This window comes from Micromonospora sp. NPDC005324 (assembly GCF_040607155.1).
Taxonomy (GTDB): Bacteria; Actinomycetota; Actinomycetes; order Mycobacteriales; family Micromonosporaceae; genus Micromonospora; species Micromonospora trifolii.
Genome location: NZ_JBEXGE010000044.1, coordinates 1 through 57671, shown reverse-complemented (window position 1 = coordinate 57671; position 57671 = coordinate 1). Strand labels below are relative to the sequence as shown.

The 57671-nt window shown below is 70.4% G+C and carries 52 protein-coding genes, 2 tRNA genes and 2 pseudogenes (1 of these 56 running past the window's edge); 31 read left to right on the top strand and 25 right to left on the bottom strand.

What is annotated here, in order from left to right; all coding sequences use genetic code 11:
• Window positions 1–1098, top strand: the 3' portion of a protein-coding gene (locus tag ABZS40_RS31530; protein ID WP_354947611.1) for an Ig-like domain-containing protein. The gene continues 198 nt to the left of window position 1, outside the view; the window shows 1098 of its 1296 coding nt (coding positions 199–1296); the start codon falls outside the window, past its left edge; the stop codon is at window positions 1096–1098.
• Between the two features lie 113 nt (window positions 1099–1211).
• Here the strand turns inward: ABZS40_RS31530 and ABZS40_RS31525 are convergent.
• Window positions 1212–1284, bottom strand: a tRNA-His gene (locus ABZS40_RS31525).
• A gap of 104 nt (window positions 1285–1388) precedes the next feature.
• On the bottom strand, window positions 1389–1979 hold the full coding sequence (gene orn / locus ABZS40_RS31520) for an oligoribonuclease (RefSeq protein ID WP_354947609.1): 591 nt from the start codon (window positions 1977–1979) through the stop codon (window positions 1389–1391).
• A 72-nt stretch (window positions 1980–2051) separates the two neighbouring features.
• Between orn and ABZS40_RS31515 the strand changes: the two genes are divergently transcribed.
• A complete protein-coding gene (locus ABZS40_RS31515) occupies window positions 2052–3335 on the top strand; it encodes a glycosyltransferase 87 family protein (RefSeq protein WP_354947607.1) in 1284 nt (427 codons plus the stop codon).
• A 384-nt stretch (window positions 3336–3719) separates the two neighbouring features.
• Here ABZS40_RS31515 and ABZS40_RS31510 read toward each other — a convergent pair.
• The 3 genes and pseudogenes from ABZS40_RS31510 to ABZS40_RS31500 all read right to left on the bottom strand — a co-directional run.
• Window positions 3720–3941, bottom strand: a pseudogene (locus ABZS40_RS31510) (hypothetical protein); the annotation flags it as partial.
• Window positions 3942–4625: 684 nt separating this feature from the next.
• The gene (locus ABZS40_RS31505; protein ID WP_354947605.1) at window positions 4626–5360 is read right to left on the bottom strand and encodes a YcnI family protein; all 735 of its coding nucleotides are present in this window, start codon (window positions 5358–5360) and stop codon (window positions 4626–4628) included.
• A 17-nt stretch (window positions 5361–5377) separates the two neighbouring features.
• Window positions 5378–7045 carry a copper resistance protein CopC gene (locus ABZS40_RS31500; protein WP_354947603.1) on the bottom strand — a complete coding sequence of 556 codons (1668 nt, stop codon included), beginning with the start codon at window positions 7043–7045 and terminating at the stop codon, window positions 5378–5380.
• A 172-nt stretch (window positions 7046–7217) separates the two neighbouring features.
• On the opposite strand from ABZS40_RS31500, the gene ABZS40_RS31495 reads away from it, so the two are divergent.
• Genes ABZS40_RS31495 through ABZS40_RS31480 form a run of 4 tightly spaced genes read left to right on the top strand, consistent with a single transcriptional unit; the run spans window position 7218 to window position 10153 of the window.
• Window positions 7218–7808 (top strand): sigma-70 family RNA polymerase sigma factor, encoded by a 591-nt coding sequence (locus ABZS40_RS31495; RefSeq protein ID WP_354947601.1) that lies wholly within the window; start codon window positions 7218–7220, stop codon window positions 7806–7808.
• A 32-nt stretch (window positions 7809–7840) separates the two neighbouring features.
• Window positions 7841–8365, top strand: a complete 525-nt coding sequence (locus ABZS40_RS31490) for a MauE/DoxX family redox-associated membrane protein (RefSeq protein WP_354947599.1) — start codon at window positions 7841–7843, stop codon at window positions 8363–8365.
• On the top strand, window positions 8358–9074 hold the full coding sequence (locus ABZS40_RS31485; RefSeq protein ID WP_354947597.1) for a thioredoxin domain-containing protein: 717 nt from the start codon (window positions 8358–8360) through the stop codon (window positions 9072–9074). The genes ABZS40_RS31490 and ABZS40_RS31485 overlap by 8 nt, the downstream gene beginning before the upstream one ends.
• Entirely contained in the window at window positions 9071–10153 is a 1083-nt protein-coding gene (locus ABZS40_RS31480; RefSeq protein ID WP_354947595.1) for a hypothetical protein, read from the top strand. Before ABZS40_RS31485 ends, ABZS40_RS31480 begins: the two co-directional genes overlap by 4 nt.
• A gap of 164 nt (window positions 10154–10317) precedes the next feature.
• On the opposite strand, the gene ABZS40_RS31475 is transcribed toward ABZS40_RS31480, so the two are convergent.
• The 4 genes from ABZS40_RS31475 to ABZS40_RS31460 are packed head-to-tail and all read right to left on the bottom strand — an operon-like array spanning window position 10318 to window position 12996.
• Window positions 10318–11076 (bottom strand): ABC transporter ATP-binding protein, encoded by a 759-nt coding sequence (locus ABZS40_RS31475; RefSeq protein ID WP_354947593.1) that lies wholly within the window; start codon window positions 11074–11076, stop codon window positions 10318–10320.
• The gene (gene cbiQ, locus ABZS40_RS31470) at window positions 11073–11843 is read right to left on the bottom strand and encodes a cobalt ECF transporter T component CbiQ (RefSeq protein WP_354947591.1); all 771 of its coding nucleotides are present in this window, start codon (window positions 11841–11843) and stop codon (window positions 11073–11075) included. Before cbiQ ends, ABZS40_RS31475 begins: the two co-directional genes overlap by 4 nt.
• 14 nt (window positions 11844–11857) lie before the next feature.
• On the bottom strand, window positions 11858–12283 hold the full coding sequence (locus tag ABZS40_RS31465) for a PDGLE domain-containing protein (RefSeq protein ID WP_354947589.1): 426 nt from the start codon (window positions 12281–12283) through the stop codon (window positions 11858–11860).
• A complete protein-coding gene (locus tag ABZS40_RS31460; RefSeq protein ID WP_354947587.1) occupies window positions 12280–12996 on the bottom strand; it encodes an energy-coupling factor ABC transporter permease in 717 nt (238 codons plus the stop codon). Before ABZS40_RS31460 ends, ABZS40_RS31465 begins: the two co-directional genes overlap by 4 nt.
• A 172-nt stretch (window positions 12997–13168) precedes the next feature.
• Between ABZS40_RS31460 and bcp the strand changes: the two genes are divergently transcribed.
• From bcp to ABZS40_RS31440, 4 genes are all read left to right on the top strand, one after another.
• A complete protein-coding gene (gene bcp, locus ABZS40_RS31455) occupies window positions 13169–13645 on the top strand; it encodes a thioredoxin-dependent thiol peroxidase (RefSeq protein ID WP_354947585.1) in 477 nt (158 codons plus the stop codon).
• 30 nt (window positions 13646–13675) lie between these two features.
• Window positions 13676–14272: an HNH endonuclease gene (locus tag ABZS40_RS31450; protein ID WP_354947583.1), complete on the top strand. Its 597-nt coding sequence runs from the start codon at window positions 13676–13678 to the stop codon at window positions 14270–14272.
• Window positions 14263–14336 (top strand) — tRNA-Leu (locus ABZS40_RS31445). The genes ABZS40_RS31450 and ABZS40_RS31445 overlap by 10 nt, the downstream gene beginning before the upstream one ends.
• 108 nt (window positions 14337–14444) lie before the next feature.
• Window positions 14445–14972 carry a GNAT family N-acetyltransferase gene (locus ABZS40_RS31440; RefSeq protein WP_354947581.1) on the top strand — a complete coding sequence of 176 codons (528 nt, stop codon included), beginning with the start codon at window positions 14445–14447 and terminating at the stop codon, window positions 14970–14972.
• A 4-nt stretch (window positions 14973–14976) separates the two neighbouring features.
• Here the strand turns inward: ABZS40_RS31440 and ABZS40_RS31435 are convergent, their stop codons facing one another.
• The 3 genes from ABZS40_RS31435 to ABZS40_RS31425 all read right to left on the bottom strand — a co-directional run bounded on the left by ABZS40_RS31435 (window position 14977) and on the right by ABZS40_RS31425 (window position 17734).
• A complete protein-coding gene (locus ABZS40_RS31435) occupies window positions 14977–15966 on the bottom strand; it encodes an expansin EXLX1 family cellulose-binding protein (protein ID WP_354947579.1) in 990 nt (329 codons plus the stop codon).
• A gap of 111 nt (window positions 15967–16077) precedes the next feature.
• Complete coding sequence (locus tag ABZS40_RS31430) at window positions 16078–16896, bottom strand: MOSC N-terminal beta barrel domain-containing protein (RefSeq protein WP_354947577.1); 819 nt, start codon at window positions 16894–16896, stop codon at window positions 16078–16080.
• Window positions 16897–16900: 4 nt separating this feature from the next.
• Complete coding sequence (locus ABZS40_RS31425; RefSeq protein ID WP_354947576.1) at window positions 16901–17734, bottom strand: class I SAM-dependent methyltransferase; 834 nt, start codon at window positions 17732–17734, stop codon at window positions 16901–16903.
• Between the two features lie 120 nt (window positions 17735–17854).
• Here ABZS40_RS31425 and ABZS40_RS31420 point away from each other — a divergent pair, with 120 nt between their 5' ends.
• A complete protein-coding gene (locus ABZS40_RS31420; protein ID WP_354947574.1) occupies window positions 17855–18931 on the top strand; it encodes an LCP family protein in 1077 nt (358 codons plus the stop codon).
• A gap of 254 nt (window positions 18932–19185) precedes the next feature.
• Here ABZS40_RS31420 and ABZS40_RS31415 read toward each other — a convergent pair whose 3' ends face one another.
• A complete protein-coding gene (locus ABZS40_RS31415) occupies window positions 19186–19353 on the bottom strand; it encodes a hypothetical protein (RefSeq protein ID WP_354947627.1) in 168 nt (55 codons plus the stop codon).
• On the opposite strand from ABZS40_RS31415, the gene ABZS40_RS31410 reads away from it, so the two are divergent.
• The 10 genes from ABZS40_RS31410 to ABZS40_RS31365 all read left to right on the top strand — a co-directional run bounded on the left by ABZS40_RS31410 (window position 19277) and on the right by ABZS40_RS31365 (window position 32189).
• Window positions 19277–20581: a sugar transferase gene (locus ABZS40_RS31410; protein WP_354947625.1), complete on the top strand. Its 1305-nt coding sequence runs from the start codon at window positions 19277–19279 to the stop codon at window positions 20579–20581. The two genes, ABZS40_RS31415 and ABZS40_RS31410, sit on opposite strands and share 77 nt — an antisense overlap.
• A 691-nt stretch (window positions 20582–21272) precedes the next feature.
• Window positions 21273–22337 carry a glycosyltransferase gene (locus ABZS40_RS31405; RefSeq protein ID WP_354947572.1) on the top strand — a complete coding sequence of 355 codons (1065 nt, stop codon included), beginning with the start codon at window positions 21273–21275 and terminating at the stop codon, window positions 22335–22337.
• A 21-nt stretch (window positions 22338–22358) separates the two neighbouring features.
• Entirely contained in the window at window positions 22359–23231 is an 873-nt protein-coding gene (locus ABZS40_RS31400; protein ID WP_354947570.1) for a glycosyltransferase family 2 protein, read from the top strand.
• On the top strand, window positions 23228–24469 hold the full coding sequence (locus ABZS40_RS31395) for a hypothetical protein (RefSeq protein WP_354947568.1): 1242 nt from the start codon (window positions 23228–23230) through the stop codon (window positions 24467–24469). The genes ABZS40_RS31400 and ABZS40_RS31395 overlap by 4 nt, the downstream gene beginning before the upstream one ends.
• A gap of 13 nt (window positions 24470–24482) precedes the next feature.
• Entirely contained in the window at window positions 24483–25355 is an 873-nt protein-coding gene (locus ABZS40_RS31390; RefSeq protein WP_354947566.1) for a glycosyltransferase family 2 protein, read from the top strand.
• Window positions 25356–26501 carry a glycosyltransferase family 4 protein gene (locus ABZS40_RS31385; RefSeq protein WP_354947564.1) on the top strand — a complete coding sequence of 382 codons (1146 nt, stop codon included), beginning with the start codon at window positions 25356–25358 and terminating at the stop codon, window positions 26499–26501.
• Window positions 26498–27868, top strand: a complete 1371-nt coding sequence (locus ABZS40_RS31380; RefSeq protein ID WP_354947562.1) for an O-antigen ligase family protein — start codon at window positions 26498–26500, stop codon at window positions 27866–27868. The genes ABZS40_RS31385 and ABZS40_RS31380 overlap by 4 nt, the downstream gene beginning before the upstream one ends.
• A 114-nt stretch (window positions 27869–27982) precedes the next feature.
• Entirely contained in the window at window positions 27983–29416 is a 1434-nt protein-coding gene (locus ABZS40_RS31375; protein WP_354947560.1) for a Wzz/FepE/Etk N-terminal domain-containing protein, read from the top strand.
• 240 nt (window positions 29417–29656) lie between these two features.
• Window positions 29657–30928 carry a DUF1800 family protein gene (locus ABZS40_RS31370; RefSeq protein WP_354947558.1) on the top strand — a complete coding sequence of 424 codons (1272 nt, stop codon included), beginning with the start codon at window positions 29657–29659 and terminating at the stop codon, window positions 30926–30928.
• Window position 30929: 1 nt separating this feature from the next.
• Complete coding sequence (locus ABZS40_RS31365) at window positions 30930–32189, top strand: DUF1501 domain-containing protein (protein ID WP_354947556.1); 1260 nt, start codon at window positions 30930–30932, stop codon at window positions 32187–32189.
• Between the two features lie 52 nt (window positions 32190–32241).
• Here the strand turns inward: ABZS40_RS31365 and ABZS40_RS31360 are convergent, their stop codons facing one another.
• On the bottom strand, window positions 32242–34092 hold the full coding sequence (locus ABZS40_RS31360) for a trypsin-like peptidase domain-containing protein (protein ID WP_354947554.1): 1851 nt from the start codon (window positions 34090–34092) through the stop codon (window positions 32242–32244).
• Window positions 34093–34221: 129 nt separating this feature from the next.
• Between ABZS40_RS31360 and ABZS40_RS31355 the strand changes: the two genes are divergently transcribed.
• The 6 genes and pseudogenes from ABZS40_RS31355 to hutH all read left to right on the top strand — a co-directional run bounded on the left by ABZS40_RS31355 (window position 34222) and on the right by hutH (window position 42083).
• Window positions 34222–35073 (top strand): MurR/RpiR family transcriptional regulator, encoded by an 852-nt coding sequence (locus ABZS40_RS31355; RefSeq protein WP_354947552.1) that lies wholly within the window; start codon window positions 34222–34224, stop codon window positions 35071–35073.
• A gap of 17 nt (window positions 35074–35090) precedes the next feature.
• Window positions 35091–36750, top strand: a pseudogene (gene hutU / locus ABZS40_RS31350) (urocanate hydratase).
• A 53-nt stretch (window positions 36751–36803) separates the two neighbouring features.
• The gene (locus ABZS40_RS31345) at window positions 36804–38006 is read left to right on the top strand and encodes an allantoate amidohydrolase (RefSeq protein WP_354947551.1); all 1203 of its coding nucleotides are present in this window, start codon (window positions 36804–36806) and stop codon (window positions 38004–38006) included.
• A complete protein-coding gene (locus tag ABZS40_RS31340) occupies window positions 37997–39364 on the top strand; it encodes a formimidoylglutamate deiminase (RefSeq protein WP_354947549.1) in 1368 nt (455 codons plus the stop codon). The genes ABZS40_RS31345 and ABZS40_RS31340 overlap by 10 nt, the downstream gene beginning before the upstream one ends.
• Window positions 39361–40548 (top strand): imidazolonepropionase, encoded by a 1188-nt coding sequence (hutI, locus tag ABZS40_RS31335; RefSeq protein WP_354947547.1) that lies wholly within the window; start codon window positions 39361–39363, stop codon window positions 40546–40548. The genes ABZS40_RS31340 and hutI overlap by 4 nt, the downstream gene beginning before the upstream one ends.
• Window positions 40545–42083, top strand: a complete 1539-nt coding sequence (gene hutH, locus ABZS40_RS31330) for a histidine ammonia-lyase (protein WP_354947546.1) — start codon at window positions 40545–40547, stop codon at window positions 42081–42083. Before hutI ends, hutH begins: the two co-directional genes overlap by 4 nt.
• A gap of 107 nt (window positions 42084–42190) precedes the next feature.
• Here the strand turns inward: hutH and rdgB are convergent, their stop codons facing one another.
• From rdgB to ABZS40_RS31275, 11 genes are all read right to left on the bottom strand, one after another.
• A complete protein-coding gene (gene rdgB, locus ABZS40_RS31325; RefSeq protein ID WP_354947544.1) occupies window positions 42191–42808 on the bottom strand; it encodes an RdgB/HAM1 family non-canonical purine NTP pyrophosphatase in 618 nt (205 codons plus the stop codon).
• The gene (rph, locus tag ABZS40_RS31320) at window positions 42805–43530 is read right to left on the bottom strand and encodes a ribonuclease PH (RefSeq protein ID WP_354947542.1); all 726 of its coding nucleotides are present in this window, start codon (window positions 43528–43530) and stop codon (window positions 42805–42807) included. Before rph ends, rdgB begins: the two co-directional genes overlap by 4 nt.
• A 9-nt stretch (window positions 43531–43539) precedes the next feature.
• Entirely contained in the window at window positions 43540–44709 is a 1170-nt protein-coding gene (locus tag ABZS40_RS31315) for a glycosyltransferase (protein WP_354947540.1), read from the bottom strand.
• Entirely contained in the window at window positions 44706–45851 is a 1146-nt protein-coding gene (locus ABZS40_RS31310) for a glycosyltransferase family 1 protein (protein WP_354947539.1), read from the bottom strand. Before ABZS40_RS31310 ends, ABZS40_RS31315 begins: the two co-directional genes overlap by 4 nt.
• Before the next feature lie 110 nt (window positions 45852–45961).
• Entirely contained in the window at window positions 45962–46705 is a 744-nt protein-coding gene (locus ABZS40_RS31305) for an MBL fold metallo-hydrolase (protein ID WP_354947538.1), read from the bottom strand.
• A 223-nt stretch (window positions 46706–46928) separates the two neighbouring features.
• Entirely contained in the window at window positions 46929–47894 is a 966-nt protein-coding gene (locus ABZS40_RS31300; protein ID WP_354947536.1) for a cysteine synthase, read from the bottom strand.
• A gap of 11 nt (window positions 47895–47905) precedes the next feature.
• Entirely contained in the window at window positions 47906–48301 is a 396-nt protein-coding gene (locus ABZS40_RS31295; protein ID WP_354947534.1) for a MoaD/ThiS family protein, read from the bottom strand.
• Window positions 48302–48367: 66 nt separating this feature from the next.
• Entirely contained in the window at window positions 48368–48856 is a 489-nt protein-coding gene (locus ABZS40_RS31290) for a M67 family metallopeptidase (RefSeq protein ID WP_030487200.1), read from the bottom strand.
• A gap of 52 nt (window positions 48857–48908) precedes the next feature.
• On the bottom strand, window positions 48909–49409 hold the full coding sequence (locus ABZS40_RS31285) for a DUF2017 domain-containing protein (RefSeq protein ID WP_354947532.1): 501 nt from the start codon (window positions 49407–49409) through the stop codon (window positions 48909–48911).
• Entirely contained in the window at window positions 49406–49696 is a 291-nt protein-coding gene (gene clpS, locus ABZS40_RS31280; RefSeq protein ID WP_088946433.1) for an ATP-dependent Clp protease adapter ClpS, read from the bottom strand. The genes ABZS40_RS31285 and clpS overlap by 4 nt, the downstream gene beginning before the upstream one ends.
• A 148-nt stretch (window positions 49697–49844) precedes the next feature.
• Window positions 49845–51395 (bottom strand): hypothetical protein, encoded by a 1551-nt coding sequence (locus tag ABZS40_RS31275; protein WP_354947530.1) that lies wholly within the window; start codon window positions 51393–51395, stop codon window positions 49845–49847.
• A gap of 193 nt (window positions 51396–51588) precedes the next feature.
• Between ABZS40_RS31275 and ABZS40_RS31270 the strand changes: the two genes are divergently transcribed.
• The 4 genes from ABZS40_RS31270 to ABZS40_RS31255 are packed head-to-tail and all read left to right on the top strand — an operon-like array spanning window position 51589 to window position 57491.
• Window positions 51589–54267, top strand: coding sequence for a LuxR C-terminal-related transcriptional regulator (locus tag ABZS40_RS31270; RefSeq protein ID WP_354947528.1), 2679 nt, complete (start codon window positions 51589–51591; stop codon window positions 54265–54267).
• Window positions 54268–54283: 16 nt separating this feature from the next.
• The gene (locus ABZS40_RS31265) at window positions 54284–55570 is read left to right on the top strand and encodes a nicotinate phosphoribosyltransferase (RefSeq protein ID WP_354947526.1); all 1287 of its coding nucleotides are present in this window, start codon (window positions 54284–54286) and stop codon (window positions 55568–55570) included.
• Between the two features lie 51 nt (window positions 55571–55621).
• A complete protein-coding gene (locus ABZS40_RS31260; protein WP_354947524.1) occupies window positions 55622–56203 on the top strand; it encodes an isochorismatase family protein in 582 nt (193 codons plus the stop codon).
• Window positions 56204–56243: 40 nt separating this feature from the next.
• Window positions 56244–57491: an MFS transporter gene (locus ABZS40_RS31255; protein ID WP_354947522.1), complete on the top strand. Its 1248-nt coding sequence runs from the start codon at window positions 56244–56246 to the stop codon at window positions 57489–57491.
• The last annotated feature ends 180 nt before the right edge of the window (window positions 57492–57671 follow it).

The window sequence follows — 57671 nt, the reverse complement described above, 5'->3', positions numbered from 1 at the left end:
AAGGACGTGCCGGCGTCCACCGGCGTCACCTTCACCACCAAGGACGCCGTGGAGAGCGCTGTCGAGCTGAAGGACGCCGCCGGCAAGGCGGTCGAGGGCGCCCTCGCCAAGGACGGCAAGTCGTGGCTGCCGGCCGGCGCGCTGGCCTACGGCACGAGCTACACGGCCACCGTGACCGCCACTGGCGACGACGGCCGTCCGGCCACCGCGACCAGCACCTTCACCACCATGGCCAAGCCCGGCAATCAGGTACGGGTGAGCAGCTTCCTCGGTGACAACCAGGTGGTCGGTGTGGGCATGCCGCTGATCGTGAAGTTCAGCCGGGCCGTCCCGGAGGACTACCGCGACGACGTGCAGCGCCGGATGACGGTCACCTCGACCCCGGCGCAGGAGGGGATCTGGCACTGGGTCAGCCCCACCGAGATCCGGTACCGGCCGAAGGAGTTCTGGAAGCCCGACAGCAAGGTCTCCTACCGGGTGCAGGCCGGCGGCCTGCCGATGGGCGCGGGTTGGTACGGCCGCGCCGACCTCTCGGTGGACGTCAAGATCGGCGCGGCGGTGGTCATGACTGTGGACAACAAGACCAAGCGGATGACGGTGACCCGCAACGGCTCTGTGATCAAGACCATCCCGGTCAGCCTGGGCAAGAAGAGCACCCCGTCGTCCAGCGGCACCATGGTCGTGATCGAGAAGCTGCGCAAGACGGTCTTCGACACGTTCGAGGAGTTGGGCCCGGAGGAGGGTTACCGCACCAAGATTGACTTCGCGCAGCGCCTCACCTGGGGCGGGGAGTTCATCCACGCGGCACCCTGGTCCGAGGGTCAGCAGGGCACCACGAACGTGTCGCACGGCTGCGTGAACGTGTCGATGGCCAACGGCGACTGGCTCTTCAAGAACACCCAGATCGGCGACCCGATCACGGTCAAGGGCACCGAGCGCAAGCTCCAGAACGGCAACGGCTGGACGGACTGGAACATGAGCTGGGACGAGTACGTCAAGGGCAGTGCCCTTCCGTACGAGCCTCCGGCCGACCCGGACGCCGCCGCCACCCCGACCCCGGACGGGACGGGCACCCCGTCCCCCACGCCGACCGCCTGAGCCACCCGACGAAAGCCCCCTCCTCGGAGGGGGCTTTCGCGTGGGCCCCTGTTTCGTCCCCACAACGACTCAGGCCCCCTCCGAAGAGGGGGCCTGAGCAGTGAAACCAGCTGGGTGACTGATGGGAATTGAACCCACGACAACCGAGACCACAACCCGGTGCTCTGCCAACTGAGCTACAGCCACCATGCCGCCATCGCCCGGTCGATCGCTCCGGGCGGGGTGCGGATCAATAATAGCCACACCACGCCGGGCACGTCCAGCGGGTTGCCGGTCAGCGCGGCAGGGGGTCAGAGCTCGGCGGCGATGGCCTTGGCGGCCTCGACATCCGGGCCGGGCAGCGGAACGAAGACGGTGCGCCGGTAGTACTCCAACTCCCGGATGCTCTCCCGGATGTCGGCCAGCGCCCGGTGCGCGAGACCCTTCTGCGGCTGACCGAAGTACACCCGGGGGTACCAGCGGCGGCAGAGTTCCTTGATCGACGACACGTCGATCATCCGGTAGTGCAGGTGCGCGTCGAGGCGGGGCATGTCCCGGGCGATGAAGCCCCGGTCGGTGGCGATCGAGTTGCCGCAGAGCGGCGCCGTTCGCGGGTCCTTGACGAAGGTGCGCACGTACTCCAGGACCAGGTCTTCGGCCTCGGCGAGGGTGACCGCCGAACGACGGACCTCCTCGGTGAGGCCGGACTTGGCGTGCATGGTCTGCACGATCTCCGGCATCCCCTCCAGTGCCGCCTCGTCGGCGTGGATGACCACGTCGACACCGTCACCCAGCACGTTGAGGTCGGGATCGGTGACCAGTGCCGCAACCTCGATCAGTTTGTCCCTGCCGAGGTCCAACCCAGTCATCTCACAGTCGATCCAGACGAGGAGATCAGCCACCGGGACAGCCTACGCGCAGCCCACGCCCCGCGGCTGCGCGCTCTCGGCGGGCCGGACCGCTAGGGTTTCGGGGTGCCAGCAGAACCCGTCGCACCGCCCGCCGTCACCGAAGACGATCCCGGCGGCCGTACGGTCCGTCGTCTGGTCGCGGTGGTGGCCCTCGGCGCTGTGCTGCCAGCGCTCTACCTGCCCGGTCTCGTGCACAACTTCTTCGATCTCAAGATCTACATGTCCGCGATGGACTGGTGGCGCGTCGGCCACCCGCTCTACGACTACGTCCAGCCCGATCGGGTGCAGGGCGAGTTGTACTTCACCTACCCACCATTCAGCGCGCTGCTGCTGTGGCCGTTCGGTCTGCTGCGGCTCGGCGCCACCGTGGCGATCTTCACGGCGCTCACAGTGCTGGCCGTGGTGCTGACCACCCGGTGGCTGGTGGCCCCGGTGATCGCCCGACACGACCTGCCCCGAACGTTCACCCTGATCGCCGCCGTCCTGCTGGTGCTGGCGGTGGAGAGCATCCGCGAGACGATCACCTTCGGCCAGATCAACATGCTGCTGGTGGTGCTGATCCTGGCCGACCTGCTGTTCGCGGTGCCGCAGGCGCGACGTTGGGCCGGGGTGGGCGTGGGGCTGGCGACGGCGCTCAAGCTCTTTCCCGGCATCTTCATCGTGTACCTGCTGGCCACCCGGCGGTGGCGGGCCGCGGCGGTGGCGAGCGCGACAGCGGCGGCGGCGACACTGCTCGCGGCGGCGATCGCCCCACGTGACTCGTGGCGGTTCTGGACGCAAGAGTTGTGGACCACCGAGCGGGTGGGACGCACCGACATCGTCGGCAACCAGTCGTTGTTCGGCCTGCTCAGCCGGTTCACCGAGCCGGAGAAGCCGGACCGGCTGCTCTGGCTGCTGGTGGTCGCCGCTGTCGCCGGCTACGGGCTGTGGCGGGCCGCCCGCGCGGCGCGGGCCGGTGACCCGTTGACGGGCCTGACGTTGACCGGGTTGGTCGGCGCCCTGGCGAGCCCGATCACCTGGACCCACCACATCTACTGGTTCGTGCCGGCGGTGGTGCTGCTCGCCGACGCGGCGTTGAGCGCCGACCGCCCCGACGAGGCAGGCCGGCGTCGGTGGCTGGCCGGGCTCGCGCTGGGCATCACCGCCGTGACCATCTACGGGGTGGTGACGTTCCAGGCCTGGGGCGCGGGACCGGTCCGCACTCATGACCCGGTGGACTTCGTCGTGCAGAACACCTACGTACTGCTCAGTCTGCTGCTGTTGGCGGCGTTGCCGGTGCGCTCGGGACTCGGTGCGGAAAATCGCACCAATTGGACAGACCTCCCGAGTAACCACGTTCGCCGCTAATCTGTCCTCATCTACCTCAAGCGTCGCTCGGGTAGCACCGATCCCCCGGTGAGGGCGGCCCTCCGCGTCGGCAGCGCGGAGGGCCGCTCGCCGTCTCACCCACCGCCACCGGCCGAGCCGTCACCCGGCCGGGCCGCCACGGGCCGGGTCGTCGCCCGGCGCGGCCGCCACCGGCGCGGCGGTGGGCTCGACCGCGTCGGCCGGCGGCCAGGCGAGACTCAGTGCCACCTCCGGTGGGCGGGGCAGCCGGACCGGTTCGTCCAGGTCGGCGAGGGTGGCAGCGCGCGCCGCGCCGATCGCCGGCCGGGCGGGTTCCGGAGCTCCGGAGCCGACCGGGGCGAGTTGTCGTGCCAGCAACGGCGGGGTCGGATCGGGTCGCCGGGGGCCCAGGCCACTCAGCGAGGTGACCCCGAGCCGGCCGGCGAGCACCGGCACCTGATCCGGCTCGACCACGAAGATCACCTCGCGTGGCCGCAGCGGCCGCAGCAGGAGCAGCGCCGCGCACACCACCAGCAGCACGCCGAGGGTCAGCAGACCCCAGGTGGCTGGGCCGGTCCACCCGGCCCGCAACTCGGCGCGCAGGTCCAGGGTCAGGCCGTCCTCCCCGTCGGGGCGCATCACCACCAGGCTCACGGGTTCGCCGGCGAGGTCGTCAGCGCTCCACTCCAGCGACCCGATTCCCTCGCGTACCCAGAAGGGCCGGCCCAGTGGTGTGACCGGCCCGTCCGCCGTCGCGACGCCCGGGGTGTCGGCGGCCGGCCCGGCCGGGTCGAGCCGGACCGGGAGCGGACCCCGGGCCAGCGCCACCCGGCGGACCGTGGCGTGCGGCGCCGCCTCCAGCCAGCCACGCACCTCGGCGGTCGGCGCCAATCCGATGAAGGCCGGTCCGCCCGTGGTGCGGGCGTCCAGGCGCAGCCGGGTCTGCGCGGTACGCGCGAAGGGCGCGTCCTGTCGCAGCAACCGGTCGAGGTCGGTGACCACTACCGCGTGACCGGGCGTGCGGACCGTTTCGAAGCGGGCGGCGAAGGACCCGCCGGGGTCGGCGTGTCGGGTCACCAGCCACAGCCCGCCACCGGCGAACAGCGCCGGAATTCCCACGACCAACAGCAGCACTCCGGCGATCACCCGCACGAACCGCATCCGCACCGTCCCCCTCCGTAGCCAAATACCCGGCCGACCTTACCGACGTACACGGTCTGATCAGGGAATATCCACGGCACGGCCGGCATCGGCTCCGGAAAGCACGCTGGCCCGCCGGAAGATCCGGCGGGCCAGCGGGTGAACCAGGGGTCAGACCTTGGCGACCGGCTCCCGGCGGGTACGCGCGAACGCCAGCCCGCCCAGCACCAGGCCGGCCAGACCGGCGACGAGACCGGCCACACCGAGGCCGACGGCGAGCCCGTTGCCGTCATCGTCGTCATCGTCGTCGGGTGAGGCCACCGCTGCGGCCGGCGTGGCCGAACCCGACGGCGCCGCGGCGGCGGCCAGGGTGAGCACCGGAGCCGGGTGCTCCGGCTCCTCGGCGCCCGGCGCGGGGTCGTCGATCCACCGCGAGATGTTGCCGTCCGAGTAGGTCTGCAGGGTCTTGAAGATCATCGAGTCGACCTGCGGCAGCGGCCCCATCGAGACGGGGAACTCCTGGAACTGACCCGGCTTCACCCCCGCGTCGCCGGAGGCCGTCCAGGTGATCTTGGAGACCGCTTCGGTGAGCTGACTGCCGTGCACCTCGATCGGCGGGTCCACCTTGCGCTTCTCCGTGGTGACCGTCCAGCCGGGCACCGGCATCGTCGACACCGAGCCGACCGGGGCGTTCTCCGGCAGCACCACCTCCAGCTTGGTGGTGGACGCGGTGTCGCTCTCGTTGGGCACCCGGAACGCCACCCGGGCGTAACCGCCCTGGGTCGCCTCCTTCGGGTTGACCGTGACGTGCGCGGACGCCGGTCCGGCGAAGCCGAGCACAGCGGTGGCGGCGGCGGTGAACGCCAGGGCGGCAGCGGCGGTTGCGGTACGCCGGAATCGGGTCATGGGTTTCGCGAACCTCTCTAACGGATGGGCACGGTGGCGGTCACCGTGGCCTGGTCGATGTCGGTCGTTCGGGCGGTGATCTTCAGTTGCCACTCGCCGGCGGTCGGCAGGCTGATGTCGCCGTAGGCGTGACTGTCCGTCAACCGCAGCAACGGCACCTCGATCGGCTCGATCCCGGCCGAGGGCAGCGCTACTGTCGCCTTCCACTCCGCCACCAGCAGTGGCTGATTGGCCTTGTCGTACGCGTACAGGTGCACCGAGTTGTTGCCCCGCTCGGCGGGGCTCACCTCGACCTCGACGGACAGGAGCGGGCTGGAGAGCCTGGTGCTGAAGAGGCCGGCCTCGGCCCCGGCCGACGGGGCGGCGCCGGCGGTGCGCGCGGGCGTGGTCTGCACGAGCGTGGCGGACACGGCCAGCACCACCACTGTGACGGCCAACTCCACCAGGACCGCCCGGCGCACCGGCACCGGGCGTTGCGCCGCGACGCGGCTGCGCACCAACTTCCGGGAGTACGCGGCCACGGCGATGACCAGCGCGAACAACCCGATCTTGGCGAGCAGCAGGCGCCCGTACGTGGTGTCGAAGAGCGCCTGCAGGGTGGCCACCTCGATCAGCGCCTGAACGGTGCCGGCCAGCAGCAGCGCCGAGACGGCGAGCGCCGCCCAGCGCGACCAGATCGGCAGGATCGCGCCCAACTCCCGCTCGTCGGCCTGGCGCAGCAGGAAGACGGCGAGCATGAGCAGACCACCCAGCCAGACCGCCATGCTGCCCAGGTGGACCGCGTCGACCACCACGGAGACCGCCGGCGCCGGGGAGGCCGCCGGGTGCCCGGCCAGCGGCCAGGTCAGCAGGGCTGCCCCGCCGAGCACGGCCAGAATGATCGCGTCGGCGCGGCCGGCGGGCCGGGCCAGCAGCGGGCGGAGCAGGAAGACGGACGCCGCCAGCAGGCCGAGTCGGACCAGGTGGGCGGCGCCGAAGGCGCTGCCGAACACACTGCCGAACCCCTCGCCGGTGACGTCGAAGAGACCACCGCCGGCCGTGTAGGGCACCTGCAACCACAGGTCGGCGAGGGTGGCGACGGCCACCAGACCGAGGCCGGTCCAGGCCAGCCGGGTCGGCCCCCGCCGGGAGAGCCGTCGCGGCCAGAGCGCGGCGAGCACCAGCGCCGGCCCCACCAGGAGCACCAGACCGGCGTAGCCGAGGAAGCGGGCCACCTTCACCGCCGTCTCCACCACCGGGTTGGCGCGGCTGTCAGTGCCGGAGTCGACGGGTGGGGTCGAGGGTGCGCCGACCGAGTAGGTGAACGCCCCGGAGACCGGATGGCTGTCGGCGGAGATCACCCGGAAGCTGACCAGGTAGGTGCCGCGGGCGCCAGCGGGGTCCACCGGGATGGTCACCACGCCGCCGCTGAACGACGGTTCGCCCCGGTCGGCCCGGGAACCGTCCGGCGCGATGATCCGGATCTTGCCGGGCACCTTGCGGACCGACTCGCTGAAGGTGAGGACCACCTCGGACGGCCCGCTCGGCACGATGGAGGCGGCGGCCGGGCTGCTGCTCTCCAGCACCGCGTGGGCGCTGGCGGAGGTAGCTGGCGCGATCAACAAGGCGACGACGGTGACCAGGAGGCCGGCGGCTGCGGCCAGCCTGGCGGCCCAGCGGCGGGGGGCGACAGTCATGCCGGCCATGGTCGCCGATGGGTGTCCCCTCCGGCGACCCGAGGGGGGTGGGGGCGAAGGTGGTCGCACGTCATGAACTGGTAGTCGGCCCGGGTCGGGGAAAAGTTCCGAACGTGGCGCAGACCATCCAAGTGCCGAACGACCCTGACGCGCCGCCGACTGCCGCGTAACCTGATGTGTCGTGATCCCTGTCCCGCGTGACCCCGGTGCCGCCGGTCCGGCAGACCCGGTCGACGAGGTCGCCCGGGACCCGGCAACCGAGTGGGCGCTGACCGCCCGCGACGGTGACCCCACCGCCCAGGCGGCGTTCGTCCGGCTGACCCAGGCCGAGGTGTGGCGGTTCGCCGCCGCCCTGGTCGACCCGGACAGCGCCGACGACCTGACCCAGGAGACCTACCTGCGGGCGTTTCGGGCACTCCCCGCCTTCGAGGGTCGCTCCAGCGTCCGTACCTGGCTGCTCGGCATCGCCCGCCGGGCCTGCGCCGACCACCTGCGCACCGTCATCAGGCGTCGGCGGCTCGACGAGCGCCTGGCGGCTCACGCGTACACCGACCGGCCGCACCCGGACCCGGCCGGCCAGTTCGGCGCCGCCGACCTGGTCCGCCGCCTCGGCCCCGAGCGGCGCTCCGCGTTCGTGCTCACCCAACTGCTCGGCCTGTCGTACGCCGAGGCCGCCGCCGTCGAAGGGGTGCCGGTGGGCACCATCCGGTCCCGGGTCGCCCGTGCCCGGGACGACCTGGTCGAGGCGGTCGGCGACGCCCTGACCGGCTGAACGGGGAACTTCCGGCGCGGACGGGACGACAAATGAGCGTGACAGCACCTTCCACCCGGGACGGCCGTTGGCCAGTGGTCCGCCCGTGGCTCGGCATCGCGGCCCGACTCGGCCTCGCTGCCGTCTGGTTGGTCGCCGGCGCGTCGAAGGTCAGCGATCTCGCCGCCTCCGGGCGGGCTGTCAACGCGTACCAGGTGATGCCGTACGACGTGGCGACAGTGATCGGCGCGGCCCTGCCCTTCGTCGAGTTGGCGTTGGGCGTGCTGCTGCTGCTCGGGCTGGCCACCCGGCTCGTCGCCGGGGTGTCCGCCGCGCTGCTGGTGGTCTTCATCGTGGGGATCGCCTCGGCCTGGGCGCGTGGGCTGGCCATCGACTGCGGCTGCTTCGGCAGCGGCGGGCAGCTGGCGGCGGGGCAGGCACCCAGTTACCTCCCGGAGATCCTCCGGGACCTGGGATTCTTGGTTCTGGCTGGATTTCTGCTGATCTGGCCGCGTACGCCGGTATCGGTGGACGGGTGGTTGTCCGGCGAACCCGTTGTGGAGGACGAGGATGAGTAGTCGCAAGGGGCAGCGGGACGCCGCCCGGGTGGTCCGTGAGCAGTTGGCCCGCGAGCGGCGCCGCCGCCGCACGATCTGGGTCTCCGCCGCCGCTGTCCTCGTCCTGGTCATCGCCGGCGGCATCGGTTGGGCCGTCTGGTCCAACCAGCGCTCCGACACCTTCACCACCCCACCCGGCGCCAACGCGGCCGGCACCGGCATCGTCACCGGCGGCGGGCCGGTCACCGTCGACGTCTACGAGGACTTCCTCTGCCCGGCCTGCAAGCAGTTCGAGCAGACCAGCGGGTCGACGCTCGAACAGTTGGTGGCCGAGAACAAGGCGAAGGTCGTCTACCACCCGGTCGCGTTCCTCAACCGTTTCTCCACCACCGAGTACTCCACCCGCTCCTCGGCCGCCTCCGGCTGCGCTGCGGCGGGCGGCAAATACCACGAGTACACCAAGGCGCTCTTCGCCCAGCAGCCGCCGGAGGGCAGCGCCGGGCTCACCGACGACCAGCTCATCGACATCGGCACCAGCGTGGGCCTCGACCGGGGCTCCTTCGGCGGCTGCGTGAAGGACGAGACGTACCGGACCTGGACCGAACACGTCACCGACGACGCCGGCCGGAGCAACGTCACCGGCACGCCGACCGTCAAGGTCAACGGTCAAGCCGTCGAGAACCCCACCCCGGACGCTCTCACCGCAGCCGTGGCGGCGGCCGGCAAGTGATCCGTACCCTGCTGGGCCGCGCCGGCCTGGTCGCCGCCGCAGCCGGCCTGGCGACAGTGACCAGCGCGGCGCCCGCCGCCGCGCACGGCGCGGACGCGCCGGACGGCACCGACTACCGCACCCGGACCACAGGGGTCGCACCGGCGCGGCCAGGGCTCGAGGTACGCGTCATCGAGGCGGGCGCCCGACTGGAGCTGACCAACCGCACCGGCCGCGCCGTCGAGGTCATCGGCTACTCCGGTGAGCCGTATTTGCGCGTCGGCCCGGACGGGGTCTTCGAGAACAGCAACTCCCCCGCCACGTACCTGAACCGCACCATCTCCGGAGACACCGCGCTCCCGGCCGAGGCCGACCCGGCCGCCGCACCATCCTGGCGGCGGATCGACGACGGCACCACAGCGCGCTGGCACGACCAACGCGCGCTGTGGCAGGAGTCGGCGCCACCGACAGCGGTACGCGCCGCGCCGGACCGCGAGCACCGGGTCCGGGACTGGACCATCCCACTGCGCGTCGGCACCGACCCGGTGGCGATCGGCGGCACGCTGGACTGGGTCCCGCCGCCGGACGCGTACACCTGGTGGGCGGTGAGCATCGTGGGGCTGCTCGCCGTGGGCGCGCTCGGCCTGTTCGCCGCCACCGCCCCGGCCGGCGCCCGCGCGCTGTCCGCGCTCGGCGCGCTGCTGATCGTCGGCGGCGCGCTGGCCGTCGGGTACCCGGTGGGACGGGAGCTGGACGCGGGCGCCCAGGGCGCGGGCGGGGTGCTGGTCGGGCTGCTCTCCGGGCAGATCTGGTCCCTGCTCACCGGCGTCGGCGCGATCGCCGCCGGCTGGTACGCGCTGAGCCGCCGCCCGGCCGCCGACTTCGTGGTCGCGCTGGCCGGGGCCTGCCTGGCGCTCTTCGCCGGAGCGTCGAACGCCGCCGTGTTCACCCGCGCCATCGCCCCGGTGCCCTGGTCGCCCGCGGCCGCCCGGGTGATGGTGGCGCTCTTCCTGATCACCGGCGCCGGCGCGACAGCCGCCGGCATCCTGCGCCTACACGCCACCTCCCGCACCACCGCAACAGCAATCCCAACCCCCTAACCCGCGCCCCGCCCTGCCCTGCCCCGCGCTGCCCTGCCCTGCCCTGCCCTGCCCGCGTCGATCTTGCACTTTGGGTTGGCCATATGCGGCTTTCACCCCAAAGGCGGGACAGAAAGCGCAAGATCGGCGGGGCGCGGGCGGGCGGGGTGGGGTGGGGTGGGGGGCTAGGGCTGCGGGGTGAAGCCTCGGGGGAGTTCCAGGCGATGTTTCGCCAGCAGCTCGGCGTCGTTGAGCAGGGTGGTGGTGGGGGCGTCCGCGACGATCCGGCCGTTGTCCAGGATCACCGAGCGTTCGCACAGCTCCGCCGCGTACGGCAGGTCGTGCGTGACCATCAGCAGGGTCACCGGCAGGCCGCGCAGGATCTCGGCGAGTTCCCGACGGGCCGCCGGGTCCAGGTTCGACGACGGCTCGTCGAGCACCAGGATCTCCGGGTGCATGGCGAGCACTGTGGCCACCGCCACCCGGCGGCGCTGCCCGAACGACAGGTGCTGCGGGGCCCGGCCCCGGTGCTCACTCATCCTTACCGCGGCGAGCGCCTCGTCCACCCGGGCGGCCAACTCGGCCCCGCGCAGACCCAGGTTCGCCGGCCCGAACGCCACGTCCTCCGCCACCGTGGGCAGGAACAACTGGTCGTCCGGGTCCTGGAAGACGATGCCCACCCGGCGGCGCACCTCGGCCAGGGTGGCCCGATCCGGGGTGACCGTCAGCCCGCCGACGCTCACGCTGCCCTCGGTCGGCGTGAGAATGCCGTTGAGGTGCAGCACCAGCGTGGTCTTGCCGGCCCCGTTGGGCCCGAGCAGCGCCACCCGGTCGCCGCGCGGCACGTTCAGGTCGACCCCCTGAAGGGCGACGTGCCCGTCCGGGTACGCGTAACGAACACCCCGAACGTCCAGCGAGACAGCGGTCTGCACGACACCGATCATGACAGCACGACGGCGGTGGCGGCGATGGAGGCCGCCAACACCGGCACGGTCGCCGCGACCAGCCACTGACCCGCGCTCGCCGCACCCTCGCCCTGCCACACGGCGGGCATCCGCCCGGTGTAGCCCCGCGACAGCATCGCCAGATAGACCCGCTCGCCGCGCTCGAAGGCACGCAGGAACAACGCCCCGATCCCGGCGGCGAAGCCGCGCAACTGCCACAGGAAACGCGGGTCGTCACCCCGGGAGATCCGGGCCACCCGCATCCGCCGCGCCTCGCCGACCAGCACGTCGAGGTAGCGCAGCATGAACGTGGCGATCTGGGTGAGCACCTGCGGGCAGCGCAGCCGGTCCAGCCCCACGATCAGGTCCCGGGTGGTGGTGGTCGCGGCGAGCAGCAGCGAGGCGAGCACCCCCAGGGTGCCCTTGGCCAGGATGTTCCACGCGCCGTGCAGCCCGTCCTCGGACAGCCGCAGGCCCAGCACCTCGACCCGGTCGCCGCTGCCGAGGAACGGTAGGGCGACGGCGAACACCACGAACGGCAGCTCGATCATCGCTCGGCTGAGCAACCACCGCGGCCCCACCCGGGCCAGCGCCGCGACCACCGCCACCAGCACGGCGTACGCGCCGAAGGCCCAGAACGCCTCTCGTGGGGTGGCCACCACGGCGAGGGTGAAGACCACCATCGCCACGATCTTGACCTCGGGCGGGAGCCGGTGCACCGGCGAGTCCGACTCGCGGTACAGCACGTGCCCGTGACCGGCTCCCATCCGCGTACCCCTGCTCAGCTGGCCGCGTCGGCGCGGCGCCGGACGTCGCCGGACGTCGCGGGGTCGCCCTCGGTGGGCGTCGCCGCGTCAGCGTCGGTCGGCGTGCCGCCGCGACGGCGCAGCAGCCAGAAGCCGCCGGCACCGACCGCGAAGGTGACCAGCACCCCGAGCACCCCGGCGAGGCCGGTCGAGACGAAGCTGTTCTCCACCCCGCGCACCCCGTAGTCGGCGAGCGGGCCGTCGGCCAGCTCGTGATCCCGGGACTGCTGGGCCGGGCAACTGCCGCCGACGATGTTGTCGTCGGCGTCGACGGTGCAGCCCTTGAGCAGGGACGAGTCCAGCCCGTCCGGGTGCGACGAGGCGTAGTTGCTCACCACACCGGCGAGCAGCAGGGCGACCAGCAGACCGCCGGCCAGGAAGGCCCAGGAGCGGTTCTTCATCGGACACCTCCAGCGACCGGGACGGCGGGGGCGGCAGGCGCGCGCAGGGAACGCAGCGCGTACACCAGGTCGGGACGTACCTTCGCGACGGTGAGCACAGTGGTCGCGGTGATCAGGCCCTCGCCGATACCGATCAGCAGGTGGACGCCGGCCATCGTGCCGGCCAGGCCACCCAGGTTGCTGCCCAGGTCGGTGGTGCCGCCCAGCCAGTACTGCAGGACGAAGCCCTGCGACGCCACCACCACACTGATCGTCGCGGCGACGAACGCGGTCACGGCCAGACCGGCCCGCGTGCGGGGCAGCACCCGCAGCAGCAGCGCGATCAGCGCGTACGCCGCGGCGGTGCCGAGCAATGCCATGTTCGTGATGTTGAGGCCGAGCATCGCCACGCCGCCGTCGCCGAAGACCAGCGCCTGCACCACCAGCACCACGGACACGCAGAGCGCGCCGACCCACGGTCCGACAAGCATGGCGGCGAGCGCGCCACCGAGCAGGTGGCCACTCACGCCGGCCGTGAAGATCGGGAAGTTGAGCATCTGGACGGCAAAGATGAACGCCGCCACCAGGCCGGCCATCGGAGCCAAGCGGTCGTCCAGGTCACGCCGACCGCGCAGGACGCAGACAGTCAGCGCGGCAAGTGCGAGCGCAGCGAAGATCGCTGCCACGGGACCGTCGATGATCCCGTTCGAGATGTGCATCGCCAGTGTTTCCACGCGACCTCCCACGCGTCAGCGGACCCGAGCGGGTCGGCGTGCGTCAGCCTATTTCCCAAGCATCGTTGTTGCCATACTCTGGCAACAACGCATGGGCTTGATCACTTCAGGCCAGCCCCCGCCAGCCCATCGGTGCTCGGCCGATCGGCGGCACGGCGGTAGGGTCGGGGCCATGACCTCGCCCGACCGCCTCTCCCCCGGTGACCCCGCGCCCGAGTTCACCCTCGCCACCGACACCGGCGACCAGCTCTCCCTCGCCGACCTGCGAGGTCGCAAGGTCGTCCTGTACGCCTACCCGGCCGCGATGACCCCCGGCTGCACCAAGCAGGCCTGCGACTTCCGCGACTCACTCGCCTCACTCCAGGCCGCCGGCTACGAGGTCGTCGGCATCTCCCCGGACAAGCCGGAGAAGCTGGCGAAGTTCCGCGAGCGCGACGCCATCACCTTCCCGCTGGTGTCGGACCCGGACAAGGCGGTGCTGATCGCCTACGGCGCGTACGGCGAGAAGCAGCTCTACGGCAAGACCGTCACCGGCGTGATCCGCTCGACGTTCGTGATCGACGCCGACGGCAAGGTCGAGCGGGCGCTCTACAACGTCAAGGCCACCGGACACGTCGCCAAGCTCCGCCGCGACCTCGGCCTGGACTGATCTGTCGTACCGGTTCGTTACGGTCCGTCAGTGGTTCGATACAAGTACACGCCCGAAGCGCTGGCTGCCGCTGCCGCCGTCGCCCGCAACATCACCGAAGTGATGCGGTTGCTGGGCGTACGCGTCAGCGGTGGCTCGCACGCGCACATCAGCCGACAGCTCAAGCGGTTCGGCATCGACACGTCGCATTTCACTGGTCAGGCACACAATCGAGGCGTGCGTTGGCGGCGCATGTCCCCCACGGAGTTGCTGATAGTGCTGCCGGCCGGTTCTCGCCGCATCCCGGGGATGCGCCTCAGACGCGCCCTGGCGACGATCGGCCTGCCCGAGACCTGCGAGGTGTGCGGCACCGGGTCAACGTGGCAAGGTGCCAGACTGACGCTGCACGTGGACCACATCAATGGCGACTTTCTCGACAACCGGCCGCGCAACCTTCGTCTGCTCTGCCCTAATTGTCACAGCCAGACCTCTACGTACGCTGGTCAGCGACGGCCTGCACTCGTGGAGCCCGAAGTGGTCTACGATCCTGATGCGGTTACTCCGACCGGCTTCCCCATAGGCAGGCGACTGCCGCGTCGGCTGGAGTGGCCGTGGACGTTGGTGGAGTACAGCTTCAAGGGGCCGTAGCCCAACGGCAGGAGGCATGCGGTTTAGGTCCGCACCAGTGCGGGTTCGAATCCCGTCGGCCCCACATGCCATCGAGTGGCGACGAATCCTGGCTCGGCCGGAGCCAGGATCGGTTGTCGGGCGCGTCACTGTCGCGGGCCGTGGGCCTGGTCGTTGGGTCAGGATGGCGAGCGTGAGTCTGCGCTTCGTCCTCGACCCTGACCTGACCCCGCAGCTGCGTGCCGAGATCGTCGACCTCTGGGTTGCCGTCAGCAACGCCGGCGGGGCTGTCGGTTTCGTGCCACCGGTCACCGCCACCGACGTGCACGTCACCGCCGATCCGACTTTCGCCGGCATCGCCGACGGACCGGACCGGCTGCTGGTCGGCTACTCCGGGGACCGGCTGGCGGCAATGCTGATCTTCAGTGACAACCGTTTTCCGCTCACGGCGCACTGGTGCACGGTGATGCGGGTGATGGTCCACCCGGACACCCAGGGCACCGGCTACGGCTCGGCGCTGATGGTGGAGGCAGCCCGGCTGGGCAGGGCGTTGGGCCACGAGGCGCTGCACGTCACGGTGCGCGACGGGCTGGGGTTGGACAAGTTCTACGGCCGCCTCGGGTATCGGGAGGTCGGCCGGCTACCGGGTGCGTTGCGGGTCGCCCCCGATGACGACCGGGACGAGATTCTGATGTGGCTCGATCTGACGGTTGCCGACTGAGCGGTCAGCCCTCGCACCACCTGGCGTTGGCCCGGGCCGAACTGGTGGTCGGCGCGTCGGTGGCCGGAGCGCTCGTCCTCGCCACCTCGACCGAGCGACGGGTCGGCGTCGGCGTGACGGCGGGCCGGTTGTTCGGTGGTCGGGTCGACGCGGACGGACGACGTGGGGCCGCCCCGCCGCCGGGTGCGTACATCCGGACCGTGCTGTTCTGCACCTGTCCCGGCGCCATCCGGATGCCGCCGACGGTGACCCGGTTGCCGTACACGTCGGTGACGCGGAGGTTGAACGGGCCCGGCCCGGCGCCGGAGGCGATCAGCCAGTAGTTGTAGTCCTGCCGGGCGGCCGACTGCCAGGGGTCGCTGTCACGCTGCCGGACCTCGACGGAGCGCAGCGGGTTGCCGTGGTTGCCGACGCGGACGGCGAACCACCACTGCGACGCGCCCTCCTTGATCCGGAAGGTGAGTGGTCCGGGAAGCGGCGGGTTGACCACCGCGCGGTAGGTGACCGGAACGAGGCCCTGGACCGGGTCGGCGATCCGGGCGAACGCCTCGCGGGACAGGTCGAGGTGGCCGGGCTCGCACTCCGGGCACTGGTCCATGATGAGCACCCGGACGGTGCCCTTGGGGCCGACGACGTCGAGGAATCCGCCGCAGGCGGCACCGGCGGAGTATTCCGTCGGGCCGAGCGCGACGTAGAGGCGGTTGGCCGGGGCAGCCGGGTTCGAGCAGTTGCCGCCGGCGCCCTTGGAGTCGTAGAAGGTGGCCTTGCCGGTGTGCGTGGCGGTGCCGGTGGGCGGCGCCGCGGCCAGCGTCCGGCCGCTGGCGCAGGCCGGGGTGGAGCCGGAGCGCAGGGTGAGGGTGAGCCCGAGCGTCGCCGCGAGGATGGTGACGCCGGTGGCGACCAGCCAGGGCTTCGCGCCGGACGACGGCGCGGGCCGGTCCTCTGGAGGATGGTCCAGGTCGATGTTGATGTCGACAGCACTTTCGTCCGTCACGACGGCGATGCTGCCGGACCCGGTCGGGTACCGACAAGCGGGCTAAGCCAAAGCTAAGACAGCATCGACGGACGGTGACCGTGGGGTGCCGATTGCTGGTCGGCGGTCCGGTCAGGGCGCGATGACGATCGGGGCGTCCACCGCCAGGGGTCCACTGTCGAGCGGCACCAGGTTCAGTCCGAAGAGGAGTTTCTGCTTGACGTTGCGGTGCCGCCCGAGGGTGCGCAGCGGCTCCTTGGTGCGTACCCCGGTCTCCTGGTCGGTGGTGGTCACCACGCAGCGCTCGCTCGGCCCGGCGGCCTGGAACGCCCGGTCGCCGATGCGCAGCGGCCGACCGACCCAGTCGTCCTCGGCCCAGGCCGGCGCACCGTCGACGACCAGGTTGGGTCGGAAGCGGGTCATCGGAACCGGCTCCTCCCCCGCTTCGGCCAGCCAGTCGTTGAGGGCGCCGAGGGAGGCGGCGTTCGCCAGCAGCACCGGGTAGGCGTCGGCGAAACTGACCTGGTCACCGGTGTCGTGTTCGCGGGTGCCGGCGGCCACGTGGCGGGTCGGCTGGGCCAGCCAGACCAGTCGGACCGGTCGGCCGAGCAGGGCGCCGAGCCAGTCGTCGGCCGCCTGGCCGGCCGGCAGCGCGGGGACCGGGAAGGTCCGGCTGCGGAAGGTGCGCACCGCGACCGGTTCGCCGCCGGCCGGCTCGGGCACGTCGAGGTCGGGTTGCCCGTCGGCGCGCAGCGAGAGACCCCCGGGGCGCACGGAGGCGCGCAGGCCGACGAGCCGGGTCGTCTCCCGCTGGGTGACGCCGACCCCGTCGGCGTTCACGACCATCCAGCGCCGGTCGCCGGCCAGGCCCCAGGGGTGCACGAACGCGCCGTCGTGGTCGAGCCGGTGACAACCCTTGACGGGGTACGTGGAAATCGAGGTCAGCCGCACCCGGCTACCATGCCACGCCGATCCCGTCGCCGGGGTACCAGTGGTTGGCCGGGCTCTCCCGGTAGGCGAGGAACCGCCGGCCGGTGCGTTCGGCCTGTTCGGCGAGCACGTTGGTGCTGGTGACGTTGTCGGTGAGCAGGATCGCGCCGGGGGCGAGCTTGGGCTCCACGGCGTCGAACTCGCGCTTCTCGTGGGCGCGGCTGTGGTCGCTGTCGTGCAGGAACAGGTCGACCGGGCGGTCCAGCGCGCCGATCGAGGCGATCGAGTCGCCGATCACCAGGTCGACGACCTCCGACCACGGCGCGACCCGGGCGAGGTAGCCGGCCTCGGGGTTGATGTCCAGCGAGGTGACCCGTCCCGGGTGCCCCTCCTGGGCGTTGCGCAGCAGGGCGGACGCGAGGACGCAGGTGCCCAACCCCTTGTCCACGCCGGTTTCCACGATGTGCGTGGGGCGGGTGGCACGGACGATCGCGTACCAGCCGACGCGTCGGGCATAGCGGACGTTCTTGTCGGCGAGACCACGGCGGGCTGCGGTGGCGGTGGCCTGCTCGATGTGGTGCCGCAGCACGTCGTCGGACTCGATTTCGGCGACGTAGCCACGGACCTGCTGGACCGGGATGTCGCAGACGACGCTGACGAACCAGGTCAGGTGGTGGCGACTGAGCTTCGTCAGCTCGTACGTGTAGTTGTGATGCTCACGGGAGGTGACCAACCACCGCGCCGAGGCGCGTAGCACCTTGGCGTCGTGGCGGGCGACCCGGGCGAGCCGCTTGGGGAATGCGGCGACGGGTGCGAGCGGGGTACGGGCGATGGCTCGGCGCAGCTGCGTGGCGTCCACCGCTGCTTCATACCAGGTTCGGGCAATCGTTTGCGGGGAAAAGTCTTTTGGTCAAGATGTGCAGCCAGATGGACCAGACACGGGTACGTGAGCGTAACCCGCAATCAGTAGCATCGCGGCATGCAGTATCGCCAGGAGTACGTGGAACCCCAGACCCAGTTCATTGAAGCGCAGCCGCTGCCCGAGCCGACTGAGGAGCAGCCCCGGTCGCGGCGTCGCCGCCCTCGTTGGCAGAAGGTCGCACTCATCACCTTTCTGGTGGTGGCGTTGCTCGGCGGTGGCGGTCTGATCGCAGGCGGGCTCTACTTCCGGTCGATCAATTCGGGGATCGAACGTGTCGACGCCTTCGACGGCGTACCGGAGGCCGACCGCCCGCAGGTGGTGGAGAACGCCGAAGGCGCGATCAACATCATGCTCCTCGGCAGCGACTCACGCGATCCGGAGAGTGACTCCGGCTCCCGCACCGACACGATCATCCTGGCCCACCTTCCGAAGGACCGGTCCAGCGCTCAGCTCATCTCGATCCCCCGGGACACCTGGGTCAGCGTGCCGAAGTCAGCGAGCGGCCGAGGTGGTCGGGACGCGAAGATCAACGCCTCGTTCGCGTGGGGTGGCGTTCCGCTGATGGTGCAGACGGTGGAGAAGTTCACCGGCGTACGCGTCGACCACGTGACGATGGTCGACTTCGCAGGCTTCAAGGAGGTCGTCGACGCGCTGGGCGGCATCGACGTGACAGTGGAGGACAGCTTCACCACCCTTTACGGGCTGAACGGCCGCCGGACCTTCAACGCCGGCCCACAGAAGATGGACGGGGCGGCCGCGCTCGACTACGCACGCGAACGCCATGCCTTCGCCGACGGCGACTTCGCGCGTATCCGGCACCAGCAGCAGGTGATCAAAGCGATCCTGGACAAGGCGGCGTCGGGCGGGACGCTCGCCAACCCGGCCAAGCTGAACTCCTTCCTCAAGGCGACGGCGGACGCGGTCGCCGTGGACAAGTCCCTGAATCTGCTGGGCCTCGCATCCGAGCTCCGCGATCTGCGCAGCGGCAACCTGACGTTCCTCACCTGCCCCGTAACGGGGACCGGCCGGATCGGCACCGAGAGCGTGGTCTTGGCCGACAAGCAGAAGGCCGCCCGAGTCTTCGAAGCGGTCCGCAGCGACAACGTTCCGGGGATCTTGTCCGCCGCAAAGTAGGAACAGGAACTGCCTTGCCGGCCATGGTGGCGCACCTCGGTCAATCGTAAGGTTCTGTCGCCCTTCGGGTCGGAATGCGTAACCGAGGGCGTTCACGGGGGAGGTCCACAAGTGTCAGGCCATCCGGCAACGAGCCATCCGTCCACACCACCAATCAGCGGACGACAATTTGATCTGTCGGGCGACGGGGACCGCCTCTACAACGGGGCACCACCCGTTCCTCAAGCTCGCGAGCCGGAGGTTCAGGCAAAGGCTCAGTCGGAGGTGGCCGGCCTGAGCACCACCGCCGTGCTGCCGTACGCCAGGTCCCGCACCTCGTCGCGGTTGCGGTGGATGCGGGCCTGGATGATGGTCGCGCCTGTCGACGCCGTCGCGCTGCTCGCTCCGCTGCTGCTGAGCCAGAACCACTGGCGCGGGACCATCGCCAACGCCGCCCTGACGGTGGCCCTCTTCGCAGCCGGCGGCCTGTACCGGCCACGCCGGCACGTGAGCATCCTCGACGAACTGCCGAGCCTCTGTGGGCGATTGCTGGCCGCCGCCTCGGTGGTGGCCATCATCGCGGCGGAGCGTCACGCCTCGGTGACCTACGTGGGCGGATTCATGCGGAGCGTCGCGCTGTCAGCGCTCTTCGTGATCCTTGGACGCGCGGCCAGCAGGGCCTTCACAGTCCTGTCCCGCAAGCGTAGGTGGGCGGAACACAACGCGATCATCGTCGGCGGCGGACCAGTCGGTCTCGAACTCGCACGGCTGCTGCGCCGCTATCCTCAGTACGGCCTGCGATTCGTCGGCTGCGTTGACGCCCCGTCCCGACAGGACAACGAGGTCCTTCCTCTGAGCGGGACGCTGACGGACCTCGAACACCTCATACGGCTGGCAGAGTGCGAAGTCCTGATCATCGCTGACCCGGACTGCCACGAGTCCACGCTCATGGAAACGCTTCTGCAACCCCGCAGCTCACGCTGTGATCTCTGGGCCGTGCCGCGCTTGTGGGGATCACGCTCCCACAACGGCTACCCCGACCACATCGGCGCGTTCCCGATCGTCAAAATCGGTGACATCTCGCTGACGGGCCCACGGTGGGCCATCAAGCGGGCGTCCGACATGCTGTTCGCCGCGATCGCCATCATCCTGTTGAGCCCGGTGCTGCTTCTCTGCGCCATTGCCACGTTCATCGATGGTGGCCGGGGAATCTTCTTCCACCAGGAGCGAATCGGCCGGTACGGCAAGCCGTTCAAGGTCATCAAGTTTCGGTCGATGCGTCCCGTGAACGAGCAGGAGTCCCAAACCAACTGGTCGATCGCGCATGACCGGCGGGTCGGTCCGATCGGCCGATTCATGCGCCGAACGTCACTGGACGAGCTGCCCCAGCTGTGGAACATCCTGCGCGGCGACATGAGCGTGGTCGGGCCGCGGCCGGAGCGGCCGTACTTTGTGGAGAAGTTCTCCGCCGAGTACCCAGACTACGCGGCACGCCACCGCGTTCCCGTCGGGCTGACCGGGCTCGCGCAGGTCAGCGGATTGCGGGGCGATACTCCGATCTCTGACCGGGCGCGGTTCGACAACTACTACATCGAGAACTGGTCGCTGTGGCTGGACGTCAAAGTGGTGCTCCGCACGGTCTCGGAGGTCTTCCGGGCTGGGGGTCGGTGACCGCTTCTGCGTCAACCGGCAGCTTGTCGGGCTGGACACCGGCACCTGCTCGCCGAGCAGCACAGCGGACCGGCGCCGACGAAGATCTGACCGCTGAGTCAGGAAAGTGAATTGTCTCGCCGGCTCTGGCGGCGTCGCTTACCAACCCATATTCTGCGATCGCATATTGTGCGACAGCAGGCCGGTGGGCTGTCACGGGGAGGATGAACCATGTAACGCCAACCGGCGGCAGTCGCTCGACTGCGCCGCGCCCCGACTCGACGAAGCACGGCGGCACGCGGCGGGGCGACAACATGACACATCCGGGACGAGGGGATGCTTGCTGCCGCAGCAGGCGCGGGCTCCCCGTATGGATGATGACTGCGCCCACCGACCTCGTCGCGCCGCTTCGAGAATCACCAGATCGAGAACTGGTCGCTGTGGCTGGACACCAAGGTGCTACGGCCGACGGTGGCGGAATTGTTTTGTGGTAGCTGTCGCTGAGGTCCCACCGATCGGGCTGGGTCCGGCCGCTGCATCACGAGGTACCGAACGATAGGGAGTTAAAGGTGATGTTCGAGGGCGTCTCCCCCATGATCCGGAAGGTGCCTGCACAGCACCTGCAAGGTGGCGAGGCCTTGTGAGTACTACCGCCGGGCACACACCTGACGCCGGGCAGCACGAAGGACTCCCCGTTCTTGCCGGCTCGTCCGTGGCACTCGTTCACGAATGGTTCGGAGTTACCGGTGGCTCAGAGAAGGTCTTCAGGCAGATTGTCGACCTCGTCCCTCACGGGGAACGGTTCGTGCTGTGGAAGGACCGCGGCGTCGAGGAGCCGAACCTCCGGGAATCATGGCTGGCTCGGAGTCCGATACGGCACAGCAAGGCCATGGCGCTTCCCCTCATGCCGTTGACCTGGCGGACGCTCACTCGTGAGCGGTTCGACGTGGTCATCTCGTCCAGCCATGCCTTCGCGCACACAGTGAAGCTGGGGCCGCCTGAGACGACGCGGCATCTCAGCTACATCCATGCCCCGGCTCGTTACATCTGGAGCCCCTCCTTCGACGGCCGGGGCTCAAGCCCCCTGCTCGCCCTACCACGGCGCGCGCTCCAGGCCATCGATGTGCGGTTCAGTCGACACGTACACAGCTACGCGGCGAACTCCCGTGAGGTGCAGGCCCGGATCCGCCACTACTGGCGACGGGACGCGGTTGTGGTCAACCCGCCGGTGGATGTCGACTTCTTCTCATCCGCTCCCGCTGCGGACCAGGCCCAGTCACGGGACTACCTGCTCGGCGTCGGCCGGTGGATTCCGTACAAGAAGTTCGATCTCATCATCGAGATCGCCGAGGCCGCCGGGCTGCCGGTCGTGATCGCGGGCTCAGGGCCCGAGGAGGCCAACCTTCGACGCCTCGCGGAGCGCGTCCGCATTCCCGTCACCATTGAGGTCATGCCGAGCAAGGAACGACTGCGGCAGCTCTACTGGGGCGCGAAGGCCTTACTGTTCCCCGTTCACGAGGATTTCGGCATCATTCCAGTCGAAGCGCAGGCATGCGGCACGCCGGTCATCGGTATCAACCGCGGCGGGTTGCTGGAGACGGTCGTCGACGGCGAGACCGGCTTTCTCATCGAATCCACCGCCCCGGACAGGTTCGCCGCGTTGACAGCCCGCCTGGGAGAGCTACACGAGGATCGGATCAGGGCCAACGCCTCGACATTCTCCGAGGCGGCGTTCGCCACGAAGTTCTCCGCATGGGTATCAGATGCCGTCGCCTGAGCCAACCGTGGTGACGTCCCGATGAGCACTCTCGGTATCGCCATCGTCAACTACATGAGCGCCGATGACACCGCAGGACTGGTGCGGTCGCTCGTGGCCCACAACACCGATCCCACCGCGCACGTCGCGATCGCGATCGTCGACAACAGTGACCAACAGCAGGAGCTTGAGCCGATTCTCGAGTTCGCGCGACAACACGGCTTGCTGGCCACGTTGATCCACGGGCACGGCAACGTCGGGTACGCCGCAGGGAACAACCTCGGCGCGCGTTGGCTCCTGGAGATCGGCGCTGACGTCATCTGGGTCCTCAACCCGGACACGAGGATCACCGGCGGCGTTCTTTCGTCAGCGCTGAGCGTCTGCAGGGCAGGTGACTGCGCGATCGGTGCGACGACAAGCATCGACGCCGATGGTGGCAGTCGCCCGGATCTGGGCGCGCTGGACCTGTGGACCGGCCAGAGCGGACAGCCACCAGACCGGAATGCGGAGGGGCGCAAGCTCACCTATGTTGCGGGACATTCCATACTCATCACCCGCGGGGCGTTCGAGAAGCTGAACGGCTTCGCCGAGGACTTCTTCCTCTTCTACGAGGAGGCGGACATCGCGATCCGTTCCGAGCGCCTCGGAATACCGATCACGGTCGTCTCCGACCTCGAAGTCGAACATGCTGGCGGCGGCGCGACGGGCGCAAGCCGGGACATGAAGGCCAAGTCGATCACCACCTACTTCCATGCCAGCCGGAGCTGCATGATCTTCTTCCGCAAGCACTACGGCTACCGGCTTCCACTAGCAGCCTTCGCCCGGCTCCTCTATGCGGGGAAGGCACTGCTGGTGGCTGGCCCGAAGGCAGCGACCGCGGTCGTCCGGGGAGCTATTGCGGGGTTGCTGGCGTGACACGACCGCTGATTGATCCATTCCGCCGCGTGGTCGGAAGCGCCACGATGATGTATCTCTCCGCATTGGCAATGTCGGGCGTCGCCATCCTCCTCAGCGTCGCTCTTCCGCCAGCCGAACGGGGCCTCCTGGTCGCGACGACGACAAGCGCCACCATCGGCGTCGCGGTTGGCGGGCTGTCGTTGGAGACCTTCCTTCTGGCTCAGGGCCGTCGGTGGCTGGACGAAGAGGCCGGGCGGCGCAGCCTCGTCATCTACGTGGCCACCGTGCCACTGACGGCCGTTCTAGCCTGGATCTTCGCGCACTACTCCGAAGAGGCCATGCCGAGCATCGCCGCCGTGGGTGCCGCGTGTATCGCGGCGAGTAACATCCCTGCCGCGGCGGGGCTCACTCTGGGCCGGTTCCTGAGTGTCTACCGGTACCGTGCGGCGTTCGCCGCCGTCGCGCCGGCGCTCTACCTCCTGCTGATCCTCGCCTCCGTCAAGGATGCGGAACTGTGGTTGCTCGCCTGGCTCGGTTGCCAGGCGCTGATGGCGGTCGCCCTGTGGGTGAAGCACGGAGTGCCGCTGAGCCGCATGGCGCGCCGGGCATCGCCTCAGGCGGAACGCCTCAACCGGCTGGGTCTCACCCACTCGGGAGCGGTGGCCCAGGTCTTCACCTATCGCTTCGACCAGCTCGCGTTGGCCCGTTACCAAGGACCCGACGTGCTTGCCGTGTACTCCCTAGCCGTGGCAGCGATCGAGTTCACCCAGGCCGGCGCGGTCGTTGCGGCACAACGCACCCTCGGCGACCATGAGGACGGCTCGGCCCAGAGGCTGTACGGCATGCTGCGCCGGGCGCTGTATCTCGCGGTTGGCATGGGAATGGTCGTTCTCGTCGGGCTGGCGGGAATCGGCGTGATGACGAACGGATACGAGGCCGCGCTCCTGGTCGGCCTCGTACTGCTGGCGCGCAGTATCGCGGTGACCGTCGGCAAGGTTCTGAGCGCCAGGCTGGTCAATCTCGGTGGCGAACGCGCGACAGCGGCGATCGCAGCGGGCACGGCACTGGCCGCAGTCGTCGGCTACTCTCTCACCGCCCCCGAGTATGGCGCCATGGGTGTCGCCTCCGTCTCCGTCGTGCTGTTCGCCCTGCACAGCACGGTCACGGCCGTTGTCCTCAGAAGGCGGCCCGATCCGCAGGTCGAGGCAGATCCCCAGGCGGATCTCACGAACAATAAGGTTGGCAACGTTGCCTGACAAAGTCGTAGCAGTGATTCTCAACTGGAACTGCGCTGACGACACCATTCGATGCCTGGAGGCCGTTGCCGGGGGCACGCATGTGCCAGAAACCATTGTCGTGGACAACGGGTCGAGCGACGACTCGATCGAGAAACTCGACAAACTGGACGAGCCCTTTACCCTGCTCCGGCTCGACGACAATCTGGGCTACGCGGGCGGGATGAACGCCGGCATCCGGGAGGCTCACGCCCGTGGCGCCGACTGGGTCTGGCTTCTGAACGCGGACGCGGTACCCCGGCCGCAGGCACTGTCGGCCCTGCTACGGCATACAGATCGATTTGCGGTGTCGACGTCGTTGCAGACGACCTCCGCCCAACCGGGAGATGCGAATCCCGAACCCTACGTTGTTGCCGCGATGCTGCCGAAGGGCAAGGTCCGCCCATTTCGATGCGGGGGCTGCGACGAAGGGGCGCACGAGGTGGACATGGTTACTGGCGCCTCGCTCTTCCTGCGGCTCTCCTCGGTCATGCAGGTCGGGCTCTTCGATGAACGGTTCTTCCACTACAAGGAGGAGTTCGATCTGGTTCGCCGGATCGCCGGTTCGGGTGACCGCATCGGATTCGTGTGCGGATCCGAGGTGTGGCACAAGCGGGGCGGAAGCCTCAGCGGATCCAGTCCCAGGGCCCGCTACTACCACCACCGCAACGAGGTCCTCTACGTGCGGAAGCACTACCCTCATCCGCTGCGGAGGCTGGTCAGCGAGCCGATCCACTACAAGAATGTGGCGGGGTCGCTGTTCCGGGTCGCGGTCGGCAAGCGGGAGCGCAGACGCGCCTCACTCGCCGTGCTGGCAGGGTACTGGGATGGCGTACGGGGCGTTCACGGTCCCACCGAGAGGTTCTAGGTGCACATCTTTTTCGTAAGCCACTCTTCGGACCTCATGGGCGCGGAACGTTCGCTGGTCGCGTTGGTGCGGGAGGCGGTCGAGGTCCGTGGCCACCGTGCCACAGTGTCGTTGCCGGACGACGGCCCGCTGCGGGCCGAACTCACCCGGGTGGGCGCAGAGGTCGTGGTCCTGCCGACGAAACTGTGGATGGGGAAGCGGCACACGCCGTTGGTCGGGCTGGTTCGATCAAGCCAGTCGGCAGTCTCCGTTCCCGGGTACTGGCGACACATCCGTCGGGCCAGGCCCGATCTGGTGGTGACCAACTCGGCCGTTGTCCCGGCCGGCGCGATCGCCGCCAGGATGGCTCACGTTCCGCATGTCTGGACGATCAGGGAGAGCCTGCTCAGCAACCCGAGCCTGCGGTCGGCGCTGCCGAGGCGGATGATCGCCAGGATCATCGCCGGCCTGGCGGACGGTCTGGTCGTGATCTCGAAGTACGTTGCCGATCAGATGCTGTCCGCGGCCCCCGACGCCGGGCAGAAACTGCGGGTCATTCCGCCGTCGGTCGCGCCCCGCCCCCTGGAGTCGGTACCGGACGGGCGCCGTGACACGGGAACGCTGGAAAGACTCCTGCTGCTGGGGCGCTACTCGCCAGAGAAAGGGCAGGCCGAGGCCATCGAGGCGCTCGGGCGATGCCTTCGCGCGGGACGCCCTTTTGAGCTGAAGCTGGCCGGCGTCGGCGACCTGGCTGCGCAGCGAGCACTCCACGCACTCGCCACGGAGCACGGGGTCAGTGACCTCGTCACCGTGTCGGAGTGGACGGACGATCCCCACGCCCTGTACTCGGAGGCGGATGCCACCCTGATGCTGTCCCGTAACGAAGCGTACGGCCGGGTGACTCTTGAGTCGCTCATGTCGGGAACGCCGGTCATCGGGTTCCGTGCAGGCGCCACGACCGAGATCCTCGCCGAAGGCGGCGGAGTCCTGGTGGAGCCCGACGCTGAGGCATTGGCGCGGGCCCTGCTGGCCTTGGCCGAGGACCACGTCGCGGTCGACAGGCTCACGTCCGAAGCGATGCGGCGGGCGCGTGACCTGAATTCCGCACCCTCGTCGGCGCCGAGCTTCATCTCCTATCTTGAAGAACTTCAAGCGACACGCCCGTGACAAGCTCGGCGAAGGTCTTCGGCCTGCCTGCCGTGCTAGCCGTGACGGTCGGCGTCCTGGTGAGCTGGAAGCCCTTCCTGCTGGGCGTCCTGGGGTTGGCCGCTCTGCTCATCTGGGGGCTCTGGACCCCGGCCCGGTTGACGTACGCGCTGTTCGCTGTGTTGCTCCTGGTGCCGGTCACCGCAGACCCCGGTTATCCCGCCAAGCCGGTATGGATTGTCCTGCTGGCCGCAACAGCCATCGCCCTGTTCGGACGTATTCAGCGCTTCCACCCGGACACACCACTCGCATCCGTCGGCATGTCCGCGTTCGCGCTGCCTGCTGCGGCCGTCGTCGCTGCCCTGCCGAACTGGAGCGGGCCGAAAGACCTGATCGTTTCGCTCGTGCCATTCGTCTGCTATGCCGTCATCGCATGGCACGTCATAGAGGAGGCACGGCAAGACCCTGACGCGTTCAAGCGCCTTGCACGGGCGTTCGCGTGGGTCGGTGTTCCCATGACGCTCCTCGCGCTCTACCAGCGCGTGACCGGGACGTGGCCGATCCTCGACGAACTGGCGATCAGCAACGCATTCACCTCATCAGCAGGCGCTGGCAGATCGGTAGGTACGCTCGGACACCCCATCGTCTACGGCACCTACTGCATGATGGCCATGTGCGTTGCGGTCGCCCTGCGAGGCCGCCTGTGGCAGTTGCCATTCTTCGCCGGCGCAGTCGGACTGCTGCTTTCCGGCACGCGCAGCGCGTGGATCGGCATGGCATGCGCGCTGGTCGTCTGGTATCTCGGGCAGAAGCGAAAGGTGACGCGCAGAGGCGTCACCCTCCTCGGGGTTTCCGTCGCGGTCGGAGCGGGATTGATGGTCGCCGGCCCCAAAGCCATGGATGGCGTGGTGGAGATGATCAATTCCAGACTCTCCAACCTGACGGGGCAAAGCTCTGCCACCGCGCGGTACAGCCGATACGAGACGGCATGGTCCAGCCTGTGGGAAGGCTTCGACACCGTCGTCTTCGGTCTGGGCCCAGAGGCACACGTCCGGTTCTTTCAGCAGGTAGGAATTGGTGACCAGTTAGCGCAGACCTTCGACAACAGCTATCTTACTTTGTGGTACGACTTTGGGCTGATCGCTCTCCTTCCCTTCCTCATCATTTTGGTGATACTGCTCGTCAGAGCGAAGTCGTTGGCCGCCCGGATGCTGGTGGCGGGATTCGCGGTGCAAATTTTCTTCTTTGACTACTACCTGTGGCCGTGCGCTGCCGCCGTTCTGATCCTAGCTGCCGGTTTGGCAATTTTTGAGGGTTCCGGGCGCGAAGACACCGTTCCCCGAGACACGGCCTCATTAGCTAATGTCCCGCTTGCTCGGACGGGATGAGCGAAGCCAGCGGCGGGCCGAAGTTCGCGGACTGCTAGTATAGTCGAGCGTATTTCGCACGAGTTGACCTTTGGCTTCTGGTTGGCGGGAGCCCGAAGCGGGTGAGGATCAAGAGTGAGGCTTTCAGGCGGATTCCTGCCAGCTGGGGTGCCCAGTCCGCCATCGGACACTTCGCGACACACCACAGGCTTTCGTGGCGTCGTCAACAGAACCCGTTCTTCGGTCATCCAATGGACCCAGCTGACGCCTCGGCATCACCTGCGGGCCTTGCGCACGTATCGGTGGGCCATACTCGCACTCGTCCTCCTTGGCGGAGCAGGCGGTGGCCTGGCATCTTTGCTGCAGACCCCTACGTACAAGGCGAGCGCGCAACTGTTCTTTTCGCCGAATTTTCCGACGACGGACATCGGTCAGCTCGACGCTGGCGGAAACTACATCCTGCAACGCGTCCGGTCGTACACCGAGATCGCCAACAGTCCCGGAGTCGCCGCAACGGTAATAGATCGGCTGGATCTTCCTTATACACCCGAGCAGCTCATGTTGAGGGTCAGCGTCACGGGCAAGGCCAGCACAGCTGTCCTGAATGTCGAGGTCAGCGATCCGTCTCCTGAGCGCGCACGTGACATCGCCAACGCGATCGCGGAAGAGTTTCCGGCATTTATCGGTCAGCTCGAAAAGCCTGCGGGGATTGCTACATCACCGGTGAAGGTTTCCATTGTTCGCCCGGCAACCGCGCCGTCGTCACCGGAATCGCCGCAGCCTCTCAACAATGTGGGCCTCGGCCTTGCAGGCGGCTTGTTTGTGGGCGCAATAACGGCGATCACGCTCTACGCCAGGGAACGCGCCATACGGGACGAGCACCACGCAGTTGAGGTTGCCGGCCTGAGCTTGGTCGGTGTTGTCGAAGTCAACACGAAAACACCGGTTCTCATCGCGGACAACGAGCAGTCCGTCCGTGCGGAGAATTTTCGGCAGATGCGGGCAAACGTTCGACTACAGGCGGTCGGCGAACGCCTGACCAGCATCACGGTCACTGGATGTTCCGCCGGTGACGGCAGAGCTGCTACTGCGGCGAATCTCGCGATCGCGTTCGCGCGGGCCGGCGAGACGGTGGTGCTGGTTGACGGAAACCTGAGGAACCCCGAGGTCCACGAACTGCTTGGCATTCCCAACGAAGCCGGATTGGCGACCATCCTCCGGGGTGAGGCATCGGTCAACGACGCCGTGGTTCGATGGCGCCAAGATCTCCCGCTGTATGTTCTTCCCACTGGCCGAGTCGAACCAGGGCCCAGCGAGAGGTTGTTTCGGCCGGACGGGCTCGCCAAGGTGACCGAGGCCTTCCGCCGAGGCCAGGCCTTCGTCATCGTCAATGGCCCGCCGCTGTTGTCGGACGCCGAGGCAACCTTCCTGATCACCGCCACGGACGCCACCGTGGTCGTGGCCCGAGTCGGCGTGACGCACGCCAAGCAGCTCGCGGCAACCGTCGGCGTGCTGCGGGAGATGCGCGCGAATCTGCTGGGCCTGATCGCGGTCCGGTCCACAAAGTAGTACGTGGACAGGGGTCATGACCCGCGGCGACCACCAACGGCCCGATCCCACAACATGCCCTACACAGTGGACTGGGTATCATCGAACTTGAGCGCCAGGGCCAGGATCCGAACCCTCGCCCTCGGCCCGTCGAGCTGAGGAGCTGTTTCCACTAGACTGGATCGCGCCTGGTCCCGGCCGGGGCTGCGGACGGCGGAGCCGGGTCTTGAGGTCCGGCCACCTCTACATAGGTTTACGGGGATGAGCGATAACGTCGCGATGCTGTTGAGGCGAGCGGGCTTCGGTCCGACCATGTCCGAGCTGGCCGCAGCAAAGAAGGCGGGTTACGCGGCAACGGTTTCAAGGTTGACGGCGCCCACCGACCCGGATCGAGGTGCCGCCTCTTCACCGATGCCGGACCCCGGGCCCGATCCCTTCAACGATCTACCGAATCCGACTACCCAGCAAAGGGCTGCGGCAGAGTCGGCACGGAAAGAACATACCGATGCGATCATACGTTGGTGGCTGGACCGCCTGACAGCCGCGGACCACCAGACCAACGAGAAGCTGATTTTCTTCTGGCACGGACACTGGGCTACCTCGATACGAAAGGTCGGTAGTCCGCAGTTCATGATCGCGCAGCACAAAAAGTTCCGTAGTTCGCCGAACTTCGGGGTCATGGCAAGGAAGTTGGTTTCCGACGCGGCCCTGACCTACTGGCTCGACGGGCAACTCAACACCAAGGCCGCACCCAACGAGAACCTCGCTCGGGAGCTGATGGAGCTGTTCATGCTGGGTATCGGGAACTATACCGAGCAGGACGTGAAGGCGGCAGGGCGTGCGCTGACCGGATGGAAGACGGACCTGGGCGTCCCGGAGACGGCAATCTTCTTTCCTGATGCTCACGACGCCACACCCAAGACCATCCGTGGCACCACTGCCAAATTCGATGCTTACACGCTGGTTGATTTCCTGGCGAAGCAGCCAGCCTGCCGGCGTTTCATCGCCTCCCGCCTTTGGTTCCGATATGTCTCATCCACCGAGCCGATCACCAGATCCACTCAGGAGAAGATGGCAGCCGCATTCCCAGTAGGAATGCAGATGCTACGAGTCCTGTTCGAGGACGAAGAGTTCCGGTCGGCTCACCACCGGCTCGTGAAGCAGCCGGTTGAATGGCTCGTCGGGGCGATGCGGCAGTTGAACATCCGGCCCGCCCACTTTTCGAAGCAGACACTGCATCAGGTCGTGGGCGGACTGCAGGGCCTCGGCCAGGTTCCCTTCGCACCACCGAGCGTGGGGGGTTGGCCAGGCGGAACTGCCTGGCTCAATTCGGCAGCTGCTCAGGTTCGCCTGGGGTTCGCCGATCTGCTCGCCGGGCTGGTCCACGTCGATCGAATGAGCCCGGAGGAGCTGGCGAATGTTCTCGCGATCGAGACGTGGACCAACCGGACGCATCTCACGCTGAAGCAGGCGAAAAATCCGCGACAGCTCCTAACCCTCGGCCTTGCGAGCCCAGAGTATCTGGTGAACTGATATGGATCCGCTGACCCGACGCAAGTTCCTCCTCGCCTCAGCCGGGGTCACCGGCGCCGCCGCACTTGCCGCCGGAGGAATCGGTCTTGCCGAGCTGTTCGCGACCGCCAGAGATGACCAAGACTCCAATGCAGGCGACGAAACGGACAAGATAGTTGTCGTTACTCTCTACGGCGGCAATGACGGGCTCAACACAGTAGTCCCCTACGCGGATTCGGCGTACTATTCCGCGCGCCCCGAATTGGCCTACGCCCCTGAGCAGGTACTGCATCTCAACGACGCGTTGGGGCTCAACCCGGGAATGACCGGGCTGAAACGACTCTGGGACGACAAGCAGGTGGCCATCGTTCTCGGTGTCGGCTATCCAAAGCCTGATCGGAGCCACTTCCGGTCGATGGACATATGGCAGACAGCCTCGCCGGAGCTGCCCGTAGCCAGCGGATGGGTGGGCCGCTGGCTCGACGGTACCAACGCTCCTGCCTCGGCCGCCGTGAGCTTTGACCCGGTACTCCCGCCGCTTCTCGTCGGCGAGACGCGCGTGGGAGCGTGTGTGGCGGTCGACGGACTGCAACTACCGCCCGGGATCAACGTCGAAATGATCACCGCACTCGCGCAGAAGCAGGATGGCGAGTCGGACCTGCAGGTACGCGCAGCGGAGGCGTACCAGGACCTCCTCCGGGTGAATGAGCTCGTTCAACAGGCAAAGAACGCCGACATTCCCCGGGAGGTGGCCGAGCTTGGACCCCTACCAGCGACTGCGACCGGCGGTGGGAGTTCACTGACCGCCCAGCTCGACCTGGTCACTCGATGCGTCGAGGCGGGCGTGCCCACGCGGGTCTACTCGGTGAGCCTCGGTGGTTTCGACACGCACGCGAACGAACGGGTCGGACAGGAGTGGCTGCTGAAGCAACTCGACAACGCATTGTCCGCGTTCATGGACCGGCTGGCGAAAACGAAGGCCGGACGGCGGGTATCCGTAGCCGTCTACAGCGAATTCGGCCGCCGAGTCAGGGCCAACGCATCAGATGGCACTGACCACGGAACAGCTGGACCGGTTTTCCTGATGGGCCCGGGGATAGCAGGCGGGCTTTACGGCGATCAGCCGAGCCTGACCGATCTGGACGATGGCGACCTCAAGGCGACGATGGACTTCCGCGACGTCTTCGGCACGCTTCTTGACTCCGTACTGCAAGCCGATCCGGCCAGATACCTCAACGGCTACCAACCAAAGTTGCTGCCGCTCGTCCGTAGCGGGCTGTAGAGCGAAAGGGTCTGGCCTACGGGGTCTGGACCAGCCACCGCCCGCTGCCAGGTCACCGCCTGCTGCGGCTTCTAGCCGCCACCAGCAGGACGACGAGCGCGACGATCAAGGCCCCGCCGAGGGCGGCAATGAGGACGACGGCCCAGGACGGGAAGCCTTCCGTCTCCCCCTCGATGTTCTGGCGGTCGATCGCGTTCTGGCGATATGTCTGCGCGACGAGGTTGGTGGGTGAGTTGTTGGCGGCAGCCTGAAGCTGGGTGATGGCGTCGGAGTACCTGCCGGCGAAGTAGGCATCCAGTCCACTGCGATACACCTTGTCGGCCTCGCCGATTTCATTGGTGATTCCGGCTTCCTTCAGCAGCGCGGCGAGAGTGGGCACCGGCACGATCGCCCGGTTCGCTTTGCTGGACAGTTCCTCGTCGTTGTCCAGAATCCCGACGACACGGCCGCTTGAATCGACAGCTAGTCCGCCGCGGGAGTGGCCCCCGATATCGTCGTTGACCCGATACACGGACACCTGCCCCAAGCTGCCCGAGCCGGTCACGGTCACAGGTTTCGATTCAACGGTGTAAGCGGCGGCAAGGGGATCCTTGTCGCTCGTGGCATAGCCGATCGAAAGCAGCGACGTACCTTGCTGGACGTCGGCCGACGTGTTGAATTCGGCGACGGGGAGGTGATCATTGGCGAGCTTGACGAGGGCAACATTGCCCACTTGTTGATCCCACGTCTTGACAATCTCGCCCGGAATCGCCTGGCTGTCAGTGAGATTCCCCTTAGCCAGATTCGACTGGCCGAAGAGTCGCACTTCCGGTGCTTGTTGAGAATCGATGCCGGTGAGGACCGTAGTCTTGATCTTCGTCGCGACAAACGCGTCGAGTCCCCCGGAATCGAGCTTTTTCTCCTCGATCAGGGTGCGGCCCAGCACGTAGAGGGCGTTCTGACGGGCGGTGTCGTCTGCGGGCCTCACGCAAGGGCCACTGGTGAGCACGTGGCCGGCCCGACTCACCACAAATCCGCTACAGCGGCGGTTGAAGGTGATCGGCGTCGCACGCAGGGGCGTTCCGGTTGCCTTGTCCCGGAGGTAGCCAGTAATCAGAACCTCTACGTAGACCAGAGATGGCGAGGCTATCGCCACCGCTCTTTCCTCAAGGCTGTACGGCGGCGGGGGCTTCTTGGAGCCACCCGACCCGACCCAGAGAAAAGCCCCACCGGCTCCGGCCAGCACCACCAGGACCAGTGCGCCGATCCCGATCCAGAGCCCGGTGCGCCGGGGTGGCGGCGTGGACGGGGTGATCCGGCGTACCGGTGTGGCGAACGCATCGGCACTCGGCCCGCTCACCGGGGAGACGTGTGCGGCCGGCGGTGACGAGGTCACTGCGGTCGGCGAGGTGGGCACGCCGGAGATCGGGTGCGGGACCGCAGAGACCAGCTGGCCGGGGATCGGGCCGGTTTGCACCGCCCACGGCGCTTGCGGCCCACCGGAAACGGGCTGCGGCGGGGCCGACACCGGCGGCGCGGAGACCGCAGGCGGGGCGGAGACCGCAGGCGGGGCGGAGACCGCAGGCGGGGCGGACGTCGGTGGGACCGCCGGCGGGGCGGGGGTGTACTCGACGCCGAGGGCCCGGAACAGCTTCTCGGCGCCGGGGCCCGCCTCGGCGGGGTATGCCACCCACGGCGCCGCGGCCGAGAAGTCGGCGTACGTGTAGGGCATCGGGTCGGCCGACCGGGCCAGCAGGTCGACAGCCCCGGCGAACGCCTCACGCCAGCCGGGTGTGGCGGCCACTGTGGCGTCGAGCACCGCAACGGTGACGAAGCGGCCTTGCTCGTCGATCGCGGCCCATGCTTTCCCCACTGGAGACCCGCCGAGCGCGTGGGTGTACCTGTAGGGGCCTTCCGGCTGCATGCGCACTCCTCCGTTGAACCGCCGTGCGGATAGTACCGACCGTCGGCCAACCCGGCCCGCCCCGCCCGGGGCGACCGGTGGGGGCCGGCGCCGCTTGCCAGTGAAAATTCTCATGCATAGAGTCGACTCATGAATGAAGGAGCTGTCGAGGCACCCGCTGACCGGGTGCTCGACCTGTTCCAAGGGGTGCGGCTCACCCCCACCCAGCGCCGGATCGCGCACTGCCTGGTGCAGCACGCCCCCGCCGTGGCCTACCTGTCCGCCGCCGAGGTCGCCGAGCTGGCGGGGGTCAGTCAGCCGTCGGTCACCCGGTTCGCCGTAGCGCTCGGCCACGACGGCTACCCGGCGCTGCGCCGCCGGCTACGCGACCTGACCGCCACCACGCCGGGCGGGTCGACGGACGCCGGCAACGAACTCCAGCAGGCGGTACGCGCCGAGATGGGCAACCTGGACCGCCTGGCCGGTCAGCTCGCCGACCAGGACCGGATCGCCGAGACCGGGCGGCTCCTCGCCGAGAGCCGCCCACTGCCGGTGCTCGGCCTGCGCGCCGCCGCGCCGCTGGCCGCGTACTTCGCCTACTTCGCGGCGAAGGTGCATCCGGACGTACGGGTCCTCGACGACGGCGGCAGCCTGCTCACCGACCGCCTGGAGCAGGCCGCCGAGGCCGGCGCGTCCGCCGTACTGGCCTTCGTGCTGCCCCGCTACCCCCGGGAGACCCTGGACGCGCTGCGCGACGCCCGCCACGCCGGGTTGACAGTGGTGGCGATCACCGATTCGCCGGTCAGCCCTGCCACCGAGCACGCCGACGTGGTGCTCGCCGCAGCGGTCGGCACGCAGCTCGTCTTCGACCTGCACACCGCACCGATGACCCTGGCCATGGTGCTGTTGCAGGCCATCTGCGACGCCACCCCGGCCGACACCCAGCGCCGACTGGAGGCGTTCGAAGCCTCCGCGGCCCGCCGACAGTTGTTCCTCGGTTGACCGGAGGAGAACCAGAGATGACCCAGTCCATTCGTGCCGCACGGGGCAGCCAGCTCACCACCCGCGGGTGGCAGCAGGAGGGCGCCCTGCGGATGTTGATGAACAACCTCGACCCCGAGGTGGCCGAACGCCCCGACGACCTGGTGGTCTACGGCGGCACCGGCAAGGCGGCGCGGGACTGGCCGTCGTACCACGCGTTGGTCCGCACGCTGACCGACCTGCGCGAGGACGAGACGATGCTGGTGCAGTCGGGTCGCCCGGTCGGGGTGATGCGCACCCACGAGTGGGCGCCCCGGGTGCTGCTGGCCAACTCGAACCTGGTCGGCGACTGGGCGACCTGGCCGGAGTTCCGCCGCCTGGAGCAGCTCGGCCTGACCATGTACGGGCAGATGACGGCCGGCTCCTGGATCTACATCGGCACCCAGGGCATCCTCCAGGGCACCTACGAGACGTTCGCGGCGGTGGCCGCGAAACGGTTCGACAGCACCCTCGCCGGCACGCTGACGCTGACCGCGGGCTGCGGCGGAATGGGCGGCGCGCAGCCACTCGCTGTCACCATGAACGGCGGCGTCTGCCTGATCGTCGACGTGGACCGCACCCGGCTCGACCGGCGGGTGCACGACCGCTACCTGGACGAGGTCGCCGACTCCCTGGACGACGCGATCGCGCGGGTCCGCGCGGCGAAGCGGGAGCGGCGGGCGCTGAGCGTGGGCGTGGTCGGCAACGCCGCCGAGGTCTTCCCGGAGTTGCTGACCCGGGGCGTCGAGATCGACATCGTGACCGACCAGACCAGCGCGCACGACCCACTGGCGTACCTGCCGGTGGGGGTGGAACTGGCCGAGGCCCGGGACTACGCCGCCGCGAAGCCGGCCGAGTTCACCGACCGGGCCCGCGCGTCGATGGCGAAGCACGTCGAGGCGATGGTCGGCTTCCTCGACGCCGGCGCCGAGGTGTTCGACTACGGCAACTCGATCCGGGGTGAGGCGCAGCTCGGCGGCTACCAGCGCGCCTTCGACTTCCCGGGCTTCGTACCCGCGTACATCCGGCCGTTGTTCTGTGAGGGTAGGGGTCCGTTCCGGTGGGCGGCGCTCTCCGGCGACCCGGCCGACATCGCGGCCACCGACCGGGCCATCCTCGACCTGTTCCCGGAGAACGAGTCGCTGGCCCGTTGGATCAAGCTGGCCGGTGAGCGGGTCGCCTTCCAGGGCCTGCCGGCCCGGATCTGCTGGCTCGGTCAGGGCGAGCGGGACAGGGCGGGCGTGCGGTTCAACGACATGGTCGCCTCCGGCGAACTCTCCGCCCCGGTGGTGATCGGCCGGGACCACCTGGACACCGGCAGCGTCGCGAGCCCGTACCGGGGAGACCGAGGGGATGGCCGACGGCTCCGACGCCATCGCCGACTGGCCGCTGCTCAACGCCCTGGTCAACACGGCCAGTGGGGCTTCCTGGGTGTCCATCCACCACGGCGGCGGGGTGGGCATCGGCCGGTCGATCCACGCCGGGCAGGTGTGCGTGGCCGACGGCACCGCCCTCGCCGGTCAGAAGATCGAGCGGGTGCTCACCAACGACCCGGCGATGGGCGTCATCCGGCACGTCGACGCCGGCTACGAGAGCGCCCGTGAGGTCGCCGACCGAACCGGCGTCCGGGTGCCCATGACGGAGGGCGGTGCCGCGTGAGCGCGAGGAGTGCAGCGCAGCGGAGCCCCGCAGTCGCGAACAACAGAGGCCCTGTGAGCGACGAGCTTCCCGCCCGGTTCCGGGCGCTGTGGGACGAGATCGCGCCGGTCGGGCGGGACGCCGACAGCGGCGGCTATCTGCGGTACGCGTTGACCGAGCCGGAGCGGGAGCTGCGCACCTGGTTCCGGGCGCAGGCCGAGCGCCGTGCCATGCCGGTCACCGAGGACGGCAACGGCAACCTCTTCGCCCACTGGGGTGACCCGGAGGCGTCCGACGCGGTGCTCACCGGCAGCCACTTCGACTCGGTGCCGCACGGCGGGGCATACGACGGGCCGCTCGGCATCGTGAGCGCGTTCCTCGCCGTGGACGAGCTGCGCGCCGCGGGCGTCACCCCCGGCCGGCCGCTGGTGCTGGGTGCCTTCGTCGAGGAGGAGGGTGCGCGCTTCGGCGTACCGTGTCTGGGGTCGCGGCTGCTCACCGGGGCGCTGTCGGCCGAACGCGCGGCCGGCCTGCGCGACGCCGCCGGGGTGAGCTTCGCCGAGGCGCTGGGCGACCGGCCGGCGGGCGCCCGCCGGGAGTTGCTGGGCCGGTTCGGCGCCTTCGTGGAGTTGCACGTCGAACAGGGCCGCGCGCTCGTCGACACGGACTCGCCGGTCGCGGTGGCGAGCGCGATCTGGCCGCACGGCCGGTGGCGCTTCGACGTGGTCGGCGAGGGCAACCATGCCGGTACCACACGGATGGCCGACCGGCGCGACCCGATGCTGACCTACGCGTTCACGGTGCTGGCGGCCAACAAGGAGGCCCGGCTGCGCGGCGCGCACGCCACAGTGGGCCGGGTCGCCGTCGAACCCAACGCCACCAACGCGATCCCGTCGAAGGTGACCGGCTGGTTGGACGCCCGGGCCGCCGACCCGGAGACGCTGACCGGGCTGGTCGACGCGGTACGCGGCAAGCTCGCCGAGCGGGCCCGCCGCGACGGTACGACGGTGACCGTCACCGAGGAGTCGGCCACCCCGGTGGTCGCCTTCGACGGCGGGCTGGCCGACCGACTGGCCACACTGCTCGACGCGCCGGTGCTGCCCACCGGCGCGGGGCACGACGCCGGGGTGCTCGCCGCGTACCTGCCCACCGCGATGCTCTTCGTGCGCAACCCGACCGGCGTCTCGCACTCCCCCGCCGAGGCCGCGACCGACGACGACTGCGCGGCCGGGGTACGGGCGTTGGCCCGGGTGCTGGAGGAGCTGACATGCCGGTGACACCGACCCGCTGGCTCGCCGAGTACGCCTGGCTGCCCGAGCACGCCGAACCCACACCCGACGTGCTGATCGAGGCCGAGGACGGCCGGATCACGGCGGTGACGCCGCTGACCCCGGGCAGCAGGCCACCGGCCGGGGTCGAGGTGTACGCCGACGCGGTGCCGCTGCCCGGCCTGACAGTGCCGGGGCTGGCCAATGCGCACTCGCACGCCTTCCACCGGGCGTTGCGCGGGCGTACCCACGGCGGGCGGGGTGACTTCTGGACCTGGCGGGACCAGATGTACGCCGTCGCGGACCGGCTGGACCCGGACACCTACCTCGCCCTGGCCCGGGCCGTCTACGCCGAGATGGCGCTCGCCGGCATCACCTGCGTGGGCGAGTTCCACTACCTGCACCACCGGCCGGACGGCGGCGGGTACGACGACCCGAACGCGATGGGCGCGGCGCTGGTGGAGGCCGCCGCGCACGCCGGGATCCGACTCACGGTGCTGGACACCTGCTACCTGACCTCCAGCGTGGACGGTCGGCCCCTCGCCGGGCCGCAGCGCCGATTCGGCGACGGTGACGCGGGCCGCTGGGCCGAGCGGGCCGCGGCGTTCCAGCCGGCCGACAGGCACGCCCGGGTCGGCGCTGCCGTGCACTCGGTGCGGGCCGTCCCGGCCGATCAGTTGCGCACTGTCGCCGACTGGGCCCGGGAGCGGCAGGCGCCGCTGCACGCGCACCTCTCCGAGCAGCCCGCCGAGAACGACGAGTGCCGGGCGGTGCACGGACGCTCGCCCACCGCGCTGCTCGCCGAGCACGGCGTGCTCGGGCCGCACACCACAGCCGTCCACGCCACCCACCCCACCAGCGCGGACCTGACCCTGCTCGGTGACAGCCGGACCGGGGTGTGCCTCTGCCCGACGACCGAGCGGGACCTCGCCGACGGCATCGGCCCGGCCCGGCTCATGGCCGACGCGGGCATCCGGTTGAGCCTCGGCAGCGACAGCCACGCCGTGATCGACCTGTTCGAGGAGGCCCGGGCGGTGGAGCTGGACGAGCGGCTGCGGACCCGCCGGCGCGGTCACTTCGCGCCGCTGGACCTGCTGAACGCGGCCAGCGTCGCCGGGCACGCCGCGCTGGGCTGGGCCGACGCCGGCAGGATCGCTGTGGGCGCCCGTGCCGACCTGGTGACGGTACGCCTGGACAGCGCCCGCACCGCCGGGGTGCCGCCGGTGGGCGCGTTCTTCGCCGCCGGCGCGGCGGACGTCGAGCAGGTGGTGGTGGACGGCCGGGTGGTGGTGGCCGAGGGCCGACACCTGACCGTCGACGTGCCGACCGAACTGTCGTCCGCGATCGAGGCGGTGACACCCGCATGAGCGGCAGCCTGCTGGTCGACAACATCGGTGAGCTGGTCACCAACGGTGCCGGCGAGGGACCGCTCGGCATCCGTCGCAACGCCGCAGTGCTGGTCGAGGAGGGCCGGGTGGTCTGGGTCGGGCCGTCCGCGTACGCGCCGGCCGCCGACCATCACATCGACGCCGGTGGGGCCGCCGTGCTCCCCGGTTTCGTGGACAGCCACGCCCATCTCGTCTTCGCCGGGGATCGGGCCGCCGAGTTCGCCGCCCGGATGGCCGGTGAGCCCTACACCGGCGGCGGCATCCGGACCACTGTCGGTGCCACCCGGGCCGCCACCGACGAGGAGCTGCGGGCCACGGTGCGCCGGCTGCACGGGGAGGCGCTGCGCCAGGGCACCACGACCATGGAGATCAAGAGTGGGTACGGCCTCACCGTCACCGACGAGGCCCGCTCGCTGCGGATCGCCGCCGAGACCAGCACCGAGACCACCTTCCTGGGCGCGCACGTGGTGCCCGCCGAGTACGCCGACCGCCCCGACGACTACGTGGGGCTGGTCTGCGGGCCGATGCTCGCCGCCGCCGCCCCGTACGCGAAGTGGATCGACGTGTTCTGCGAGCGGGGCGCCTTCGACGTGGACCACGCCCGCGCCATCCTGGCCTGCGGTCAGGCCGCCGGGCTGGGCGTACGGCTGCACGCCAACCAGCTCGGCCCCGGCCCCGGGGTGCAGCTGGGAGTGGAGCTGGACGCGGCCAGCGTCGACCACTGCACCCACCTGAGCGACGCCGACGTGGCCGCGCTGGCCGACACGGCCCACAGCGACGGATCGGGTACCCGCACTGTGGCGACCCTGCTGCCCGGCGCGGAGTTCTCCACCCGCTCGCCCTACCCGGACGCGCGCCGGCTGCTCGACGCCGGTGTCACTGTGGCGCTGGCGACGGACTGCAACCCCGGCTCGTCGTACACCTCGTCGATGCCGTTCTGCGTGGCCCTCGCGGTCCGCGAGATGCGGATGACCCCGGCGGAGGCGGTCTGGGCCGCCACCGCCGGTGGCGCGCGGGCGCTGCGCCGCGACGACATCGGTGTCCTCACCCCCGGCGCGCGGGCCGACCTCGTCGTCCTCGACGCGCCGTCGTACCTGCACCTGGCCTACCGGCCCGGTGTCCCCCTGATCCGCCAGGTAATACGCAACGGAGCACCGCAATGACGCACGTGACCATCCAGCCCACCGGGATCACCGCCGACGACGTGCGCGCGGTGGCCCGCGGCACCGCCACTGTCGTCCTCGCGCCGGCCACCATCGACGCGATGGCGACCAGCCGGGCCATCGTGGACGGCATCGAGTCGTCGGGTCGTCCCGTCTACGGGGTCTCCACCGGGTTCGGCGCGTTGGCCAACACCTTCATCGCCCCGGAGCGACGGGCCGAGCTGCAACACGCGCTGATCCGCTCGCACGCCGCCGGGGTGGGCGCCCCGATGCCGCGCGAGGTGGTCCGGGCCATGATGCTGCTGCGGGTCCGATCCCTCGCCCTGGGCCGATCCGGGGTGCGGCCGCTGGTCGCGGAGGCCCTGATCGACCTGCTCAACCACGACATCACCCCCTGGGTGCCGGAGCACGGCTCGCTGGGCGCCTCCGGTGACCTGGCGCCGCTGGCGCACTGCGCGCTGGTGCTGCTCGGCGAGGGCTGGGTGCTCGGCCCGGCCGGTGAGCGGCAGGACGCGGCCGACGCGTTGACCGCCGCCGGGCTCAAGCCGATCGAGCTGGCCGCCAAGGAGGGGCTGGCGCTCATCAACGGCACCGACGGCATGCTCGGCATGCTGCTGCTGGCCATCCACGACGCGGCGCACCTGTTCGCCATGGCCGACGTGACGGCCGCGCTGGCCATCGAGGCGATGCTCGGCTCGGAGCGACCGTTCCTGCCCGAGCTGCACGCGATCCGGCCACACCCCGGTCAGGCGGCGTCGGCGGCGAACATCCACCGGTTGTTGCAGGACTCCCGGGTGATGGACTCGCACCGCGACGACCTGGCGCACGCCGTGCAGGACGCGTACTCGATGCGCTGCGCCCCGCAGGTGGCCGGCGCGGCCCGCGACACCCTGGACTTCGTCCGCACTGTCGCTGGCCGGGAGCTGGTGTCCGTGGTGGACAACCCGGTGGTGCTGCCGGACGGCCGGGTCGAGTCGACAGGTAACTTCCACGGCGCGCCGCTCGGCTTCGCCGCGGACTTTCTCGCCATCGCCGCCGCCGAGGTGGGCGCGATCGCCGAGCGGCGGGTGGACCGGCTGCTCGACGTCACCCGCTCCCGGGAGCTGCCGGCCTTCCTCTCCCCCGACGCCGGGGTCAACTCCGGGCTGATGATCGCCCAGTACACGGCGGCCGGGATCGTCGCCGAGAACCGTCGGCTGGCCGCTCCCGCCTCGGTGGACTCGCTGCCCACCAGCGGAATGCAGGAGGACCACGTCTCGATGGGCTGGGCGGCGGCCAAGAAGCTGCGGACCGTGCTGGACAACCTGACCAGCCTGCTCGCTGTGGAGCTGCTGGCCGGCGTACGCGGCCTCCAGCTCCGCGCCCCGCTGGAGCCGTCCCCGGCCGGCCGGGCGGCCGTCGCCGCGCTCGGTCCGGCGGCCGGCGAGCCCGGCCCGGACGTGTTCCTCGCCCCGGTGATGGAGGCGGCCCGTGCCGTCGTCGCCGGGCCGGAGTTGCGCGCCGCCATCGAACGGGAGGTCGGCCCGCTGGGCTGATCTCCATCGGGTCGCTGTCGTCCGCCGCGGGTCAGGCGGCGGGCGGCAGCACCTCGCGTCCGCCGCGGGTCAGGCGGCCGGCGGCAGCACCTCGCGTCCGCCGCGGGTCAGGCGGCGGACGGCAGCACCTTGGCGATCAGTTTGGCCAGCTCGCGCAGCGCCTTGCCCCGGTGACTGATGGCGTCCTTCTCCGCCGGGGTCAGCTCGGCGTTGGTCCGGTCCTGTCCGTCGCCCAGGAAGATCGGGTCGTAGCCGAACCCGCCGTCACCGCGCGGCGCGCGCAGCACCCGCCCGGACTGCCGGCCGTCGACGAGGTGCTCCTTGCCGCCGGGCAGCACCAACGCCACGGTGCAGACGAACGAGGCGGCCCGCTGCTCGTCGGGCACGTCGCCGATCTGGTCCAGCACCAGCTGAAGGTTGGCCCGGTCGTCGCCGTGCTGACCGGACCAGCGGGCGCTGAACACCCCCGGCATGCCGTTGAGCGCGTCGACAGCGAGCCCGGAGTCGTCGGCGATCGTCGGCAGCCCGCTCTGCCGGCAGCCCTCCCGCGCCTTGATCAGCGCGTTCTCGCCGAAGGTCAGGCCGGTCTCCGGCAGTTCCGCGTACTGCTCGACGTCGTCCAGCCCGAGCAGGGCGATCCGGTGCGCGCCGAGCGCGCCGTCGAGGATCCGCTGTAGCTCGACGAGCTTCTTGCGGTTACGGGTGGCGAGCAGGACCTTGTTCACGCGAGTGCCTTTCGCTGGGCTTCGGCCAACTCGGCGCAGCCCGCGACGGCCAGGTCGAGCAGGGCGTCGAGCTGGTCGCGGGCGAACACGCCCGCCTCGCCGGTGCCCTGCACCTCGACGAAGTCGCCAGCGCCGGTGCACACCACGTTCATGTCCACCTCGGCGGCGACGTCCTCCTCGTAGCAGAGGTCGAGCCGGGCCTCCCCGGCGATGATCCCCACGCTGACCGCTGCCACCGAACGGTGCATCACCTTCTCCGGCTTACCGGTCAACGACTTCCGGGCGGCGAGCCAGCCCACCGCGTCGTGCAACGCGACGTACGCGCCGGTGATCGCGGCGGTGCGGGTGCCACCGTCGGCCTGGAGCACGTCGCAGTCGAGCACTATCGAGTTCTCACCGAGCGCCTTGAGGTCGATGCTGGCCCGCAGGCTGCGGCCGATCAGCCGGGAGATCTCGTGGGTGCGGCCACCGACCCGACCCTTGACGCTCTCCCGGTCGGAGCGGGTGTTGGTGGCCCGGGGCAGCATCGCGTACTCGGCGGTCACCCAGCCGAGCCCGGAGCCCTTGCGCCAGCGGGGCACCCCCTCGGTGACGCTCGCCGTGCAGAGCACCCGGGTGCCGCCGAACTCGACGAGCACCGAGCCCTCCGGATGGGTGCTCCAGCCTCGGGTCACTGTCACCGGTCGAAGTTGAGAGGGCCCTCGCCCGTCAGGTCGCGCCATCCCTGCACCTTATGCGGTGCGGCGATCCACCTCGCGCGGGGTGCCCTGGGGAACGTCCGCGCCGTGCACACCGAGGAAGCCGGCGACCGCGGCCGGCCAGCCGAACTCCTCGGCCCGCGCCCGGGCGGCCTGCCGCCGCTGCGCCTCCGGCCGGGCCGCCAGGCGGGTCACCGCCGCCGCCATCGACACCCCCGAGCCGTACGCCGCCAGCCCGGCCTCGCCGACCACCTCGGGTAGCGCACTGGCCGCGTTGACCACCACCGGAGTGCCGCAGGCCAGCGCCTCCAGGCCGGCGAGACCGAAGGTCTCCACCGGGCCCGGCGCCAGCACCACGTCCGCGCTGGCCAGCAACGCGGCCACCGCGGCGCGGTCCGGCAGGAAGCCGGTGAAGGTGACCGGCAGGCCCGCCGCCCGCCGGGCCAGCGCGCCGCGCAGTGGGCCGGCGCCGGCCATCACCAGCACCGCCGGCACGCCATTGCGGCGTAGCTCGGCGAGGGTCTGTAGGGCCAACTCCGGCCGCTTCTCCGGGGAGAGCCGCGCGCAGTGCACCAGCAGCAACTCGCCGGCGTCGGCGTACCGCTCGCGCACCAGGGGATCGGCCCGATGCGGGGCGAAGGTGTCCAGGTCCACCCCGAGCGGCACCAGATCCACGTTGTCGGCGCCGATCCGGTCGAACTCCTCAGCTGCCCACCGGGTCGTGCAGACGATCCGGTCGTACGCCCGGCTGGTCGCCCGGTTGAGCCGGTCGGCGGTCGGCGGTCGCAACGCGTCCGGCACACCCCACTGGCCGAGCAGCCCGGTCAGCGACTCGTGCGACACCATCACCGACGGCACCCCGTGCGCCCGCGCCCACCGGCCCGTCCAGCGCAGCGACGACCGGTCGGAGACCTCCAAACGGTCCGGTGCCAGGTCGGTGAGGAGCCGGGCCAACCGGCGTCGGCCGGCCAGCAGCCGGTAGCCACCGCTGCCCGGCAGCCGCGGCCCGGGCACTGTGACCACCCGCCCCCACGGATACGTCTCGTCGGCGGCCCGCTGACCGGGTATCACCAGCACCGGATCGTGCCCTGCCGCCCGGTAGCCCGCGCCGAGGTGCCGCAGCGCGGTACGCAGTCCGCCGGACCGTTCCGTGACGAAGTTGGCGAGCCGCACGATCCGCAGCCCACCGGCGGGTCCGGTCACGAGGCGGCCGGCAGGCCGACGGTGGCGGCAACGGCGCGTACCGCGTGGTAGTGCCCGATCAGCTCGTCGCCGACCGCCGCCCAGCTGCGGCGACTGACCGCGACCCGGGCGGCCAGCCCGTAGGCCCGCCGCCGGTCGGCGTCGCCGGTCAGCTCGGCCACCGCCGCGGCGAGCGCGTCGCCGTCGTTCGGCGGCACGAGCAGGCCGGTCACGCCGTGGTCGACGAGGTCGACCGGGCCGCCGCTGGCCGGCGCCACGACCGGCACCCCGGAGGCCAGCGCCTCCTGGATGGTCTGGCCGAAGGTCTCGTGCGGTCCGGTGTGCACGAACAGGTCCAGGCTGGCGTAGAGCCGCGCCAGGTCCTCGCCCTGCTGCACGCCGAGGAACGTCACCCCGGGCAGCTCGCGCGCCAACTGGCGGTGGGTGGGGCCGTCGCCGGCCACCACCACCCGTACGCCGGGCAGTCGGGACGTCGCCGCCAGCAAGTCCACCCGCTTCTCCGGGGCGAGCCGACCGACGTAGCCGACCAGCAGCTCACCGCCGGGTGCCAGCCGGTCCCGCAGCGCCGCGCACCGCTTGGCCGGATCGAAGCGAACGGCGTCCACACCGCGCCGCCACAGCCAGATCCGCTGCACCCCGTTCGCGATCAGGTCGGCGGCGGCCCGGGTGGAGGGGGCGAGGGTGCGCTGCGCCGAATTGTGGATCTCGCGGATCCGCCGCCACGCCGCGGCCTCGCCCCAACTGACGCGGTACGCCCTGGCGTACGCCGCCACATCGGTCTGGTAGACCGCCACCGTGGGCAGCGCATGCCGGCTGGCCAGCGTGGCCGCCCGGGCGCCCAGGACGAACGGACTGGCCAGGTGGACCACGTCCGGCTCGGCCGACAGCAGCGCCCCGGTCAGTCGGGAGTTGGTCGGCACCCCCAGCCGGAAGCCCTGGTAGCGGGGCAGCGGCACGCTCGGGATGCGCACCACCGGGTACGGCAGCCGGTCGATGTTCTGCCGGCTGGCGCCCGGCGGGGAGGGCGCGATGACCACCGGCTCATGGCCCTGGTCGAGCAGGTGCTCCGCCGTCCGCACCACAGAGTGCGCGACGCCGTTCACATCCGGTGGGAACGACTCGGTCACGATGGCGATCCGCATGCCCACACCGTGCGGGTGCCACGGGTGCGCCAGACAACCGCCCGCTGACCGGCCGGCGAACAGTACGGCACAACACCGGGGCCCGGCCTCGCAAACCGGGACTCGGTGCGTCAGATGTCGTAGCTGGCGCCGGGCCGGACCACTTCGAGCGGCCCGGTGTACGCGGAGGCGGCCGACTCCAGCGTGTGCGCCTCGCTGCCCCAGGCGGGCACCAGGTGGGTGAGCAGCAGCCGGCCCACAGCGGCCTTGGTCGCCGCCTCGCCGGCCTCCCGACCGGTCAGGTGCAGATCCGGCGGATTGTCCATGCCGTCGAGGTAACTGGCCTCGCAGAGGAACACGTCGGCGTTCTGGGCCAGCCGCAGCAACGCCTCGCAGGGTGCGGTGTCCGACGAGTAGCACAGCGAACGACCGTCGTGCTCCAGCCGCACGCCGTAGGTCTCGACGGGGTGGTTGACCCGGTCGACGGTGACGGCGAACGGGCCGATCGGGAAGGTGCCTGGCTGGAGCGCGTAGAACTGGTACACGTCCTCCACCGAACCGTCGTCGCCGTACGCGGCGCTGAGCCGGTCCGGCGCGCCGGACGGCGCGTACACCGGCAGCGCCGGGTAGGGGCCGTCCGGGGCGTACCGGCGCACCACCACGTACAGCACGGCGTCGAACATGTGGTCACAGTGCAGGTGGGTCAGCAGGATGGCGTCCGGGGCGTGCAGCCCCGCGTACCGCTGGAGGCTGGACAGCGACCCCGAGCCGAAGTCGACAAGGAGCCGGAAGCCGTCGGCCTCGACGAGATAGGCCGAGCAGGGCGACTCGGGGCCAGGGAAGCTGCCGGCGCTTCCCAGAACGGTCAGTCGCATCGAGTGGTCTCGCTGTCACTATCAGTAGCACCCGCACCGGCGATGGTCCCGGCCATGATCTCTACCGACGCGTACGCCACGCTGCGCAGCCTACGCTGGCGCACCCGGCGGCAAGAATCATCCAACGGAAGTTGTCACGAACGTGACACCTGCTCGCGGTACGTCGGGAAGCGCACGGGCCGCCGACAAATGTCGACGGCCCGTAGTCGGCAGACCAGATCGGTCAGGCCCAGAGCTGCCCCTCCAGGGCGTCCTCGGCATCGGCGAGTGTGCCGCCGTACGCGCCGGTGGACAGGTACTTCCACCCGCCGTCACAGACCACGAAGGCCACGTCGGCCCGCCGGCCGTCGCGCACCGCCTCGTGCGCCACCGCCAACGCGGCGTGCAGGATCGCACCTGTGGAGAACCCGGCGAAGATGCCCTCCACCTCGACCAGCTGGCGGGTGCGCAACACGGCGTCCCGGGTGCCGACCGAGAACCGCCGGGAGAGCACCGAGGCGTCGTAGAGCTCCGGAACGTACCCCTCGTCGATGTTGCGCAGGCCGTAGACCACCTCGCCGTAGCGCGGCTCGGCGGCCACGATCTGTATGCTCTCGACCTTTTCCCGCAGGTAGCGCCCGGTGCCCATCAGGGTGCCGGTGGTGCCCAGCCCGGCCACGAAGTGCGTGATGCTGGGCAGGTCGTGCAGCAGCTCCGGCCCGGTCGTCTCGTAGTGCGCCCGGGCGTTGGCCTCGTTGCCGTACTGGTAGAGCATCACCCAGTCGGGGTGCTCGACGGCGATCTGCTTCGCCGTGGCGACCGCCTGGTTGGAGCCACCCGCCGCCGGCGAGAAGATGATCTCGGCCCCGTACATCCGGAGCAGCTGCACCCGCTCGATCGAGACGTTCTCCGGCATCACACAGACCAGCCGGTAGCCGCGCAGCTTCGCCACCATCGCCAACGAGATGCCGGTGTTGCCACTCGTCGGTTCGAGGATGGTGTCACCCGCGCGGAGCCGGCCAGCCTCCTCCGCCGCCCGAACCATGAACAGCGCCGCGCGGTCCTTGATGCTGCCGGTGGGGTTGCGATCCTCCAGCTTGGCCCAGAGCCGCACCGGAGGGGCCCCGTCGGGCACCGTCGGGGAGAGCCTGGGCAGGCCGACGAGCGGCGTACCCCCGCTGGCGTCGAGCAGGCTGTCGTACCGCGCCATGGCGGCCGACCTCAGCGAGCCGCGACGGCGGCGGCGTGCGAGCTGATCGCCGCGGCGGCGGCGCTGTGCGAGCTGATCGCCGCGGCGGCGGCGCTGTGCGAGCTGATCGCCGCGGCGGCGGCGAAGCCGAACGCGCCGCCGGCCACCGCCGGCAGGATGGTGACGCTGTCGCCGTCGGAGAGCTTCGCGTCCAGCGCGCCGAGGAAGCGGACGTCCTCGTCGTTCACGTAGACGTTCACGAAGCGGTGCAGCGTGCCCGCGTCGGTGATCAGCCGGCCCCGCAGACCGCCGTGCCGGGAATCCAGGTCGGTGAGCAGATCGGCGAGCGTGTCGCCGGCGCCGTCGACGACCTTGGCGCCGCCGGTGTAGCTGCGCAGGATGGTGGGGATGCGAACCTCAATGGCCATGATGTGGAAACTCCTCGATCGGGTGTGCCTACGGTGACGGGACGAGCGGGCTGCGGCGCTGACAGGTCAGCGGCCGGAACACTCGTAATCGACCGTCGCCGGGCTCTGCCCGAACATGTAGGACTGGACGGCGTGCGGGTCGACACCGGCCTCCACGACACGCACCGGCTCCTCGGTGACCACGCCGTCGACGATCCGGAACGACCGGATCTCCTCCGAGTCGGGCTCACGGGTCGAGACGAGCAGGTAGTGCGCCCCCGGCTCACCGGCGAAGGAGACATCCGTCCGCGACGGGTACGCCTCGGTGGCGGTGTGCGAGTGGTAGATGACGACGGGTTCCTCGTCCCGGTCGTCCATCTCCCGCCAGACGCGCAGGTGCTCCATCGAGTCGAACTCGTAGAAGGTCATCGACCGCGCGGCATTGTCCATCGGGATGTGCCGGGTCGGGGTGTCGCTGCCGACGGGACCGGCGACCACGCCGCACGCCTCGTCTGGGTGATCCCGGCGCGCGTGGGCGACGATCGCGTCGATGATCGACCGGTCGATGCTCAGCACGTGCACCAGCCTAACGCCTGCCGGGCACGGGCCGAAGTGGTGCCGGTCACCCCTAGTCGATCAAGGCGTTGAGCAGCGACTCCTGTAGATATCCGAGATAGGCGTAGACCGAAAGCTGGAACACCCGGCTGGAACCCGGGTCCTCAGCGACCGCGTCGTCCAGCTCCTCGCCCAGATCGGTGCCGTCCTTGATCTCCAGGCGGACGCCCATCGCGAGCCGGGCGTCGTTCAGCGCCCGCAACCACGCCTCGGCGGCCTCGGCGTCCAGCCGCACCTCGCCGCCGGCCTCGTCCGGCAACGCGGCCAGGATCGCCCCCGCCTGATCGATCTTCGCGGTCTTCAGGTCGCCCTCGGTGTAGCGGCGAAACTCTGCGGTGCCCGGAGCGTCCTTCGGGTAGACCGCCGGAAAGAGCCGACCGACGACCGGGTCGCTGTGGTCGAAGCCGTCGGTGAGCAGACCCACCACCTCGGAGGCGACCTTGCGCAGCACCCGCACCTCGTCAACGGCGAAGACGGCGACGTAGCGACCGGCCTGGCGATGGAACATGCTCATGATCTGTCCACCGTCGCCCACAGCCCGTACGCGTGCAGCTGCGACGCGTCGTGCTCCATCCGTTCGCGGGCACCTGTGGAGACCACGGCACGGCCCTTGTGGTGCACGTCCAGCATCAGCTGTTCGGCCCTCTCCCGGCTGTAGCCGAAAAGCTTCTGAAAAACCCAGGTCACGTACGTCATCAGGTTGACCGGGTCGTCCCACACGATCGTCACCCACTGCCGGTCGGACGCCGGCACCTCGTCAGTGTCCGGCGTCTCGACCGGTGCAACCTGCGGAGCCGCCATGCCCCCCATCGTGCCACCGGTTTCCCGGAACCGAGGAACCGGAACGCCGGCCCGGCGCGGATCACCCACCCCGGACCCTCCCGACCCGCCCCGGACGCCATCGGAGGCGGGGTCCGGCCCGGACCCGGACCAACCGGTGGGCGCGCCGTCAGGCGAGCAGAATGCCGTGATCGACTGCATCGGAGAGCACCACGCCCAGCGAGAGGCGGATCACCTCGAACCGTCGGGAGATCTCCCTGGACAACCCCAACTCGACCTCGCGCACCGCCCGTTGGGACCAGGCCCGCGCCGTGCTGTGGTCGTCCTTGCCGGGCGTACGCCACTGCTGCCAGCACCCGCCGGAGAGCGCCACCGCGACCGGCGGGAGCACCTCGTCCCGGGAGGCCGCCGGATAACTGGCGGCGGCGTCGATCGCCTCCAGGCCGGTCAGCTCGGCCACGCCGGCCGTGCTGGTGATCAGCAGAACCTTGTCCAGGTCGTGGCCGGGGCGGTGATCGGCCAGGCCGTACTGCACGGCGGCGGCGATCCGGCGTCGCACGCCCTCGGACGGCGGCGCCCCGAGCACCTGCGACGCGACGTCGGTCACGATGCCGCGCACCGCCTGATCGCACTGCGCGGTGGCCAACAGCGACAACGCCGCCATCTCCCGGTCGAGGAGATCCGGTAGGCCGGCACAGCCCACGCCGAACACGATCTCCTGAACGGCCCGCAGGTGGATGTTCGCCAGCTCCAGGGCGAGGTGCTGGCGGATCCGTTGAGCACACGAGCGGGTGTGGCGGTCGAGCCGCTCGGACCAGTCACCCGGATCGGCGGCCACTGCGACGCGGCCCTGCTGGCCCGGAAGGATCGGCGGGTCGACGCTGGCCCGCTGCAACCCCTCACGCGACGCCCAACCCACCAGCGCCCGCCGCAGGTCGGCGGCGGTGTCGGCGTCGTCGACCGGGAACCACCGCGCGCCGGCCAGCGCCGGCACCGCGGCCAGAAGCGCCGCCCGATGCGCCTCCACCGTCACCGCTACCGCGTCCACCTCGGTCTCCGCACCCCCGACCGGCGGGACGGACGCCCCCGCGCCCTCCGTAGTCGCCGTGCCGTCGCTCAGCGGAGCCCACCCCGCCGCGCCAGGAGTGACCGCGAAGACGACCTCCACCGAGGTTGGGGCGACTTCGGCGAGCAGGTTCAACTCGGCGGCGGTGAAGGCCTGGTCGGCGGCGATCACGAAGAGCAATGCGCCGGCTCGGCCCGCCGCTTCGAGCAGCACCCGGGTGCCGGACACGCCGAGGGTGGCGGTGTCCGGAACGTCGATCAGGGTGAAGTGCCGCAGCAGCGGCTCGGGCACGCTCAGCTCGACACGCCGGGGCGGGCGGGCCAACGCCGGACCGGCGGCGTCCCGGTCCGCGCCGTACGAGTGCGGCTGGCGGTAACCGGGCACGAACGCGGCCCGGGTGGGCACCTTGGCGTCGCGCACCACCAACCAACTGCCCGCCGGCACGGTGAGCATCACCGGATCGAGCCCGAGCAGGGTGGCCAGCACGGCACGCCGCTCGGCACCGGCCGGGCCGACGGCGATCACACCGAGCGGCTCGTCCGGAGGGGCGCCGGACACGCCGACCCGGGTGGGGAGGGGACCGCAGGTGGGTAGGTCGGTGGGGCCGGTCATGTCGCCCGGCGATTCGACCGAGGGGAGAGGGCCCTGCTTCATCAGGTGCCTCCCGTTGCAGGTGACCGAAGGTCCGGTCGCGAAAATTCCGGTGTGCAACCCGGATGTCGGAAGACTACGGGCGTGCTGGCAACCGGGCGGAACACCCCGAATACTCACCGGTAATTGTGCGATTACTCAACTTCGCACGGTGACGGTACGGGCGCGGACGGATTCCGGTCGATATGCTGCGCGAATGAGTCGATGGGAGTTCGTCGGCCGCACGGATGAGCTGAACCGCCTGCTGGAGGCGGTGACCGGTGAGGCCGGCCGCGGGCTCTTCTTCAGCGGCAGCGCTGGCATCGGCAAGAGTCGCCTGCTGCGCGAGGGCGTGGGCGCGTTGCCCACCGACCGGTTCGCGATCTGGTCCATCGCCGCCAGCGCCACCACCGCGGCGCTGCCGTTCGGTGGGCTGGTCCAGGTCCTCCCCGCCGAGCAGCCGCAGGGCCTCTCCCCCGCCGGCATCCTGCGCTGGGCGCTCAATGTGCTGCAACAGCAGGCGGCCGGCCGACGGATCGTGCTCGCCATCGACGATGCCCACCTGCTCGATCCCCCCTCGGCCGCACTGGTGCACCTGGTCGCCCGCGCCGAGAACGCCACAGTGGTCGGCACCCTGCGCGACGGCGAGCAGATCCCGCTGCCGATCCGCGCACTCTGGACCGACGACCTGGTCGAGCACGTCGAGCTGACCCCGATGCCGCAGGCGGAGACCACCGACCTGCTGGCGGCGATCCTGGGCGGCCCGGTCGACGCCGGCTCCGCCGACCGGCTCGGCCGGCTGTCGGCCGGCAACCCGCTGCTGCTGCGCGAGCTGGTGCACGCCGCCAACGGCAGCGCCGAGTTGAAGCGCACGTACGGGATCTGGAAGTGGACCGGGCGACTGGAGCTGGCACCCAACCTGACCGACCTCATCGACACCCGGGTCGGCAAGCTCACCGACGGCGTCCGCGCGGTCGTCGAGCTGGTCGCGTTCGGCGAACCACTGGGCCTGCACCTCCTGAGGCAGGCCGCCGAGCAGTCGGACGTGGAGACCGCCGAGGAACGCGGGCTGATCACCGTCATCCAGCACGACCGGCGCACCAACGTCCGGCTGGCGCACCCGCTCTACGGCGAGGTGATGCGCCGTCGCTGCCCGGTCAGCCGCACCCGCCGACTTCAGGCACACCTCGCCGAGCTGCTCGAGCAGGTCGGCAAACGCCGCCGCGACGACCTGTTGCGGGTGGCCGTCTGGCGACTCGACTCCGGCACCGCACAGGACCCGGCTCTGCTGCTGGACGCCGCGGTGCAGGCGTTCACCCGCTACGACGTGCCGCTGGCGACCCGCCTGGCGCGGGCCGCGCTGAACGCCGACGGCGGCTACGACGCGGCGGAGCTGCTGGCCACCATCCTGATGTTCGCCGACCGGCCCGACGAGGCGATCGACGTCCTCGACGCGGTCACTCCCGAGCCCGGCGACGAGCGGCGGCTCTGCCGGTGGCTGACCGTCCGCGGCATGGTCAGCTACTGGGGGCTGAGCCGGGAGTCCACGGTGGAGGAGATCGCAAGCCGGGTCGAGCAGCTCAGCGACTCCGCCGACCGGTCCCGGGTGCACGCCTTCGAGGCGATCATGCGCCTGCACCGACTGGACACGGCCACCGCGGTGCAGCTCAGCCGACGAGTACTGGACCGGCCGGCGGCCGGTGTCGCCGCCCGCGAGCTGGCCCGTTCCACCATCGCGTACGTCCAGGCCGCGCAGGGCGAGCTGACCCGCAGCGGTACGGCGATCGCCCAGGTGCACTCGGCCGCGGCGAGCTGGCGCACCGACATGCCGTACCTCCAGTTGGCCCTGGAGCTGGCCCGAGGCACCCGGCTCATGCTCACCGGCGACCTGGCCGGGATCGACGCGATCGTGGCCGACGAGTTCGCCGACCTCGCCGGAGCCGGCGACTTCCGCCTCGGCACCGGCTACCTGGCCATCCTTCAGGCGTACGCGGCCCGGCTGCGCGGGCAGAGCGACGCAGCCATGCGAACCTCGCTGGGCGCCTGCGCGGTGCTGGCCACGAGTCGTGTCTACGCCGGTCTGGCTCAGGCTGAACGCGCCCAGGCGGCGGCGCTGCGCGGTGACGCGGCACAGGCGGTTGCGGCGATGGCCGAAGCCGACCGCACCCACGCGCCGGGCATGGCGGTGCTCTACCCGTGGCTGGAGCAGGCTCGGGGCGCGTCGCTCGCCGCCTCGGGTGACCTGCCGGGCGCTGTCAAACACCTCGGTGACCTGGTGGATCGGCTGCGCTCGGACGGCTTCGCCGGGCACGAGGTGCATGTGCTGCACGACCTCGTCCGACTCGACCAGGCGGGCGTGGCGGTCGGGCCCACCTGCTCCGATGGTGGCCGGCGCACCGTCGCGCAGCGCCTCGCCGAGCTCTCCGAGCGGGTCGACGGGGTGCTGCCGCCGCTGCTGGCCCGGCACGCCCGCGCCGCGGTGACCGACTCCCCCACCGACCTGCTCGCGGTCGCCGACGACTACGCGGCCCTGGAGTTGACCGTGTACGCCGCCGAGGCCACCTCCCAGGCCGTCCAGCGGCTGCGCCAGCGACACTCGGCTGCGGCCAACGACTCCCGGGAGCGCCTCGCCGGGTTACTCGGGCGCTGTGACCTGATCCGGACGCCGGCGCTCCAGGCCGGCGCGCCCGTGCTCACCGAGCGGGAATGGCAGGTGGCGCGCCTCGCCGCGCACGGCGCCCCCAGCCGGGCCATCGCCGAACGGCTCTACCTCTCGGCGCGCACTGTGGAGAACCACCTCCAGCGGATCTACGCCAAGCTCGGCGTCACCGGCCGGGCCGAGCTGTGGGCGGCGTTACGTTCGATCCCGGGCCACAACGGCGGCGACCCGAGCTGAACCTTAGGCTGGGGCGGTGAGCATCCACCGCCCCGCGCTCCTGACCGACCACTACGAGCTGACCATGGTCAGCGCGGCACTGAAGGACGGCACCGCCGACCGCCGGTGTGTCTTCGAGGTGTTCAGCCGCCGGCTGCCCAGCGGCCGCCGGTACGGCGTGGTCGCCGGAACGGCGCGACTGATCGAGCTGATCCGCGACTTCAGGTTCGACCCCACGGAGATCGAGTTCCTGCTGCGAACCGGGGTGGTCGACGAAACGGCGGCGGCCTGGCTCACCGACTACCGCTTCACCGGCGACGTCGACGGGTACGCCGAGGGTGAGCTGTTCTTCCCTAATTCACCGATCCTCACCGTCTCCGGCGGCTTCGCCGAATGTGTGGTGCTGGAGACGCTGGCGCTGTCCGTGCTCAACCACGACAGCGCGGTGGCCGCCGCGGCGGCCCGGATGGTGACCGCGGCGCGGGGCCGGGCACTGATCGAGATGGGGTCGCGTCGGGCGCACGAGGATGCGGCGGTGGCCGCGGCGCGGGCCGCGTACCTGGCCGGGTTCCGGTTCACGTCCAACCTCGCCGCCGGCGCGCGCTACGGCATCCCGACGGCGGGCACGGCGGCGCACGCGTTCACCCTGCTGCACGACGACGAGCGGGCGGCGTTCGCCTCGCAGGTCGCCACGCTGGGCAAGGACACCACGCTGCTGGTCGACACGTACGACATCAGCCAGGGCATCCGCAACGCCATCGCGGTGGCCGGGCCGGATCTGCGGGCGGTACGGATCGACTCCGGCGACCTCGCGGTGATCGCCCAGCAGTCCCGGGAGTTGCTCGACTCGCTGGGCGCCACCGAGACCAAGATCATCGTTTCCGGTGATCTGGACGAGTACGCGATCGCCGCGCTGGCCGCCGAACCGGTGGACATGTACGGCGCCGGCACGGCCGTGGTCACCGGCTCCGGGGCTCCGACCGCCGGGCTGGTCTACAAACTGGTCGAGGTCGAGGGACGGCCGGTGGTGAAGCGCTCCGAGCACAAGGCCACCATCGGCGGCCGGAAGGTCGCGGTCCGTCGGCACAAGCCGACCGGCACCGCCACCGAGGAGGTCATCGTCCCGCAGGGTGTTCCGGACCGGCAGCCCAACGACCGCCTGCTCCAGCAGTCGTACGTGGTCGCCGGTGAGTCGGTGCCGCTGCCCACCCTCGACGAGTCACGGGAGCACCTGCGGGAGTGCCTGATCTCCATTCCGTGGGAGGGGCTGAAGCTCTCGGCCGGCGACCCGGCCGTGCCGGTCACCGTCGTACCCGCTGGCTGAGCCATTCCCCGAGCGCCACCGACCGACCGTGCGGAGAGAGGAAACCCCCCGATGGCCAACGCGCTGATCATCGTGGACGTGCAGAACGACTTCTGCGAGGGCGGCTCGCTGGCCGTCGCCGGCGGCGCAGGGGTGGCCGCCAGCATCTCCCGGCTACTCGCCGCCGAACCGGACCGGTGGACCCACGTGGTCGCCACCAAGGACTACCACGTCGACCCGGGTGCCCACTTCGGCGATCCGCCGGACTTCGTGGAGTCCTGGCCCCGGCACTGCGTGGTCGGCACCAGCGGTTCGGAGTTCCACCCTGAACTGGACACCGCCCGGGTCGAGGCGATCTTTCACAAGGGCGAGCACGCGGCGGCGTACTCCGGTTTCGAGGGGCACGCCGACGACGGCGAGTGCCTGGCCGACTGGCTGCGCCGACACGACGTGGACCGGGTCGACGTGGTCGGCATCGCCACGGACCACTGCGTCCGGGCGACCGCGCTGGACGCCGCCCGGGAGGGTTTCGCCACCACCGTGCTGCTGGAGTTGACCGCCGCCGTCGCCCCGGCGACCACCGACGTGGCCCTGCGCGCGATGGACGGCGCTGGGGTGATCATGCACGGCCAGCCTGTGATCACTGCCGCATGAGGCGCTAATTGGTTGGCCAAGGAGCCGCCGCCGGTCGAGGATGACGCCGGAGGTACGGACCCACGTGAACATGAAGCCTTACCGGCGGGCGCTCGCCCTGCCCGGCCTGCGGTCGCTGCTGGTGGTCGCCGTCCTCGCCCGCATCCCGCTCACCGCGACCGGGGTGACGCTGACCTTCCACGTGGTGCTCGACCTTGATCGGGGCTACGGGGCGGCGGGCCTGGTGGGCGCGGCCGTCACCGTGGGCGCGGCGATCGGCGGGCCGCTACTCGGCCGTCTCGTGGACCGGCGTGGACTGCGCCCGGTCCTGGTGCTCACCGGGATCGCCGAGGCGATCTTCTGGTCCACCGCGCCCACGCTGGCGTACCCGGTGCTCCTGCCGGCCGCCTTCGTGGCCGGCTCCTTGGCCCTGCCCATCTTCTCCGTGGTCCGTCAGTCGATCGCCGCGCTGGTCCCCGAGGACCAACGCCGCCCGGCCTACGCACTGGACTCGATGTCGGTGGAGCTGTCCTTCATGATCGGTCCGGCGTTGGCGGTGGCCCTGGTCACCGCGATCTCCGCGCAGACCACCATGTATCTGGTCGGTGGCGGCATCGTCGCCGCCGGGATCGCCCTGTGGGTGGTCAACCCACCGATCCGGGCGGCCACCGAGCCCACCGGCCCACAACGTCGGGTGCCGCGCCGGGAGTGGATGACCCCCCGACTGCTCGCCGTCCTGGCGCTCAGCGCCGCCGCGACCCTGGTGCTCGGCGGCACCGACGTCGCGGTGGTCGCCGTCCTGCGGGCCAGCGGCGAGGTCGGGTGGACCGGCGCGGTCCTGGCCATCTGGGCGGTCGCCTCGCTGGCCGGCGGTTTCGCCTACGGGGCCGTGCACCGCTCGTTCTCCCCGCTGGCAATGACCGCCGCACTGGCCGTGTGCACCATTCCGGTGGGGCTCGGCGGTGCGCACTGGTGGCTGCTGTGCCTGGCGCTGATACCCGCCGGCGCGCTCTGCGCGCCGACCATCGCCGCCGGCTCGGACGCGGTCAGCCGCCTGGTGCCGGCCGAGGTACGCGGCGAGGCGATGGGTCTGCACGGCTCCGCGGTCACCGTCGGCATCGCCATCGGCGCGCCGCTCGCCGGCGCGGTGATCGACGCCAGCGCGCCACTCTGGGGCTTCGTGGTGACCGGGGCGCTGGGCGCGCTGGTCACCCTGGTGGTGCTCCCGATCGAGCTGCGCCGCCGCCGCAACGCCGAAGCGGCCACCCCACCGCCCGTCGAGGCCGACCTCACCCCCGCCGCCCACTGACGACCGCGACGACGCAGCGAAGCTGACGGTCGGCGTCCCCTGCCGGTCCGCGTTGCGCTGTCTGACCGCGGCAACGGCACGCGGGACCGGCCTGCCGCGGGGCCCGCCGCGCGGGGCCCGCCGCGCGGGGTCCGCCGCGCGGGGTCCGCCGCCCGGGGTCCGCCGCCCGGGGTCCGCCGC

Coding starts and splice junctions, on each gene's coding strand:
- ABZS40_RS31295 (WP_354947534.1), bottom strand. CDS start 48,301: ATGGCCATTGAGGTTCGCATCCCCACCATCCTGCGCAGCTACACCGGC.
- ABZS40_RS31255 (WP_354947522.1), top strand. CDS start 56,244: ATGACGCCGGAGGTACGGACCCACGTGAACATGAAGCCTTACCGGCGG.
- ABZS40_RS31275 (WP_354947530.1), bottom strand. CDS start 51,395: ATGAAGCAGGGCCCTCTCCCCTCGGTCGAATCGCCGGGCGACATGACC.
- ABZS40_RS31505 (WP_354947605.1), bottom strand. CDS start 5,360: ATGACCCGATTCCGGCGTACCGCAACCGCCGCTGCCGCCCTGGCGTTC.
- ABZS40_RS31500 (WP_354947603.1), bottom strand. CDS start 7,045: ATGGCCGGCATGACTGTCGCCCCCCGCCGCTGGGCCGCCAGGCTGGCC.
- rph (WP_354947542.1), bottom strand. CDS start 43,530: ATGGCGCGACCTGACGGGCGAGGGCCCTCTCAACTTCGACCGGTGACA.
- ABZS40_RS31285 (WP_354947532.1), bottom strand. CDS start 49,409: ATGAGCATGTTCCATCGCCAGGCCGGTCGCTACGTCGCCGTCTTCGCC.
- ABZS40_RS31415 (WP_354947627.1), bottom strand. CDS start 19,353: ATGGTCCCGCGCCAGTGGTTCTGGCTCAGCAGCAGCGGAGCGAGCAGC.
- ABZS40_RS31365 (WP_354947556.1), top strand. CDS start 30,930: ATGGATCCGCTGACCCGACGCAAGTTCCTCCTCGCCTCAGCCGGGGTC.
- cbiQ (WP_354947591.1), bottom strand. CDS start 11,843: ATGGGAGCCGGTCACGGGCACGTGCTGTACCGCGAGTCGGACTCGCCG.
- ABZS40_RS31400 (WP_354947570.1), top strand. CDS start 22,359: ATGAGCACTCTCGGTATCGCCATCGTCAACTACATGAGCGCCGATGAC.
- bcp (WP_354947585.1), top strand. CDS start 13,169: ATGACCTCGCCCGACCGCCTCTCCCCCGGTGACCCCGCGCCCGAGTTC.
- ABZS40_RS31475 (WP_354947593.1), bottom strand. CDS start 11,076: ATGATCGGTGTCGTGCAGACCGCTGTCTCGCTGGACGTTCGGGGTGTT.
- ABZS40_RS31300 (WP_354947536.1), bottom strand. CDS start 47,894: ATGGCGCGGTACGACAGCCTGCTCGACGCCAGCGGGGGTACGCCGCTC.
- ABZS40_RS31260 (WP_354947524.1), top strand. CDS start 55,622: ATGGCCAACGCGCTGATCATCGTGGACGTGCAGAACGACTTCTGCGAG.
- clpS (WP_088946433.1), bottom strand. CDS start 49,696: ATGGCGGCTCCGCAGGTTGCACCGGTCGAGACGCCGGACACTGACGAG.
- ABZS40_RS31410 (WP_354947625.1), top strand. CDS start 19,277: ATGATGGTCGCGCCTGTCGACGCCGTCGCGCTGCTCGCTCCGCTGCTG.
- ABZS40_RS31485 (WP_354947597.1), top strand. CDS start 8,358: ATGAGTAGTCGCAAGGGGCAGCGGGACGCCGCCCGGGTGGTCCGTGAG.
- ABZS40_RS31340 (WP_354947549.1), top strand. CDS start 37,997: ATGCCGGTGACACCGACCCGCTGGCTCGCCGAGTACGCCTGGCTGCCC.
- hutH (WP_354947546.1), top strand. CDS start 40,545: ATGACGCACGTGACCATCCAGCCCACCGGGATCACCGCCGACGACGTG.
- ABZS40_RS31490 (WP_354947599.1), top strand. CDS start 7,841: ATGAGCGTGACAGCACCTTCCACCCGGGACGGCCGTTGGCCAGTGGTC.
- ABZS40_RS31355 (WP_354947552.1), top strand. CDS start 34,222: ATGAATGAAGGAGCTGTCGAGGCACCCGCTGACCGGGTGCTCGACCTG.
- ABZS40_RS31310 (WP_354947539.1), bottom strand. CDS start 45,851: ATGCGGATCGCCATCGTGACCGAGTCGTTCCCACCGGATGTGAACGGC.
- hutI (WP_354947547.1), top strand. CDS start 39,361: ATGAGCGGCAGCCTGCTGGTCGACAACATCGGTGAGCTGGTCACCAAC.
- ABZS40_RS31465 (WP_354947589.1), bottom strand. CDS start 12,283: ATGAAGAACCGCTCCTGGGCCTTCCTGGCCGGCGGTCTGCTGGTCGCC.
- ABZS40_RS31370 (WP_354947558.1), top strand. CDS start 29,657: ATGAGCGATAACGTCGCGATGCTGTTGAGGCGAGCGGGCTTCGGTCCG.
- ABZS40_RS31305 (WP_354947538.1), bottom strand. CDS start 46,705: ATGCGACTGACCGTTCTGGGAAGCGCCGGCAGCTTCCCTGGCCCCGAG.
- ABZS40_RS31360 (WP_354947554.1), bottom strand. CDS start 34,092: ATGCAGCCGGAAGGCCCCTACAGGTACACCCACGCGCTCGGCGGGTCT.
- ABZS40_RS31420 (WP_354947574.1), top strand. CDS start 17,855: ATGCAGTATCGCCAGGAGTACGTGGAACCCCAGACCCAGTTCATTGAA.
- ABZS40_RS31270 (WP_354947528.1), top strand. CDS start 51,589: ATGAGTCGATGGGAGTTCGTCGGCCGCACGGATGAGCTGAACCGCCTG.